46 protein-coding genes and 1 pseudogene are annotated in these 53,963 nt (G+C 60.6%); 26 read left to right on the forward strand and 21 right to left on the reverse strand.

Features of this window, described 5'->3' with window-relative positions; translation table 11 throughout:
* The coding region (locus tag ASE72_RS19200; RefSeq protein ID WP_443024792.1) for a lactate/malate family dehydrogenase at positions 1-428 on the reverse strand (428 nt) is incomplete at its 3' end.
* 46 nt (positions 429-474) lie between these two features.
* On the reverse strand, positions 475-1,782 hold the full coding sequence (locus ASE72_RS19205) for a YncE family protein (RefSeq protein ID WP_056025583.1): 1,308 nt from the start codon (positions 1,780-1,782) through the stop codon (positions 475-477).
* Positions 1,783-1,926: 144 nt separating this feature from the next.
* Here ASE72_RS19205 and copM point away from each other — a divergent pair, with 144 nt between their 5' ends.
* From copM to ASE72_RS19220, 3 genes are read left to right on the forward strand one after another with little or no spacing between them, the layout of a single operon-like run.
* On the forward strand, positions 1,927-2,424 hold the full coding sequence (copM, locus tag ASE72_RS19210; RefSeq protein ID WP_235527837.1) for a CopM family metallochaperone: 498 nt from the start codon (positions 1,927-1,929) through the stop codon (positions 2,422-2,424).
* A complete protein-coding gene (locus tag ASE72_RS19215) occupies positions 2,421-2,966 on the forward strand; it encodes a YncE family protein (RefSeq protein ID WP_235532465.1) in 546 nt (181 codons plus the stop codon). The genes copM and ASE72_RS19215 overlap by 4 nt, the downstream gene beginning before the upstream one ends.
* A 40-nt stretch (positions 2,967-3,006) precedes the next feature.
* Positions 3,007-4,155 carry a YncE family protein gene (locus ASE72_RS19220; protein ID WP_235532466.1) on the forward strand — a complete coding sequence of 383 codons (1,149 nt, stop codon included), beginning with the start codon at positions 3,007-3,009 and terminating at the stop codon, positions 4,153-4,155.
* Between the two features lie 834 nt (positions 4,156-4,989).
* Here the strand turns inward: ASE72_RS19220 and ASE72_RS19225 are convergent.
* From ASE72_RS19225 to ASE72_RS19240, 4 genes are all read right to left on the reverse strand, one after another.
* On the reverse strand, positions 4,990-6,666 hold the full coding sequence (locus ASE72_RS19225) for a recombinase family protein (RefSeq protein ID WP_056025587.1): 1,677 nt from the start codon (positions 6,664-6,666) through the stop codon (positions 4,990-4,992).
* 249 nt (positions 6,667-6,915) lie between these two features.
* On the reverse strand, positions 6,916-8,247 hold the full coding sequence (locus ASE72_RS19230; RefSeq protein ID WP_156350691.1) for a hypothetical protein: 1,332 nt from the start codon (positions 8,245-8,247) through the stop codon (positions 6,916-6,918).
* 632 nt (positions 8,248-8,879) lie between these two features.
* Entirely contained in the window at positions 8,880-9,845 is a 966-nt protein-coding gene (locus tag ASE72_RS19235) for an SAM-dependent methyltransferase (protein WP_235532467.1), read from the reverse strand.
* Positions 9,846-9,945: 100 nt separating this feature from the next.
* Positions 9,946-10,848, reverse strand: coding sequence for a hypothetical protein (locus ASE72_RS19240; RefSeq protein WP_056025593.1), 903 nt, complete (start codon positions 10,846-10,848; stop codon positions 9,946-9,948).
* 440 nt (positions 10,849-11,288) lie between these two features.
* Here ASE72_RS19240 and ASE72_RS19950 point away from each other — a divergent pair, with 440 nt between their 5' ends.
* From ASE72_RS19950 to ASE72_RS19305, 10 genes are all read left to right on the forward strand, one after another.
* Positions 11,289-15,074, forward strand: coding sequence for a MobA/MobL family protein (locus ASE72_RS19950; RefSeq protein ID WP_082446316.1), 3,786 nt, complete (start codon positions 11,289-11,291; stop codon positions 15,072-15,074).
* A gap of 166 nt (positions 15,075-15,240) precedes the next feature.
* Positions 15,241-15,477: a hypothetical protein gene (locus tag ASE72_RS19260; RefSeq protein WP_056025604.1), complete on the forward strand. Its 237-nt coding sequence runs from the start codon at positions 15,241-15,243 to the stop codon at positions 15,475-15,477.
* Between the two features lie 83 nt (positions 15,478-15,560).
* Positions 15,561-15,803: a hypothetical protein gene (locus ASE72_RS19265; RefSeq protein ID WP_056025607.1), complete on the forward strand. Its 243-nt coding sequence runs from the start codon at positions 15,561-15,563 to the stop codon at positions 15,801-15,803.
* A gap of 274 nt (positions 15,804-16,077) precedes the next feature.
* Positions 16,078-17,219, forward strand: a protein-coding gene (locus ASE72_RS19275) for an IS3 family transposase (protein ID WP_156350692.1) whose coding sequence is annotated in 2 segments (ribosomal slippage) — positions 16,078-16,318 and positions 16,318-17,219 — 1,143 coding nt in all. Because the reading frame shifts where the segments join, the coding sequence is not laid out codon by codon here.
* A gap of 215 nt (positions 17,220-17,434) precedes the next feature.
* Positions 17,435-17,932 carry a hypothetical protein gene (locus tag ASE72_RS19280; protein WP_056025615.1) on the forward strand — a complete coding sequence of 166 codons (498 nt, stop codon included), beginning with the start codon at positions 17,435-17,437 and terminating at the stop codon, positions 17,930-17,932.
* Between the two features lie 46 nt (positions 17,933-17,978).
* Positions 17,979-18,560 carry a hypothetical protein gene (locus ASE72_RS19285; protein ID WP_162235511.1) on the forward strand — a complete coding sequence of 194 codons (582 nt, stop codon included), beginning with the start codon at positions 17,979-17,981 and terminating at the stop codon, positions 18,558-18,560.
* Positions 18,561-18,669: 109 nt separating this feature from the next.
* Positions 18,670-19,014, forward strand: coding sequence for a hypothetical protein (locus ASE72_RS19290; RefSeq protein ID WP_156350693.1), 345 nt, complete (start codon positions 18,670-18,672; stop codon positions 19,012-19,014).
* Between the two features lie 48 nt (positions 19,015-19,062).
* Positions 19,063-19,581 carry a hypothetical protein gene (locus ASE72_RS19295; RefSeq protein ID WP_056025624.1) on the forward strand — a complete coding sequence of 173 codons (519 nt, stop codon included), beginning with the start codon at positions 19,063-19,065 and terminating at the stop codon, positions 19,579-19,581.
* A 213-nt stretch (positions 19,582-19,794) separates the two neighbouring features.
* Positions 19,795-21,030 carry a hypothetical protein gene (locus ASE72_RS19300; RefSeq protein ID WP_056025627.1) on the forward strand — a complete coding sequence of 412 codons (1,236 nt, stop codon included), beginning with the start codon at positions 19,795-19,797 and terminating at the stop codon, positions 21,028-21,030.
* Positions 21,031-21,287: 257 nt separating this feature from the next.
* Positions 21,288-23,168 carry a sensor domain-containing phosphodiesterase gene (locus ASE72_RS19305; RefSeq protein ID WP_056025630.1) on the forward strand — a complete coding sequence of 627 codons (1,881 nt, stop codon included), beginning with the start codon at positions 21,288-21,290 and terminating at the stop codon, positions 23,166-23,168.
* A 202-nt stretch (positions 23,169-23,370) separates the two neighbouring features.
* On the opposite strand, the gene ASE72_RS19955 is transcribed toward ASE72_RS19305, so the two are convergent.
* The 5 genes and pseudogenes from ASE72_RS19955 to ASE72_RS19960 all read right to left on the reverse strand — a co-directional run bounded on the left by ASE72_RS19955 (position 23,371) and on the right by ASE72_RS19960 (position 28,734).
* Entirely contained in the window at positions 23,371-23,553 is a 183-nt protein-coding gene (locus ASE72_RS19955; RefSeq protein ID WP_082446317.1) for a hypothetical protein, read from the reverse strand.
* Positions 23,554-24,505: 952 nt separating this feature from the next.
* Positions 24,506-26,659 carry a xanthine dehydrogenase family protein molybdopterin-binding subunit gene (locus ASE72_RS19315; protein WP_056025636.1) on the reverse strand — a complete coding sequence of 718 codons (2,154 nt, stop codon included), beginning with the start codon at positions 26,657-26,659 and terminating at the stop codon, positions 24,506-24,508.
* Positions 26,656-27,675, reverse strand: coding sequence for an FAD binding domain-containing protein (locus ASE72_RS19320; RefSeq protein ID WP_056025640.1), 1,020 nt, complete (start codon positions 27,673-27,675; stop codon positions 26,656-26,658). The genes ASE72_RS19315 and ASE72_RS19320 overlap by 4 nt, the downstream gene beginning before the upstream one ends.
* Entirely contained in the window at positions 27,675-28,283 is a 609-nt protein-coding gene (locus tag ASE72_RS19325; RefSeq protein WP_056025642.1) for a (2Fe-2S)-binding protein, read from the reverse strand. Before ASE72_RS19325 ends, ASE72_RS19320 begins: the two co-directional genes overlap by 1 nt.
* A gap of 221 nt (positions 28,284-28,504) precedes the next feature.
* A pseudogene (locus tag ASE72_RS19960) lies at positions 28,505-28,734 on the reverse strand (DksA/TraR family C4-type zinc finger protein).
* Positions 28,735-28,906: 172 nt separating this feature from the next.
* Between ASE72_RS19960 and ASE72_RS19330 the strand changes: the two are divergent.
* Positions 28,907-29,992, forward strand: a complete 1,086-nt coding sequence (locus ASE72_RS19330; protein WP_056025645.1) for a catalase family protein — start codon at positions 28,907-28,909, stop codon at positions 29,990-29,992.
* Positions 29,993-30,098: 106 nt separating this feature from the next.
* Positions 30,099-30,578, forward strand: coding sequence for a GFA family protein (locus ASE72_RS19335; protein WP_056025648.1), 480 nt, complete (start codon positions 30,099-30,101; stop codon positions 30,576-30,578).
* A 271-nt stretch (positions 30,579-30,849) separates the two neighbouring features.
* On the opposite strand, the gene ASE72_RS19340 is transcribed toward ASE72_RS19335, so the two are convergent.
* Entirely contained in the window at positions 30,850-33,249 is a 2,400-nt protein-coding gene (locus ASE72_RS19340; RefSeq protein WP_056025651.1) for a membrane-bound PQQ-dependent dehydrogenase, glucose/quinate/shikimate family, read from the reverse strand.
* A 400-nt stretch (positions 33,250-33,649) separates the two neighbouring features.
* Between ASE72_RS19340 and ASE72_RS19345 the strand changes: the two genes are divergently transcribed.
* The 3 genes from ASE72_RS19345 (at position 33,650) to ASE72_RS19355 (ending at position 35,809) form a co-directional block, all read left to right on the forward strand.
* Positions 33,650-33,910: a hypothetical protein gene (locus ASE72_RS19345; protein ID WP_056025654.1), complete on the forward strand. Its 261-nt coding sequence runs from the start codon at positions 33,650-33,652 to the stop codon at positions 33,908-33,910.
* Positions 33,911-34,104: 194 nt separating this feature from the next.
* The gene (locus tag ASE72_RS19350) at positions 34,105-35,082 is read left to right on the forward strand and encodes an SDR family oxidoreductase (RefSeq protein ID WP_056025657.1); all 978 of its coding nucleotides are present in this window, start codon (positions 34,105-34,107) and stop codon (positions 35,080-35,082) included.
* A 100-nt stretch (positions 35,083-35,182) separates the two neighbouring features.
* Positions 35,183-35,809, forward strand: a complete 627-nt coding sequence (locus ASE72_RS19355) for a class I SAM-dependent methyltransferase (protein ID WP_056025661.1) — start codon at positions 35,183-35,185, stop codon at positions 35,807-35,809.
* A 98-nt stretch (positions 35,810-35,907) separates the two neighbouring features.
* Here the strand turns inward: ASE72_RS19355 and ASE72_RS19360 are convergent, their stop codons facing one another.
* The gene (locus ASE72_RS19360; RefSeq protein ID WP_056025664.1) at positions 35,908-36,273 is read right to left on the reverse strand and encodes a hypothetical protein; all 366 of its coding nucleotides are present in this window, start codon (positions 36,271-36,273) and stop codon (positions 35,908-35,910) included.
* A 227-nt stretch (positions 36,274-36,500) separates the two neighbouring features.
* Here ASE72_RS19360 and ASE72_RS19365 point away from each other — a divergent pair, with 227 nt between their 5' ends.
* Complete coding sequence (locus tag ASE72_RS19365) at positions 36,501-37,073, forward strand: transposase (RefSeq protein ID WP_200916425.1); 573 nt, start codon at positions 36,501-36,503, stop codon at positions 37,071-37,073.
* Between the two features lie 149 nt (positions 37,074-37,222).
* On the opposite strand, the gene ASE72_RS19370 is transcribed toward ASE72_RS19365, so the two are convergent.
* Together ASE72_RS19370 and ASE72_RS19375 are read right to left on the reverse strand one after the other, a co-directional pair.
* On the reverse strand, positions 37,223-38,200 hold the full coding sequence (locus tag ASE72_RS19370; protein ID WP_200916427.1) for an alpha/beta fold hydrolase: 978 nt from the start codon (positions 38,198-38,200) through the stop codon (positions 37,223-37,225).
* Positions 38,201-38,230: 30 nt separating this feature from the next.
* Positions 38,231-39,445 carry an MFS transporter gene (locus ASE72_RS19375; RefSeq protein ID WP_056025670.1) on the reverse strand — a complete coding sequence of 405 codons (1,215 nt, stop codon included), beginning with the start codon at positions 39,443-39,445 and terminating at the stop codon, positions 38,231-38,233.
* 115 nt (positions 39,446-39,560) lie between these two features.
* Between ASE72_RS19375 and ASE72_RS19380 the strand changes: the two genes are divergently transcribed.
* Positions 39,561-40,142, forward strand: a complete 582-nt coding sequence (locus tag ASE72_RS19380; protein ID WP_056025673.1) for a TetR/AcrR family transcriptional regulator — start codon at positions 39,561-39,563, stop codon at positions 40,140-40,142.
* Positions 40,143-40,493: 351 nt separating this feature from the next.
* Here ASE72_RS19380 and ASE72_RS19970 read toward each other — a convergent pair whose 3' ends face one another.
* Together ASE72_RS19970 and ASE72_RS19390 are read right to left on the reverse strand one after the other, a co-directional pair.
* Entirely contained in the window at positions 40,494-40,769 is a 276-nt protein-coding gene (locus ASE72_RS19970; RefSeq protein WP_156350694.1) for a phosphate acyltransferase, read from the reverse strand.
* On the reverse strand, positions 40,693-41,634 hold the full coding sequence (locus ASE72_RS19390; protein ID WP_156350695.1) for an AraC family transcriptional regulator: 942 nt from the start codon (positions 41,632-41,634) through the stop codon (positions 40,693-40,695). Before ASE72_RS19390 ends, ASE72_RS19970 begins: the two co-directional genes overlap by 77 nt.
* A gap of 130 nt (positions 41,635-41,764) precedes the next feature.
* Between ASE72_RS19390 and ASE72_RS19395 the strand changes: the two genes are divergently transcribed.
* From ASE72_RS19395 to bla, 6 genes are all read left to right on the forward strand, one after another.
* Positions 41,765-42,727, forward strand: coding sequence for an aldo/keto reductase (locus ASE72_RS19395; RefSeq protein WP_056025679.1), 963 nt, complete (start codon positions 41,765-41,767; stop codon positions 42,725-42,727).
* 807 nt (positions 42,728-43,534) lie between these two features.
* Positions 43,535-44,314: a hypothetical protein gene (locus ASE72_RS19400; protein WP_156350696.1), complete on the forward strand. Its 780-nt coding sequence runs from the start codon at positions 43,535-43,537 to the stop codon at positions 44,312-44,314.
* 364 nt (positions 44,315-44,678) lie between these two features.
* Positions 44,679-45,290, forward strand: a complete 612-nt coding sequence (locus tag ASE72_RS19975) for a helix-turn-helix domain-containing protein (protein ID WP_162235512.1) — start codon at positions 44,679-44,681, stop codon at positions 45,288-45,290.
* Between the two features lie 84 nt (positions 45,291-45,374).
* Positions 45,375-46,862: a serine hydrolase domain-containing protein gene (locus ASE72_RS19415; RefSeq protein WP_056025691.1), complete on the forward strand. Its 1,488-nt coding sequence runs from the start codon at positions 45,375-45,377 to the stop codon at positions 46,860-46,862.
* Positions 46,863-46,982: 120 nt separating this feature from the next.
* Positions 46,983-48,419 carry a serine hydrolase domain-containing protein gene (locus tag ASE72_RS19420; protein ID WP_082446321.1) on the forward strand — a complete coding sequence of 479 codons (1,437 nt, stop codon included), beginning with the start codon at positions 46,983-46,985 and terminating at the stop codon, positions 48,417-48,419.
* 205 nt (positions 48,420-48,624) lie between these two features.
* Complete coding sequence (gene bla / locus ASE72_RS19425; RefSeq protein ID WP_056025696.1) at positions 48,625-49,485, forward strand: class A beta-lactamase; 861 nt, start codon at positions 48,625-48,627, stop codon at positions 49,483-49,485.
* Positions 49,486-49,803: 318 nt separating this feature from the next.
* On the opposite strand, the gene ASE72_RS19430 is transcribed toward bla, so the two are convergent.
* From ASE72_RS19430 to ASE72_RS20495, 4 genes are all read right to left on the reverse strand, one after another.
* A complete protein-coding gene (locus ASE72_RS19430; protein ID WP_056025699.1) occupies positions 49,804-51,240 on the reverse strand; it encodes an IS1182 family transposase in 1,437 nt (478 codons plus the stop codon).
* Positions 51,241-51,620: 380 nt separating this feature from the next.
* Complete coding sequence (locus ASE72_RS19435; protein WP_056025702.1) at positions 51,621-52,073, reverse strand: hypothetical protein; 453 nt, start codon at positions 52,071-52,073, stop codon at positions 51,621-51,623.
* A gap of 236 nt (positions 52,074-52,309) precedes the next feature.
* Complete coding sequence (locus ASE72_RS19440) at positions 52,310-52,603, reverse strand: hypothetical protein (RefSeq protein ID WP_235532468.1); 294 nt, start codon at positions 52,601-52,603, stop codon at positions 52,310-52,312.
* Positions 52,604-53,222: 619 nt separating this feature from the next.
* Complete coding sequence (locus ASE72_RS20495; protein WP_156350697.1) at positions 53,223-53,630, reverse strand: hypothetical protein; 408 nt, start codon at positions 53,628-53,630, stop codon at positions 53,223-53,225.
* Positions 53,631-53,963: the final 333 nt, after the last annotated feature.

Raw genomic sequence — 53,963 nt, forward strand, 5'->3', positions numbered from 1 at the left:
CCGACGACCAGGATCTTGGCGTCGCGTTTGGCCACTCCGACGACCAGGATCTTGGCGTCGCGTTTGGCCACTGCGTCCAGCGCTGCGCCCTGCGTCTTGAAGATCGCTGCGTTGGCAGCGAGCAAATCACGGCGCTCCATGCCCTTCGAGCGGGGACGAGACCCGACCAGCATGGCCGCATCGATGTCCTTGAAAGCCACCATCGGATCATCAGTAATGATCACATCTGCCAGCAGCGGGAACGCGCAATCCTCCAGTTCCATGACCACGCCGCGTACTGCGTCCAKCGCCTGCGGCACGTCGAGCAGTTGAAGGATAACGGGCTGGTCCGGTCCGAACACGTCACCCTGCGCGACCCGGAAGAGCAGCGAATAGCAAATTTGTCCTGCGGCACCGCTGATCGCGATCCTGACGGGGGGCTTGGTCATTTTGGAAAGGGCTTTCGTTGGRAGATTACAGACGGTGTRAGACCGATCAACGCGCCGCCAGGGCAAGCGCCGCATCGCGCCCGGATGGCACYAGATTGGCGAGACCTTTTCCTGATCKYACGGCACCAGGAACGTAGATCAGGCTYTGCGCATCCGTACTGATCGGGATCGTCGACRCGGTGGTGTACGTCAGCGTGTCGATCCCAGCGACCTTGTTGGTTCCGGCCAGGCTGGCATAGATCCTCGTACCATCGCCCGACGGCCAAACCGCACTCGGAGCCGCTTGTAGCGGGAYGGTTGYCACAGCCTCCAGGCTGTCGGTTCTATAGACCTTGATTGCAGGTTGATCGCCGCCAACGCTGACATAGGCAAAGGAATCGTCYGCGCGCTGGGCGAAGTTGACCGCGCCCGTTGCTGGACCAGTGTTTATCACTTCGCGTACCGCAAACGGCGGTTTGGCAGCAAAGACCGTGGTCGTGCCGCTCTCGCGGCGTGTTGCCCAGATYTGTTTGCCATCTGGCGAGACCGCGATTGCTCCCGCACCTGCACCGTTGCTGGCAACGTGTCCGACGACGCGCCGATGCTCGACGTCGACAACCAGGATGGACGGCCTTTCAGTAAGCGATACAAAGGCATARCGTCCGTTTGGCGACAGGATGGTCGCGCCCGCTCCGCCACTTGCTGGTACGCGGGTGATCTCCCGCGCKGTCTTAGGATCCACGACCGCGATGGCATGTTCATCGCCGAGCGAAACCCAGAGTTCGTGCCCATTGGGCGTAAACGCGACGGCGGTAGGCGACGTCTGGAACACGGTCCGGCCTCGTTCCGTGTTCGTGGCCAGATCTACGAGCGTCACACTGTGCTGCGCTAATGCCGATACCGCCAGGGTCCGCCCGTCACGCGTTGCAGCCAGGTGCTGGACTTTGGGGCTGGAAATGGCCAGATCTACGAGCGTCACACTGTGCTGGTTCGTGGCCAGATCTACGAGCGTCACACTGTGCTGCGCTAATGCCGATACCGCCAGGGTCCGCCCGTCACGCGTTGCAGCCAGGTGCTGGACTTTGGRGCTGGAAAAGCTGGGCTCAGCTATCGCGCTTTTGGCGAGGTCGATSCGTCCCAGTTCGTTGCCCGCTGCAGGATCGATGACAACGATCTTCGTCGATGTMGGGTCAGACACATAGATCCGGTCATGATGACTAAGGTCGATATCAGCCTTCGACCACGGTGCCTGAACCGCCTTGATATCGCAGGGAAAGTCGTCCGCCGCAGGTGCAGCCCAATAGGCCTGAGCGATCGCCGGGACTGGCGCTACGGAGGCCAACATCGCGGCAACCAGAACGATCGTGGCTTTCATCGTTTGATCCTTATCGCGGATCCGGCGGGTGATCGTGCCAGTCCGATGCCGCTAGATCGACCGATATGTCCCTCGCGTCCAACGCATAGTCGCGATGGTTTCAATACGAAAACGCGATCATAGATCGCCTACCGTTCTTGTTAGATGATCGGAACGACCATGCTTATGCGTTGGACCGGCGGCTGCGCCGCAATTACTTACGCTGTCACGCTCGGCATTCATCGCTCGCGTGTCATAAATGGGAACACTAAAGGCATGACGATGAAATCTCGCACGGCCTTGCTAACGGCGATAGCCGTGTCCGTATCGACGGGTGCTTTAGCGCAAACGGACGGTTTCGCGTCCGCAATGGATGCGGCGATGGCGCGGATGCACGGCGCGATGATGACCGGTTATTCGAGCGATCCCGATCGCGACTTCGCAAAGATGATGATCCCGCATCATCAGGGCGCGATCGACATGGCCGAAGTCGAACTGCGGTTCGGCAAGGATGAACGCCTGCGCCGGCTCGCCCAGGGAATCATCGTCGAACAGCGTCAAGAAATCGCGGTGATGCAGGGCATCTTATCCGAAGGCGGCGCGTTGCCGCTTCACACTGAACCGACCGCGACCGGTCACCCCCATCACGGAGACCGTCCATGAAGCGTTTTACCTTAACCGCCTGTGCTGCCCTGTCTTTTTCGGCCCCGGCATTTGCGCAGCAGGTACCGAACGCGACCCCCGACATCCCTGTTAGCGCGCACGATCGGTTCTACACTTCGGACCAGTTCTCCAACACCGTGTCGGTGATCGATCCGTCGACCAACACGCTGCTCGGCGTGATAAAGCTCGGCGACCAGACCCCCTCGAACCTCAGCCCGCTCTACAAAGGACAGCTGCTCGTGCACGGCATGGGCTTCTCGCCTGATCGCAAGACGCTGGCGGTAATCTCGATCGGCTCGAACTCGGTGACGTTCATCGACACTGCGACCAATGCCGTGAAGCACACGACCTATGTGGGCCGATCGCCGCACGAAGCGTTCTTCCGCCCCGACGGTCGCGAAGTCTGGGTCGCGGTGCGCGGCGAGGATTATATCCAGGTGCTCGACGGCAAGACCTTCGCGCCGACCACGCGCATCCCCGTCCCCAACGGCCCGAGCAGTTTCACGCTGGTCTGGTGCGCGATCTGGCCGAGCGCCGCATGAGGCGTTTTTCCGCCCCGACGGTCGCGAAGTCTGGGTCGCGGTGCGCGGCGAGGATTATATCCAGGTGCTCGACGGCAAGACCTTCGCGCCGACCACGCGCATCCCCGTCCCCAACGGCCCCGGCATGACGATCTTCTCGCCGAACGGAAAATACGGTTACGTCTGTTCGAGCTTCACACCCGAGACCGTGGTGATCGACACCGCCTCGAAGAAGATCGTCGGTCGCGTCAAGCAGGCGAGCCCGTTCTGCCCTGACATCGCCGCGACGCCCGATGGCACGCAGGTCTGGCTGACGCTGAAGGACGTCGGCAAGGTCATGGTGTTTGACGCCAAGCCGCCCTTCGCAGTGCTGAAGACGTTCGATACCGGCGCGATCACCAACCACGTCAATATCGCCCGCAATAAGAACGGCCAGTTCGCCTATGTAACGGTCGGCACCGAGAACGTCGTCAAGGTATTCCGCACTACCGACTTCGTGCAGGTCGCGAGCATTCCGGTCGGCGCGCTTCCTCATGGCCTTTGGCCGTCGGGCGACGGCACGCGGATGTATGTCGGGCTGGAGAACGCCGATTCGGTCGCGGCGATCGATACCGCCAGCAACACCGTCATCGAGACAATTCCGATCGGTCAGGGGCCGCAAGGCGTGGCATATGTTTCCGGCGCGGTGCCGGTAGGCGATGGCCGTGCAAACCTGGTGCCGCTCGCGCAGGCCGGCATGAAGATCCAGCTGACTCTATCCGGGACTGGGCGCAGCCAGGTCACGCTGTTCGGAATTGCTGGTCGGCGAGGATTTCCAGCGGCTCCCGGCGCGGTGCCGGTAGGCGATGGCCGTGCAAACCTGGTGCCGCTCGCGCAGGCCGGCATGAAGATCCAGCTGACTCTATCCGGGACTGGGCGCAGCCAGGTCACGCTGTTCGATCAAGGCCAGGTCCAGATTTTGCAGGCGGCGGTTGCGGGCCTCAGCCCAAAGATGCCCTATGTCCTTGGAYTATCCTCCCACGCTGAYGGCAGCGGCGTGATCCAGCCTCTGGCGAAGTTCATGACCAATCCGGCGGGCGGCGCGATAGTAAACACGCTCGGACCGCTCCGCCAGATCGTCAGCGACGCGAAAGGCGACATGCGCCGTTACCTCGTCATTGCTCCGGGCGACCCGATGATGCCGGGCGCTGTCGTTCAGGTGCAAAAATGAGGATTCCGGTGAAACCTGCGGGCCGGACCGCTCCGCCAGATCGTCAGCGACTACACGCTCGGACCGCTCCGCCAGATCGTCAGCGACGCGAAAGGCGACATGCGCCGTTACCTCGTCATTGCTCCGGGCGACCCGATGATGCCGGGCGCTGTCGTTCAGGTGCAAAAATGAGGATTCCGGTGAAACCTGCGATCTCTTGTGCGTATCCGGTATCTTGGTCATGACGCTGGTATAGGCTGCCGCAGCGTTTTGAGACTGTCGGAAAACACATGATTGTCGTCAGGCGTAGGTCAGGCGACCAGGGTTGCCCCAGCCGATGCGTGGCACATGCGACAAACCCTGTCGCTTTGTTCGACTGTGTGGAAACCAAAATCCGGAGGTTTTCCGTCACCTACCAAAAGGGCGGGAAGTCACGCTTATCGTCAATCCGGGTGTACCCTGATTGAGCATGTGGTTTGGAACACAAATCCCGTTCAAGCAAAGTCGGCAACAGCGAGATTGAACACATTAGGGATGTGTCTAACGTACCCGCGTGAATCGCTTGCTCAGCCTATGCGTTTGGAGGGCAATCACGGGATATGTAGGCGATGCACGAGCGGCGGCATGCTGGTGATGCCTGTCGCGGTGAACGCGCTTCGGAATACCGCTGCGGGAGCAGACTTTCGAAAGATGCGCAGCACCTCGTCCATTCGATCCAGTACCAGCGGATGACCCATGCGCTGACTAAAAGTCCCGCGTTAGGCTACGGCACCGGCGAAGCTGCTAACTATTCCAGTATTATGTGTCGGCCTAAAGTGATGATGGTGTACAGTATACATTGAGCCAAAAATGGCGTTAGCAACGACCGTTGGTCAACAAATCAAAGTGGCTGCACGTCCCCGCAACCACCACCATAGAACTCGACATGCCGCCCTCACGGGCGGCGTTGTCGTTTGTGGCAAAGGCGACGAGGTCTGCGACCTTAGCGACGACCTCCGCCTCCGGGCCATCCCTGCCGTCCGGGTAGATCGTCACGCTTTCGATGAGCGTCGACAGGATTTCTGCCGCTTCGCCGCGGACCGTCTCAGCGTCGAGCGCCTCGCGCAACCGGCTGACTTTCTCCTTGAACAGTTGCTGCACAGCCGGATGCGACAGGATCGTCGCGGAGGGCGCGACCGCCGTTGGCATACTCAATTGTTTCTCCAGGCGCGCTTTCTCGGACTCGCGGTCGCCAAGGAGCTTCAGCAGGGCGGGGCTGGCCACCGCTGCCAGCATGTTGGCGGCCAGCGTGTCGATCTCGCGGGTAACGACGGCGAGGCGGTCGATGATCGATTGATCCTGCCTCGCCGACGTGCTCGTCAGCCGCGCCAGCTCCCGCTGGAACTCCTCGGCGAACAGCCGAGCATGATCCTCGGTTAGCAACTGGTGTTGGAGAATCGATAGGGTTGCCGTTTCGAGAGGGCCCTTTCGGACCGAGACCGTGTTCGAGCAGCTGCCGCGCTCCTTCTGACCGGCGCAGCGATAATAGTCCTTGCCCGAGATAGTGTAGCCCGACCCGCAACAGCTGCAGCGGATGAGACCCGACAGCAAGTGCTTCTTGCGGTTCTGACGGGCGACCGGAACATCGGTGCTGGGACGCGAACGCTGCTCGATCTGTGCCTGAACCGCGCTCCACTGTGCGTCATCGACGATGCGCAGATCCGGCACGGCGACCTCGATCCATTCTGAATGTTCGCGTAGGCGATAGCGTCGCTCGCGCTTCTCGCTGTCGGGGTTGCGACGCCATTGCCGGCGTCCCCATACCAGCCGGCCAACATAAAGCGGGTTGTTGAGAATGCCGGTCGCCTTTTTCGGGTCGCCGCGGACCGTAGAGGCATTCCACTGCCCGCCACGTGGGCCAGGCACGCCGTCGGTATTCAGCTTGGTCGCTATCTGGATGGACGAAGCGCCGGCCGCGAACTCGGTGAATATGCGCTCGACGATGGCGGCCTGCGCCTCGTCGATCTCGAGCAGGCCACGAATACGCTCACCGCGGTCATCAAGGCGGATGACCCGCCTGTAGCCGTAGGAGCGACCACCGGCGCACCGCCCCGCAAGCACTGCCGCCTCCATGCCGCGCAGGGTCTTGTCGACAAGGTGCTTGAGGAAGATCGCTCCCAGCAGCCCGGCAACCGCGAACTTGATCTCGTCGACATGGCCCTCGCTCACCGTGTGCAATTGCACACGGTGGTAGGCCAGCTTCTTGCCGAGCCACGCGACATCCTCCGCATCGCGCGCAAGCCTGTCGAGCGCTTCGCAGACGATCAAGTCGACTGTTCCCGACTCGATGTCCGCCAGCAGTTTCCTCAGGCCCGCCCGATCACGGCGATAGCCGGACTGTTCGGGGTCATGATACGTTGCCATCACGGTGCCGCCAACATAGGTGACGAGCTTCATGCACGATTCGGTCTGATCAATACTCGACGTGGCCGTCTGCATCGCGGTCGAGTGGCGCCCGTAGAGGACGATGCGGGGGGCAGGGCGCATCAGCATGGCAGAGGAGCACCTTCTGTCAGGAGTATATTAAGCGGCGGGCGTGCCGGGATCATTAGTTGCCCGCGAGGCGGGCGCGCAGCGTTCATAATGGTCGGCTGCCGCCTGCTTCGCCATCAGCCGGACGAGCTTCGCCATGCCGATGGCGAAGGCCGGATTGGCAGCGTCGGGTGGGGTGGCGCAAACAGCAGTGGCAGCGGGTCTCATCCATGATGGGATGACGACTCGGACGATGAGTGAACAGGGTATCTAAAACTCGCCGTTTCGCCGCGACCACTCTGGCATTAGCAGCTGAAACTGGTCGAGACTGGCTGCTGGCATCGGTTCCGCCAGCCGGGACTCAACGCGGTCAAGCAGCGTCGATCCAGAGTTATTGTCCGAATTGGTACTCCTGTCTCCCACATTACGGTCGCAGCCGCTGATGGCTTTCAGCGCACTGGCGGTGCGGCACACCTTCGCGCGGCCGCCCACGGGAACGGCTGGCACGGGTGAGAGGGCTGGAAGACCGCAACCGCCGTCCAGCGCCTTCATGGCCTTTCGCACCTGCCCCTTGAGGCAGACAAGGTTTATCGCGAGGACGGTAACCGCCTCGGGAACGGACATGCCGAGTTGCGCCTCGGCAAGGGTCTTGCGTCCGAAACCTTCTTTACGTAGCATCGCAGGCGTAATGGCCGTTAACGGGGCTATTTCGGTTCGTATTGCGCGAACGAGCGCAGTGAATGCGTCTCCATGGAGATCGACATCGCTGAGCTGCTCAGAGATTCTTTCGGCCATTTGCAACAGCCGGGGATCATACTCGAACTGCGCGGACGCGAATGCCTCCTGCGGCGTGTCGTAAACTTTGTCGCGGTCTAGCTTGCTCAGGAGCTGGTCAAGGCTTTTTGCAGGTCTGGCGAGACGGTCGGCAAACAGGGCCCCGCGCTTTACCCAAATCGGATCGTCGATATCCAGGCGGGGTCCCATCGGCTCGGTTGCCATACGACGGAGATATTCGGCAAGCATGCGTGCACGAAGGGCCCCGATGAGGATCGTGTGATCATGAACCACACTCCGGATCAGGCCCGCGTGCTGCGGCGTCGTTTCCGCCAGCTGATAAAGCCCGAGAAGGTTTCCACGGACCAACCGCCGCCATCCTATTAGGCATGAGTCCCGCAGGATATGCAGGTTGGCTGCGTGACGATCGAGGTCCAGCCCAAGGTCTTTTTGCAGTTGTTCCGGTTTGTCGATGTTGCAACCGCCGAAGAGCATCCGGGTCACCCACCATTTTGGGTTACCAGCCGGGCGATAGCGGGGCGGCACCGTCAACTTGGTCAATAGGGATGGAGTGGCGACGTTGCGTAGATCGCTCTGCGAGCCCTCCCAAACAATACCGGGGGTGGGTTCGGGTAGGGGTGACGCGTCGATAGCAGTGCTGGAGTGCAGCCCATTGGCATCGCTTGTCAGAGCCGAGCGAATGTAACCTATCGCGCGTGCCTCGATGTCTGTCGATATGACATTAGAGGCCAAGACCGCATGCGTCGCCATGCGCGATGCACGCAGGCGGGTAGCCGAATGCGGCGTAGATAGAACGGAAGTCGTCATGAGTTGTACTCGGGTCGGCGAGACCGCTTCCGGTGCCCCGCATGCCCGAACCTCGCGATCCAAGCCGGCCCGCGCTCACACGGGCGGGGAGAGGAAAGGCAGGGTTGATAGCGCGCCCCGGCAACCTATCGTGCAACCACTCCGAGCAGCAGTCGAATACCTGTGCCTCGTTCGCGCATCTCAAAACCAGGCACAATGAATATAATTCGCGAAACGCCTCATGTCCAGCCGATAAATTTTAGTTGCGCCAACAGCACGTGGCGGACTGCGTCCAACGCAAGACGAGTATAATAGGCGCGGCTGCGAGGCTGATCGTAATCGCATGGCCATGGTGAAAGCGCGGAACCTTTTTGCGAGCGGGTGCGGTTGGTGACAGCGTAATCGCTTAAGCGTCGGCAAAGCATTGGGCGTCAAAAGACGGAGCGCTCTCTCTCTCCCGCCCATGCCGGGTGTTCTGTTCTGGCAAGCCATTTACGTCAGCGGTGTATGGTCGAAATAAGAATACGCTGTTCCGGCACACCGCCGAAAAACTCGGTTGATTTCCGAACTGTCGCGATCTGACAGACACTGAGGTTTATCCCGCCGAAATGCCGATTGTATTCGATGCTCGGGAGGAACCGTAGCTTCAGGTACTAAAGCTGTTTTGTAATGATACGCGAGCTACCGTTGATTTTCGAATTCTTTAACTCCCACTCGCGATACATCGAGACGATCTCGGACTTTGCGAGGCTTGGATTGCCTGCAACGTCACCAGCGACTTTAGCGAAGTCGAGTTGTTCCATGACGTGCCTGACGTTTCCCTTGATGAAGTAATGCGCAGACGGGCGCTTGGAAAAGTCTTGATGCACTCGACCGGCCTGTCCACCTACGCGCTGAATTGCGAAATCGGCACATTCCTTCGTCGTGAATTTGAAGTCGGGGTGTCGCGTCTCGACTGGCCGCGGTTTGCGGAGTTCCGGCTTGCGACACCAGATCTGGAATACCGCTGGAACATCGTACGGCTTGGACCGGAACAGGAATGCGTCGGCAGGCACATCCCATTCGCGCACCAGATGGAAGGAACGATCGAGCCGGTTCACGATCGATGCCTTGCGGAACGTCCTTGGCAGAATGAACGCAATTACGCTGGACTGGCGAGCAGCATGGTTAAAGAATCTGACTGCTGTGCTGGAGTTCTTGCCAAAAGGCGGATTGCCGATGATTGCAATTGGGCGGTCAGTTTCGATTTCAACCTCGAGAAAGTCGGCGTTAATGATACCAGGGTATTTAGGTTCGATATCAAAGGCGATACTGCCGTTGGGCAATATCCTGTAAAACGATCCCGTCCCGGCGCTAGGCTCGACCATTAAGTAGTCAGAAGGATCGAAATATTCTTTGAAACGGTCGTAGAAAAAGGCGGCGACATCCGGTCGCGTATAGTACTGGTCGTACTTCCTGTCTGACGCTCCATTGTCGTTGCTTGCCGCTCGTTTCGTCATGGCTGACGGCTTTGGATCGAACGTCAACTGCGGGGAGGACGAGGCGGCCTTCGGAAGGCCGTTTACCGGATGTGTCGAAACCCTGGAGGCTGTGGTCTTAACGTCGTTGATCGTGCCCATCGTCTTTGCTCCTCATTCATGTTCGTATGTTCGGCGAAAAGTCCCGGCTGCTCGACAATTTGAGCGGAGCAGCCACTCGCATTTGTTTCCACGAATGAACTCACGCGGGCTCGTCGTTGTCGTTGGAAGCGTCTGCCCGCAGGCTCGCGAAGGCATCGAAGACATCGATGACGTCTGCCCGCGGTGCGGCCGGGTGGACGTCGCGCTGTTGCGCCTCGGAGGTGCGGCGTACCGCCTGTCGCTTCCTGACGGTGGGCAACCTCTCACCAGCTTCACGCGCTGCCGCGTTCTCGGCTTCCCTCTCGTCATGAAAGGCGCGGATCACCTTCAGCATGGCGCGATGAAGCTTCAGTTCGAGCGCCTGCTCGCCTGCGTAGCGGTCGAGCCGGTCAAGCATCTCGCGACTGTCTTGTTCGCGGGTTTGGCGACGTTCGTTCAGGAGGATACGTCCCTGATCGTCGAGGGCGTTTTCGAACGCCAGATCCTGCTGCAGATAGGGGGAGACCGCGCGCGCGAGGGCATAGAGAGGACCCAGCGCGATACCGGATGCCTGACGGCCAATCTCGACCATGATTCGGTAGACGACCACAGCGCGGAGCTGGTCAGCACTACGTTGACGGTCTGCTTCGGCAACTACCTGTTCCTGCTTCGCCTGCAGCAGCTGCGCTTCCAGACGGGCGACTTTATCCATTGCCGACTGATGCTTGGTCGTCGCTGCTTGCACTGCGCCACGTGCGGATGGCCGGGCGCTGTTCTCCGGGTTCTGCAGACTGGCCGGGACTGGCGGCTGGTCGCCCTGTATCCAGGCAATCCATTGGCCGGCATCGATCGTTGCAGGCAGGATGCCGAACAGCAATTCGGTGACGAGATCACGTCGCGCAGGCATATCGATCAGAGCGGCGATCCGGTCCATACTCCACGGTTGCCGATTGGCCGTGATGCCTAGTTCGACGGCGAGAGCAGCGAGCACACCCGTGATGGCGGGGTCGGTTTTATTGGTCATTGTCTTTGGCTCCTGATGATGCGACAGTGCGTCATCGACCATGTTTTAAGGCGGCTGACCGAGCCCCTGACAGGGTACCTAAATCTTCATTTCACACAGGCGCGGATGTGCGCGCCTTCGCCCATGACGTGCTCACCCGCACATGCGTGTTCGCGTGCACGTGTACGCGAGGGGGAGGAAACAGTGGGAAGTTCAGGTTTTTGTGCAAAGCTGCAAACAACGGCTCAAGCCGGTATTTGCGCGCGCTGCGCTATAATTGGATTTCCGCGTGCGGAAGTCGGGGGCAGGGTCGGCCTGCACGCCGAGCGCGCAGGGGTCCTCTGGCTGTGCCTCCGGAAGGCGGGGTAGGGGCAGCATATCTTGGGCGATTGTTAGTTACCCATTACTGCGTATCGCCATTCGGGCATGCTGGTTGTCGCACCATCATCCTGGACACCGAGATGCCCGTTCCCGCCGACGTAACTCACATGACCGAAGCGTTGCGTCGACGTATCGATTGGCAGGAGCGGGAAGCGCTTGTCGGGACAGTCAGGCCTGGACGGCAGCGTGGAATCCAAGACGTGACAAGCCGGAAGTCTCGTTGGGTCGGTACCATCAATCTTCAACGACCGGCTGCCGGCGAACGGCCGACCGCGGCGAATGGCGCAATCAGTTTTCACACGCGCCTTTCGACGATCTCCAGAAGCGACAGCGCGACCGCAGCAGGCCGTAGTTCAGTTAATGCTGCGGTAGGGCAAGAACGGTATCTTACCGACAACTGGGCCCGTGAATTGTCGAGGGCAGCAGGTTCCGAGCGCTATGTCGTCGATGGTGATCAAGCCGATGATTCAGTCAACGACCCGGACTCTCGCGTCGTCTTCATTCACTCGAACATCTCGGACGTTGGTGTAGAACGCATCGCGTTCTGGGAAGAAGCTTGGAGGGTCGAACGCAAGGCCGGCGCGCCGCGCCTGCGATTGAACCTGACCACGATGAGCGAAAGCGATTGGGAGACGCTGAGCGCCGACCCGAACGCCCCGGCAGCCCTGATCAACATTGTTGCGGCGCTCAGGAGAGGGGAGCAAATTGATCAAGGTCGCTGCTACGTCCGCGACGGTAGCCGATTGCTGGAACTCGAGCTTCGACAAGAAGATCTCGACTGGGCAGGACAGCTTGGCACAACCTACGGCGCGGACCTGAAGGCACGAGGGCTGCACTTCGTTCGACCACGTTTTGGGCAAGTGCAAAAACAGTTCGTAGCATCACTGCCAGCCGAGCTTGATGCCGCCGCGCATAGGGACATCGTCACACAGTTTGGTGCAGAGCTTGACACCCTTGGCCTTCCCTTCACAGCAGCACTTCACAGACCCAATGGCTACAACCACCGCGCCAATCATCATCCTCATTTCATATTCTATCCAGCGATATGCAGGCGCGGCGCGGACGGTCGCTTTGATCTTGCTTCGGGCCGCAAGCTCCGTCCTGGCGAACTGGCGGGCTGGACGAAGGAACGTCGGCAAAGCACGTTTCATCAAACCAGTGCCAGCGCAGACGTTGTTGCCCTGCGCAAACGTTTTGCCGAAATATGTAACTTCCATCTCACGCGGGCACGTTCCGGACGGTTGTACGATCCGCGCACCTACGAACAGATGGGCATAGCAGCGGCACCGATGATGTCGCTCGGCAAGGCGGCTTCGGCGTTGGTGAAGGCGGGCATCGATGTGCCGAAAGATCGCGACAATGCGCAAACATACTGGTCTGCACGCAAGCTCGAGCTGGCCAACCGTTCGCGCGAGCGGCGTGATCGTCACTTCGAAATTCTTAAGGCGTTGCAATCGGTCGAGCCGAGTGGGGGCGACATGCCGATGGCAAAGTTGAGAGACGAGCTCATCGGCATATTTCAACATATCGAAGAGGGCCGTGATGCACTCGATGAGGTGGCTCTACAGCGTGAAATGGCTTTGTCGGCGGCAGTTCGGCTGGCCGAGAACTGCGCTCGCCTTATTGCGGATATCGATGCCGGGCTGGCGAAATCGGCGGATGTTCGAGAGCGGAGCAGGATCGCGGCCAGGCACCAGCTGGCGCTCGCCCACATGGATGAAATTGAGCAGGCCATCGCACCGTATCAAGCCACAGCGCAACGTCATACCTTGGAAATGGAGCGCCTGGAAGCGCGGGCTCAAAAGCTGTGCGACCGGATTGCGTTAGAGCAGGCCTGGGTTGCCAACTCGGTGTTGGCGGCGCAGCATATCACTCGTCTTTCACCGCACCGGCACTTCGACGAGCTCATCCGATACATTCACCGGCATCCACAACAGGCTGATGACGCTACTACGTTTGTTCACCTTTGGCGTGAGGACGGGCGCACGCAGTTTAAGGGGCTCAAGTCGCTCGACCTTGAATTGCTCGTAAACGCCGCCTTTGCGTTTCGTGCAGACCGTGCTCTTGAAGCGGCCATCTTGGCGCAGACCGACGGCGTTGGGCGCCTGCTCCGCTACGTCGCGAAACACGGTGTTGACCAACTTGAAGTCCGGACACGGCACCCGAAAACAGCCAACGATGCGATAGCAACACTTAACCGGCGTTATGGGGCGCATCCGCTGTTTCTGCGAGGCCGCTTCGACGCTGACGTTGCCTTCGTCAACAGGAACGCGCCGAACGAGAAAATCTTGATTGGCAAGCCGCATGCGACGCAAGAACGCGGCGAGATGATGAAACCCGTAACGGATCACTCGACGGTAAAACTGGTGTCGGCACTCTCGCCGCTACGTGCCGGTTCAGGCGGAGTCAGCGCTGCTGTTGTCCCAGTCGCGACCCGGACGTTTCGGCCAAACGACGCCGGGCTGTTCGCAAAACAACCGACATCTGCAGAGACCAAGTCTGTGGAAACTACGGCCCCGATTACCGCCAGTTGGAATCTTGACGAGGATGTCAGGGCCGCACTGGGCGCAGCAAACTTCTACCCACGCTTGAGCGGCGAAGACGATGGTGGACCGGGATCGATTTCTAGGGCGGACGTCCAGGCCCATGCCATGGACGCTCCAGATACGAGGGGGAAGTATATCGCCCTAAGCCAGCTCTCAGAGGTAGAAATAAGCGAGAATGATCAAGCCGAAAACGAGGCGAGGATCCATGATCGTCCCTTCCAAGAATCCGGAAACATCGATTTTACTGATTCGCCAAAACTGCCGAATACCGCTGACAAGCCGATGTCGGCTTCTGCCGCTCGCATGAAGCCGATCTCGGGCGATGCGGTTGGACTAATCGGTCCCGACACCGTTGCGACTAATGCGGCGCTTCAGAATGAGCCAGACCCACACGCGCAAAATAACGGTCCCTCGTCGGACAATCCGCTGACCCGTTCGTCAGATGAAGCTTCTCCGAATGGTTCGGCTAAGCAAGCGAGCGCCGTTGATCCCAATGAGCCAGCGCCGGAGCTAACAGACGATCGCATCCCACGGCGTCCGAAACGTCGTCCAATTTCGCCGGTCATCGCGATGGATCCCGCTTCCGTCGCGGATCAGGAGACGCTGCCCCGCGGGAAGAAGCATTCGGAGACTAAAGAGACTCGGAGCGAGGACGGGAACCGCTCGAAAGCAGACAACAGCCAGATGCCGAACACGCTGGCGAAAGGCGAAATTCGCATAAAGTCATTCACAGAGCGTGCCCGCGATATCGCTAAAACTCGGACGGTTGATCGAGCGGCCCCTCCGATGCCAGTAAAAGTTCAGAACGGTGCATTGCTTGACATCGCAGGTCGTCCTGTAGACGGCCGAGCAACGCCGACGACGTTGACGCGTGGGCAAGCGACGGCTCCAAATAGCAAACCTGTCGGGCGCACTCACTCGGCCGTTGAAGAGGCACTTTTTCCTGAACCTTGGCTTTCCAATAAGCTAGCCGCCCACCGAGAGTCACCGCAGTATCGGGGGTTGCCAAGCCCGCAGCGCGATCTTCTCGATGAAGCAGCCGCGATGCCATCGCACTACCTTGGGGCAGGTCTTGGTGCGATCGTGCGAAGCGACGATTACCTAAATATCGGCTTCAGTTCTGCAGCGGTATGGGAAAGCGTCTGCGCGTTACGGGAAATTCCCGGTGGATGGGAAATGCTCAACGCCGTTGCGCGGCCATCGTCAGAAAACGATAAGTTTAAATCAGATCTTCAATGGAACCGAATAATCATCGCAGATAAGGTCGAGGCAGAAATGCCGAGTTCTGGTATTGGTAGACCACGCGATCGCGGGCGCTGATACCGTCAATGTCTGATTAGAAATATCAAGTCTAGCCAATGTCTCTGTCGTGATTGTCCTACCACTCAAACGATTCCTGATATGAAGTTGAAGCGTGAGGAGCGCCGTGTCGTGATGGGAAGGAGCAAAAGGCAGCTCGCCTAGGCCCCCGCGACGCGGAGGACATATGGACGGTTTCAACAACGTGCGGGCAGCGCACGAGTATCGGACTGGTTTGCGCGGTATAGTCGCCCGGCTGGACGGATTTATCTCATTACCGGCCAATCGAACGATCGCACAAACGGCTTGCGGCGGCGAGCAGTTCGAGTGGCGCATGACCATCACGGAGGTCGCATATCTAGCGGCGCTAGCGGAGATGGACTGTGCATGCGCGCGCCGCCAGATCGCTCAGGTGACATTGTGAGAGGCGGCCGTCGGCTTGTCCTACCGCCTCACTGGACGACCGTGCGCGGCTTGTGGCTGCGATCGTCCGGTCTGAACGGAAGTGTGCTGACCGACAGCGAAACGATCTGGACCTTTGAGCAGCGACGCGTGATTGAGGTGGATGTCCGTAGCTGGACCATCATCGAAATCATCGAATGCTTGGCGACTTTAAAGACGCCACCGTTCGCTCAGCCTGAACTGCGTCATCTCGCGGCAGCCGATTTGGAACCTCTGGTCGCCTGTAAGGCAATCGGTCACATCGAGGCGCTTCGGCTCATGGCGCTCGTTCCTGGTTGGCAACCCTGAACTAAAAGCGTCGCCCAGCAGGGTAATTTATCGTCGATGAGATGGCTAATCGAGCCGAAGATTGGAAACCTGCAATGAAGGCGCGCGCGTCTTAGGCCACGAAGAAAGCTTGGACATGCACGCCCGCGCCCCGGCCAAAGCTGGTTCGAATTGGGCCTTCGGCTACTTACTGACAAGGTTTCAGCGCCTCAGCTCGCATGCTGGGGAGGCCAAATTGAGTAGCCCCTAGATTTCTGGACGCCTCGGGTCCTAATTTTGAGGACAGGAGGCGACGATGGGGAAACCCAATTTCAGCGATGAGTTCAAGCGTGACGCAGTGGTGCAGATCACGGAGCGGGGTTACCCGGTAGCGGAGGTTTCGCAGCGCCTCGGCGTCAGCCCACACTCGCTGTATGCGTGGAAGAAGCGGTTTGCGAAGGTCGCGTCGGGCGACGGCAATAAGGACGCAGAGATCCGCCAGTTGAAGCGCGAGATGGCTCGGGTGACCGAGGAGCGCGACATCTTAAAAAAAGCCACCGCGTATTTCGCCAGGGATGCCAAGTGAGATACGCGTTTGTTGCCGAGCATCAGAACCAGTTTGGCGTCCGCGCGATGTGCCGGTGCCTGGCGATCCAGCCCAGCGGTTTTTACGCCTGGCGCAAAGCGCCGCTGAGCCGGCGAGCGCAAGAAGATGCTCGGCAGATTGCATTGATCCGGCAGGCCTGGAGCGACAGCGGCAAGGTCTATGGGTATCGAAAGTTGCACGACGATCTGCTCGATCAGGGCGAGACCTGTTGTCCCAATCGCGTTGCCCGCCTGACCAACCTGGCAGGCATCAAGGCGCAGATCGGCTACCAGCGGCGTCCAGGCAGTTCAGGAGGAAGGCCTTCGGCCGTCGCTGCCAACACGTTGGATCGGCAGTTCGACGTGCCGCAGGCTGATCGCGCCTGGGTGACGGACATCACCTATATCCGCACGATGGAGGGCTTCGCCTATCTGGCGGTCGTGCTCGATCTGTACTCCCGTCGCGTGGTGGGATGGTCGTTGCAAAGCCGTCAGACAACCGATGTTGTTTTGCAGGCGCTGCACATGGCGGTCTGGCGGCGTAAGCCGAAGTGTCGGGTGCTGATCCATTCAGACCAGGGATCGCAGTTCACGAGCATGGACTGGGCTGCCTTCATCCGCGCTCACAATCTTGAGCACTCGATGAGCCGACGCGGCAACTGCCACGACAATGCCGTGGCCGAGAGCTTCTTCTCCTCGCTCAAGCGTGAGCGCATCCGGCGTCGGACCTATAAAACCCGCGACGAAGCCCGGCAGGACGTGTTCGATTACATCGAGATGTTCTACAACCCGGTCCGCAAGCATGTCAGGAACGGGATGCTGTCGCCCGTCGAGTTCGAACGGCAGCAGGCTTTGATGGCTCAAGGCGTCTAGAAAACGAGGGGCTACTCAAATCTAGGCGAGCCAGTTTACAAGCCAAGACGATCTGTACGCACCGATGAGCCGGCTGCACGGCAGCGGCATGACGTTAACCCAGAGACGAGTGAAGAGAGGGTGGGGGGAGCCTTTCGGCTGAACCGGAAGGTGAAATGATCCCTGACAGGCGCCGCGAACAGCCCGCGCGCCTGCTCCCTAGAGAGACGAACATAATGAACCATTATTCGAACGAGGCTGCCGCCATCGCGGCAGCGCTCATGGTTGCACGCTTGGCGGCTTTGCGCTTCGAACCGGACGTCGACGTGCCGATGTTGAAGATTCGCAACTACCTCCACGCGCGCACTGCGCGGCTGCTACTTGTGCCCTCAACCCTGTCGGACGGCAGCGATGCCGCCGCCGTGGGCGAGGTGATGGCGGCGTTCGGGTGCGACGCGCTGATGGCGCGAGCAGATGGCGCCGATGCAAGGCGTGCCCGCTTTACGGTCGGTCTGCATGGACATCGCCTGTTCTGGTCGGCGCCTACCCGGCTGTGGCTCGGAGCAGCGGCACCGGCGCATTTTGTCCCCAATCATCCGGACGACACCGTCTTTGCCCTCTTCAGCGTAGGGCTGCGCGGTTGTGAGGTGCCACCGTGGAGCAGCGACGAGGAGCGCGAAGATGGGTTCGCGCTCGGCGCCGACGCGCTTGCGGCCTTGATGGCGGGGCGCTGATATGAGCCGTCTCCAGGTTTGGGCCAGCCCCAGCGAAGCGTCGGACATGATGTTCGATGTGCGCCAGCCGGGCGTGACGGGTCTTGGCTACGCGCTGTTACGTCCCCGCTCCAAGGGGAAGGAGCGCAGCCTGTCGCGGCTCGCATTCGCCAAGATGAACCCAATCGAGCCCGGACCGACCAGCCCGCAAACCCGCTGCGGCATGCCGACCACTGCTCGGGATCACCGACTGCTGCTCGCGCCGGGTGTCGCAGACCCGGTGTCGCTCGAACGCCTGTTCGCCGATTATGACGAGGCGGTGCCCGAGCATCAGCGGTTGCTCGCTGCCGTCCTGACGCTGCCGTTCGTTCGCGGTGAACCGCTGCACGATCAGTTCGACAAGGTGACCACCTGGGCCATGCTGCATCTGGCACGGGCGAGGCAGCTCACCAGCCTTGCCGTGCTGCACGCGCCCGGTGATCAACTCGCCGCGGAAGCGCCGCACGCTCACATCGTCGTGCTCAGCCGTATCCATAATGCGTGCGGATGGGCTCAGCTGCATCCGGACCTCGCCGAAAGCGAGCATGGCGCCTGGGCCGAGCGATGGCTCGACTTCTGCGAGGCATGGCGTCGTAGGCCGGAGGCTTGAAGATGAGGGTTCCGAGCGCCTCCGGCAATCGGCACCACCGGCATCCGGATACCGGTGGCGAGACGCTGGATGATCTCGATGGGGCAACAAGCCCGATGGAGAAAAGACGATGATCGCGCGCAATCCACCCATGGTGTTCCGCTTCGCCGCCATGCTGCTGCTCAGTTCTGCCGTGCTCGGTCAGTGGTGGCAGCGGCAGCCGCTTGGCGCCGATGGCCATGCTTTGGTGACCATGATGCACTCCTATTGTCCTGGCGTCGGTGGCGAAGCTGGCCCGCTCACCGTGGCGGACAGCGCCCGTTTGCTCGACCGCTGGGGCTACGCCCTTCTCGGCGATCGGACCGGATGGAACGGTAGGGATCGCTGCACGCTGCCGCGACCGCGGAAAGGGGAAGGGATCGGCAGGACAGGCAGGCGAAGCCCGGGAAGCGCGATGAAAAGCGAACGGGCCTGATCCGAACCAGTCGGTTCGGGGATCACGCCAAAAAGAAGGCCTACCGTCATGCACCGCATGCTCCACGAACCACTGCCGTCCACGTCGAACGCATTGCTCGACTATTTCCTCGCCGCGCTCGGCGGCGAAACCTACTACCCGCTCGGCGGCAACACCGGCTTGCCCGCCGGCGCCCTTGAGAGCCTCGACCACAATGTCGTGCTGGCCGCCACCCCGGTCAGCGTCCGCGTTTTCGACGAGGCGCTGCTGCGATCGGCTGAGTATCGCGATACGCTCCTCGTGCGTCACGGCTTCTACCCCGAGACGCTCGACCCGGTGCGGGTCGACGTCGCCCTCAGGTCGACCACCGGGCCGATCCGCCTGCCTGACCTCAGTCTCTTCCGCGACCTGGACGGGCAGCTCCACCTCGTGCCACAGCACCAGGACCTGTTCCTCACGGTCGGCCCCGATGGGATCTGGGTGTCGCTCATCGCACCGTTCGACCGGTGGACCGATCGTGCGGCTGGGCTTGAGCGAGCCGCAGCTGATGTGGTTCGAGCCTGTTGCAAAGCACGAGCCGGTCAATAGGTACCGAAATGCGGGCGGGGCGGCTTTACTAACGCCCCGCCTCAGACTTAGATTTCGTAGTGACCTCGATGCTCAATGCGGACGACGCCTACTCTGTTTGCTTGGTTTTCAGAGAGCGCCGAAGCACTTACCATAATCGGACATTATGGTAACTACAGCGATGTGCTACAACGGCGAAATGCAGGGTAAATTGGACCAGCCGGCAGGCGCCGCATGAGCGAGATCGTCGTCTACCGCACAGACGGGGAGGGGCTGCCGGTCCGAACGCGGCGGGGGATCGTCGAGCCGATCGATGTCCGCGTTACCCGGTTGCTGGGTCTTGCGCTGCCGGCTGAAGGTGTCCCGGTCAGCGAGATCGGTTTTGCGGCGCAGCTCGGCGCTATGGCAGCGGCGAGCAAGGCGGCGCTGGCGTCGGACCTGGCCTGCTATCTGCGCTGGTGTGGAGACACCCGTATCGCGCCGCTGCCCGCCGAGCCCGAAAACCTGGTCCGCTACATTACCATGCTCGAGGCTCGCGGCGCCAAGCCCGCCACGGTGGCCCGGCGGGTTGCCAGCCTGGCCACCGCACACGCCCTGTCAGGCCTGCAGGAGAGGGGGCACGCGCCGACGAGCCACGTGATGGTCCGCGCTGCGCTCAAGGGCCTGCGCCGGCGTCGTGGTGCGGCCCAACGCCAGGCGGCCCCGTTGCGCTTCGGGGCCTCGCTAGATCCCCATACCAAGGGGTTCACGCTGACCGCGCTGTTAGGCGCCTGTGGCGGCGAGCTGCAGGGGTTGCGCGATGCCGCCCTGCTGTCGCTCGGTTACGATGCGGGATTGCGCGTCAGCGAGCTCGTCGCCGTCACCGTCGCGCACATCGATCCGCACAGCGATGGTTCGGCGCTCCTTTTCATTCCATCATCCAAAACCGATCAGGAAGGGCAGGGGGCCTGGGGCTGGCTGTCCGCGGACACGATGCGCCGGGTCGGCGCCTGGCTAGTGGCGAGTACCATCACCGAGGGGCCCGTCTTTCGGCGCGTGGGGGTCGATCGGCGCCGTCTACGCGCCGCAGTTCCGCCGATGGCGTACGAGGCGATACCGGGGCACACGCGGCACTGGCAGGAGAAGCTCCGTGGCAAGAAGGCCGAGCCGGCGCGCGCCGTCTACACGGTCGGTACGGCCTCGCTGAGCCGGCAGGGCGTCAACGGGATCTATCGGCGCGTGGCGCTCAGCGCGTTCGATCAGGGGCTGGTCGAGATGCCGATCGCGAAGGTTGAGGAGGCGGCGAGGGCGCTATCAAGCCACTCGCTGAGAGTAGGGCTGACGCAAGATCTGTTTGCGGCCGGCGAGGACGGCGTTGGCATTGCACAGGCGCTGCGATGGTCTTCACCGTCGACCGCGCTACGCTATGGGCGCAAGCTTGCAGCCAGGAGCAATGTCGCAGCGCGCGTATTGTCTCGCATCAGAGCTTGAACTTGCGAAACCGATGCAGCCTATTTGGGTGTCGGGTTGAGTTCGCGATGGATGGGCACACTGTATTCGTCGTTGAGTCTCGCGACCAATCCGCTAACCGTTAATCTAGAAAACATATGATCGCCATTCAGATGCTGGCCAGTTATCTAAATATAGTCAAATTGGGCTGAGATAAAACCGCCACGGGCAGTATTAGAGTCCTTGTCGACTATCGCATTAAAGATATCTAAACCAGCGATTTGATAGGTTCCCGCTCCATGAGCCTTTCTGGAGAATCTCAGTATCAAGGAGGCAATGATACAGTGAGTGTCCTGCTTCATCTTCAGAATGCTATTCTGAAGATGATTGCCAAGGGTGCTGGGCTGGCGCCAACGTGTACCATGCTGTGTGCGGAGGTAGAGCGGATCCTCCCGGAGGTAATCTGTTCGGTATTAACGGTCGATGTGGCAGGCCTGCTTCATCCGCTAGCTGGCCCGAGCCTACCGGAAGTATATTCCCAAGCCTTGGATGGCTTGTCTGTCGGCCCGTTAGCCGGCTCCTGCGGAACTGCGGCCTATCTGAAAACAGAAATTACCGTCGTTGATATCGAGACCGACGTCCGCTGGGCGCAGTTCAAACACCTCGCACTTCCCCACGGGCTCCGCGCCTGCTGGTCCAGTCCGATATGTGATGCAGACGGTCGCGCGATCGCGACATTTGCCTTTTGTTATCGTAACGCCCGCGGACCGACGGCCTTCGAACGCGAGGTGGTGGCTAACTGCGTTAACCTCACGCAAATCGCTATCGAGCGACATGAGCGTGTCCTCGAGCACCAACGACGGGCTTTTACCGACGCCTTGACCGGTTGCCCCAATCGGGCCGCTTATCATGCCGCACTTTCCAAACTCGAAGGCGCTGCGGTTGGCAGTTGGGCGCTGTTCGTGTTGGATCTCGATAATCTCAAGGTCGTGAATGACACGTTTGGGCATCATGCGGGTGACGAGCTTCTTCAGATCGCCAGCGACAGGATCTCAGCAGCAGTCAGCCCCGGGCGAACGTTTCGCGTCGGTGGCGACGAGTTCGCTGTCATTCTCCAGGCTACCGATACCCTTCGTGACCTAGAGAAGATCGCGGATGAGGTTCTAAGCGCGCTCTCGGTTGCTGCCGACTGCGGCGGGCATAGCATCGTCCCTCGCGCTACCATCGGAGGCGCTACGTTCTCATCGGACGACGCCGGGGTTGGGAGTGTTCGGCAGAATGCCGACTTTGCCCTCTACCACGCCAAGGAAACCGGTCGTGGTGGTTTTGTACGATACTGGGCAGGGCTCCGCTCGAACATGACGCGGCGTATGGGCGCAATCAGGGACCTGAGTGCGGCTTTGCGAGAGGACCGGATCGAGGTCCATTATCAACCGATCTTCCGATTAGACACGCGCGAGATCGTCGGCCTGGAAGCGCTTTGCCGCATGCGCATCGGCGACAATCTGGTCTCGGCTGCCTCTTTTCATGAGGCGACTGCCGACGCACAGGTGGCGACCTCGCTCACTGCCAGGATGATGACCTTGGTAGCGGCTGACCTACGTCGATGGCTGGATTTGGGTATTCCCTTTCAGCACGTTGGTATCAATGTCTCGTCTGCGGATTTGAGTGGCGGTGCCGTAGGACAGGTTCTCTCCGCAGCGCTCGAGCGCGAGCGGGTCCCTCACGATCACGTCATTCTCGAGGTAACCGAGACGGTGTACATGGGCCGCGGGGACCAAGCGATTCAGCAAGCGATCAGGGCATTACGGGCTGACGGCATACGGGTCGCGCTGGACGACTTCGGAACGGGTTTCGCATCGCTGACGCACCTGCTCACCGTTCCCGTCGATGTCATCAAGATCGACAAACTGTTCGTTGACCACCTGGAACCAGACGGTGTCAGCGTGACCATCGTCGAAGGCCTGATCCGTACCGCGAGAAAGATGGGCATCAGGATCGTCGCCGAGGGGATCGAAACTGAAGAGCAAGTCGAACAGCTTCGCGCGATCGGCTGCGCCTTGGGGCAGGGGTACATCTTCTCGCCTGCAGTCAATCGCGAGACGACAACCGCCCTTCTCCTCGGGCATGCGCAGGGCATTGCGCGAGCGCCGATAGCGACGCGATCAGGCGTGGGCTAATTTTTTTTGGATCTGCTTTGGAAGAGGGACTCCAGCATTACGCGAGCCAACTACCTATAATCTCCTCGAACGTATGGATGAAGAAGGGGTCCCGATCGGCGTTGATCGGGACCCCTGCACGGTAAGCTTCGACCCAGATACAACGGCGTGGTCAAACCTTTCCGGTGGTCCCTTTTCGGCGCCAATCCACATGGTCGGTGTTCTACCAAGCTCTAGGCTCAGCTCCGGTCCGTGCTGCTACCGCTGCTTCTATCTCATTCAGGTCAGCTTGCGAAACCACGCCCGCCGTCAGCATCTTACGCATGAGTTCGTCGACGAGCGCCGCAAGAAAATGGATCTCGGCGCGTTCAGAAGGAGTATCTTCGCCCTCAGCATTCACGTCCATCTCGCATGTCCTTTAAATCGTTGGAAACTTGAATTCGCACAAACGAAAACCGTGCGTGTCGGTTATAGGTTTGCCTATGAACCTTTCTCAAACCGAGTCATACCGTAACGCGGCCACCCTTGAACGATCAGCAGCGGAGCAGTCTCCGCTACCTCGTGTCCGAGAGCGTCATCTAAGATCGGCCGAAGCATGGGATGCAATGGCCAGTCAGGGTGAGCTGACTGAGCGACTGGCGCAGGCGAACGCGGAGAACCGCATAAAACAACCGTACCAGCGACGACCTTCAACCGAGAATACGTAAATCAGCTCAGGGAGCCTTACGGAACAGACAGCGGTCCCGGCAGCTGCCGAGGGAACCACGTCAGGAGGGCGTCTGACAGCGCCGTAGCGACAACTGAGGGCTCGCCCGTTCGGGTGCCACTAGCGCGCACCGTGGTCGCCTGCCCCGTCCACACGACGTGATTGTCGCGGCGCAGCGATACCGTCACCTTGAGACGGGTTACGATCAGTCCGCGCAATTGATCCTTCCCCGAAGGCAAAGTCAGCGACAGGCCGCCAAGCCCGGCCGCCATGCCCGGCCGGTCTGATCGGTCGTTGCCGGACCGGACAACGCCGCGCTGGGTCTGCGATACCTCAACCTTGGCGACATAAAGGCTGTGGTTTGGGTCGGGTAGGGGCAGGAATGGTGTTCGAAGCAGGGTTCGCTGAACGGCGTCCGTGAACGTTCTCGTGATAGCGGGAGACGTAGTCGGACTATCAGCAGCCACGATCGCTATCGTGCCGGGCCTAACCGCGGTGGTGGCAACCGGCGATTGCATGAGGGCTGCGGCCGCAGCGAGAGGAAGTACGTACATCCAACAAGGTCCGATGCTTTAAGGGGCTTTTGATGTAGCTCGGCACGTCGGAGGCATGTGATTTCCCGTCTCAGCCGCGGTCTTCCGCCTCGGTTCGATTACAGAAGATCTTCGATCCTGAACGGCATCTCACGCAGCCGCTTGCCCGTCGCATGATGAATGGCATTGGCAATGGCGCCTGCACAGCCCGTCATGGCAACTTCGCCAAGCCCCTTTGCGCCAAGGGCATTGATGAGAGGATCCGGTCGATCGATAAAGCCGACGTCTATCGACCCGATGTCGGCATTCACAGGCACGACATAGTCGGCAAGGTCGTTGTTGAGCCACCCACCATAGCGAGGATCGACTTCAGTCGCTTCGCGGAGCGCCGCACCAATGCCCCAGATCACGCCGCCCCGAACCTGACTCTCGGCCGTGCGCGGCGAGATCACCCGTCCACAATCGGCGATGCTGACGACGCGCGGCACGCGGACGCGGCGCGTGCCGGGTTCGACATGAACTTCAACGAAGTGGGCAATGTAGCTGTAGGTCGTAAAGGTCGAATAATCCGGCCCGACCAGCGCCATGCCGCCCTTGCGCAGTGTCGCCAGATCTTTCGGACCCTGGTCGACCGCAACATGCTCGACCTCAACCTGAAGCGATGGACGCCGTACAGTCGCAAGCTGTCGGTGAAGATTGCCCGCCACCTGACGCCCCGCCAACAGCTCGGCCATGGCAGCGTTGAGTTTTGCGGCCGCCTCTGCCGCTGCCGGCACGACGCTTGCAGTGCCCCAGGATCCCGCTGTCGTATGCTGTGGCGCTACACTGGTGTCGCCGATAGCGATCTCCAGCTTCGAAGGATCGATCGCCAGTTCGCGTACGAGAACCTGTTCAATGGTCGAGCGGATGCCCTGGCCCATCTCATGCCCCGCAGCCGCAAACCGGGTCGTGCCGTCTGCGTTCACACGCAGAGTAACGATGTTAGGATGGGCAGAGCCCGGATAGGCGCCTGATGCTACGCCCCAGCCGACCTGCGTGCCGTCGGGCAGCGTCATCGATCCCGGCTGGAGACTACGCCGTTCCCACCCAAAACGACGTGCGCCCTCCGTGAGGCATTCCGATAGATAGCAGGACGAGAGTTTCTGGCCGTGGATCGGATCGGTCGTCGCCCGGTGGCGCAGTCGGAAGGCGACCGGATCGACGCCGAGCTTGAGGGCAAGTTCGTCTACTGCGCTTTCGAAGGCAAAGCACGACGGATGCGGTGTCGGCGACCGCATATAGCCTGGCGCCTGCGTATCGATCCGCAGATTGGCGGCGGTCCCGTGGTAGTTCTCGATGCCGTACAGCATGGGTACGGACTCATGGTAGTCAGGCGGAAACTGGCCTTCGCGCGATTGCTGCTGATCGGCGTCGTAGCGCACCGCGATCATTTTGCCGCTGGCATCCGCACCGATCTCGATCCGGTGACGGTTCTTTGGCCGGAAGGTCGCGTTATGAAAGATCTGCCCGCGCGGCAGGACGAGTTTGACCGGTCGGCCGAGCAGCATTGCAGCGCGGGCAACCAGAGCGGTCTGTCTCTGTGCTCCGCCACGCTGGCCGAAGCCCCCGCCGATCTGTGGGCTTTTTACCGTCACCTGCTCGGGCGTCAGGCGCATATTCCGCATTACGGCACCCTTAGTGTTGCTGCTGCTCTGCGTACTTTCGTAGATGGTAAGTTGCCCGTTTTCCCATACAGCCGTCGTCGACAGCATCTCGATCGGGTTATGGTGCTGTGGCGGTGAGACATAGTCCGCCTTGTGCCGGGTTACCGCGCGCGCCATCGCCTGCGTCGCATCGCCCGCTGTCACCGGTTTGACGGCTTCGCGCACCATCCCCGGCTGCTCGATGAGCGAGGTGAACGCGGGTGCTGTTGTGTAGGTCGGACGAATGGCCTCGGCGCCCTCGATCGCGGCCTCGAGCGTCTCGGCAACGACAAGTGCGACCGGCTGGCCGCGATAGGCAATGTCGGCCGTGAGCGTCGCAGGCGGGGGCGGTGCGCCAGGGGTCGCAGGAGGGGGCGGCAGAAAGTCGGTCGCGGTCAGCACGCGAATAACGCCCGGCACCTGCATCGCTGCATCGACCGACAGCGAGGCAATCCGCCCCTTCGCAATGGTTGCCGGGACCTGCATGGCGTACAGCAGCCCAGCGACCTGATGGTCGGCTCCATAGCGGGCAGCGCCCATCACCTTCTCGCGGGCATCGGCACGGGGGCGGTTGGGGAAGGGGGCGGTCATGACCGGTTCCTCGCTGCGGCTATAGTCAGGGCGTCGGCAACGGTTCGCGCGCCGAGTTCGATCTTGAAGCCGTTCTGCTTACCAGCTTTGGCATCGGCGAAGGCGGCTCGCCCTGCCGCCAGTGCGGTCGCCGGGGTCAGAGGCTTACCAGCCAGCAGCGCTTCTGCCGCGGTCGCCCGCCATGGCTTGGTCGCCACCCCGCCAAGTGCGATCCGAGCGCGCGTCACGGTGTCACCATCCATCTCCAACGCGACCGCTGCCGAGGCGAGCGCGAAGGCGTAGCTCTCCCGGTCACGGATCTTGTGATACGTCGAATGCCGGCCTGCCTTCGTCTTTGGCACGACGATCGCCGTGATCATCTCGCCTGGCTGCAGCGTGAACTCCAGGTTCGGCGTGCTGCCCGGTAGACGATAGAGTTCGGCAATCGGGATCGCGCGGCTACCGCTGGCGCCCAGCACTTCGACATAGGCGTCGAGCGCGACGAGCGCGACGGGCCAGTCGCCAGGCGAGACGGCGGTGCATGACGAACTCTGGCCTAGCACGGCCTGGCCGCGGTCGAGTCCACCGATTGCCGCGCAACCCGAACCCGGCTCCCGCTTGTTGCAAGGGTAGGTGTTGCCGACCGATGTTCCGCCTGCGCCGTTGCGGAAATAAAGGCAGCGGGTCCGCTGGAGCAGGTTACCGCCGACCGTCGCCATGTTGCGCAACTGCTGCGAGGCAGCCTTCCACAACGCCTCGGCAAGGACGGGATAGTCGCGCAGCACGACCTTGTCGGTCGCGACCGTGCTCATCGGTGCGAGCGCCTCGAAGCGTAGCCGCTCACCGTCCGTCTCAATTCCATCGAGCCCTCGGATCGTGGTGACGTCAATCAGGTGCTGAGGCTTCTCGATGTCGAGCTTCATCAGGTCATAGAGCGAGGTGCCGCCTGCGATGTAGCGGGCACCGGCTCCCGCGGCTGTGAAGGCCTGGACTGCCGCTACGTCGCTTTCGGGTCGTGCGTAGGTGAAGGGGCGCATCAGGCTTTCTCCCTTCCCGCAAACTGCTCGATCGCCGCGACGATGCCGACATAGGCGCCGCAGCGGCAGATGTTGCCGCTCATATATTCGCGAATGCGGTCCTTCGATGTGGCGTTGCCTTCGCGCACGCACGCCACTGCCGCCATGATCTGTCCCGGTGTGCAATAGCCGCATTGCAGCGCGTCGTGGTCGATGAAGGCCTGCTGCATCGGGTGCAGCGTCTCGCCATCGGCAAGCCCTTCAATCGTTGTCACGGCACGTCCGTCGACCTTGGCTGCTAGCGTGAGGCAGGATGCTACGCGCCGACCGTCGACGTGAACGGTACATGCGCCGCACTGGCCATGGTCGCAGCCCTTCTTGGCGCCAGTCAGATGCAGTTGCTCACGCAGGAGATCGAGCAGCGATGTCCGCACATCGATCTCTACCGGTACCGCCTTGCCGTTGACCGTCGTCCGGATCGCCAATCGGACGCCCACAGGCTTGGCGAGCTGTGCTGCGACCGCCGGATCGCTCTCAGCAATAAGGCTAGACGCTGTAAGCGCGGCGGTACCACCCAGTGCGGTGCGCCGCGTCAGCGGCACGCCCAGGAAGTGATCCATATCAGCCATCAACATCTCTCCGGACGGGCGCTTGCCTCGCCAGGCATTCGTAGCCGAAACAGATGCTTAGCTAAAGCGCTCAGATGGGTCAGGCAGTCGTTGCTGCCATCGACGCTTGCGGCAGCTAAAGGGGCCAGCTCCGGAAGCTTCGCTTATATTCTCGTAGGAGTCTGACCTCGTCGATAGGCGACGCAGTTGTGAGAAGGGTACAACCCTGCGGGGTGCCTAAACTATTTCAGTTGGCTGTCCTTGCTCCCACGTCGGTTCATGCCGGTTGCCACGGGACGGTCCCGACCGCTCTGACAGGCTACGCAGGTGTGTACGCCCGGTAGCGCGCGTCGGCGCCCTTCGGGAATGTCGTCCCCACACAAGGTGCAGGTAAGTCGGCTTTCACCCGCCGGCATCTGCGCGCGGGCCGCCAGAACGGCATCGGTAATGGTATCATCAATCTGGTCTGCACCGCGCCGTCTCGGCTCCATCCACCGGCCGCTTATCGTCCCCTGCTGTTGTCCTTCACCATGTAGGAACGGTTCGTACTCACGCCATGAATGTCGCATACCAGCTGAAGCATAAATACACTGTTGGATGAGGAAGTTATGCGTCCAGGGACGATCCCAGAACGTTTCAAGTGAATGAGCAAAACCCATTTTCCGCTTCGCTTCGATTCTAGCTTCGAAAACGTGCCGGATGACGAGGTTGAGACGCAGCGCGGCCTTACCGACGCGATGCTAGCGATCCAGCGCAAGACGCACGCAGATACAGGTTATGCTCACCGGGCCGTACACGCCAAAGCTCACGGCTATCTTAAAGCCAGGTTCGAGGTGCTCCCCGATCTTCCGACATCTCTCGCGCAGGGACTGTTCGAGAGACCTGCTACATACGATACCATTCTGCGTTTCAGCACGACACCAGGCGACGTGCTCGACGACAATGTTTCGACCCCGCGCGGGGTGGCGCTGAAGGTGTTAGGGGTAAGCGGAGCACGTTTGCCCGGAAGCGAAAGCGATACGACGCAGAACTACGTTCTCGGTAATTCGCCATCGTTTCAAGTGGCAACTGCTGCCGGCTTTCTAAAGCAATTGAAGATATTGGCCGCCACTACGGGGCATGCCGAGCCGGTCAAAGAAGCGCTCTCTGTTCTCTCGCGTACGACAAATGCTGGCCTGGAGAAGGTCGGGCTAAAATCGGCAACATTGACCACGCTTGCCGGCCAAGCAACCACCGAATTACTCGGTGACAACTTCTATTCGCAGGCAGCGATCCTCCACGGTGACTATTTTGCCAAGGTGGTTCTTGCACCCGTGGCGACCGAGCTGGTCGCACTATCTGGCAAGTCACTTGACGTTTCCGGCCATCCCGACGCAATCCGAGAGTCGATCCAGCGCTACTTTGCCACGCTTCCAGCAGTATGGGAGTTAAGGGTTCAGTTGGCGACGGACATCGAGGCGATGCCTGTCGAAGACTCCGCTACCGAATGGCCCGAGCACGAAAGTCCTTACGTCGCGGTAGCCCGCGTTACTGCCACCCCACAGCAGTCATGGTCAGAAGAGCTGTGGGCCGAGATCGAAAGCGGGTTAGCGTTTAACCCTTGGATCGGTTTGGCCGCGCACCGGCCGCTGGGATCGATCATGCGTGCTCGGAAGCCTGCCTACGCTGCAGCTCGAGAATATCGTGGGCAAGCCAATGGCATCAGGATCGAAGAACCTACGATCCCATAGGCATTTGGCCCCGCTGGCAGGCAAACTGAAGTGATGGTCGACCTGCTCATGCCTTTGGTGAACGATTTGGCTTCTTAAGCGGTTGGAAGGTCAAGGAGATTTATCAATGCGCGACGCTGACGGGACTTACGCAATCACGGGCGGTTGCCGCTGCGGGGGCATCCGATACCGCATCACGAACGCGCCGCTATTCGTGATGGCTTGCCATTGCACGGACTGCCAGGAGCAGACGTCGAGTGCCTTCTCGCTGGGCATGCCTGTAGACAAGGACGGCTTTTCCCATACGGGTGAACCAGTCGTCATCACCAAGACCGCCGAAAGCGGAAACGAGAGTCGCGCATATCGGTGTCCCACGTGCGCAGTGTGGACGCAGACGATAACGGACGGAACTCCGGATACAGTCGTGGTGCGTCCCTCGACCCTTGACGACGCAGAGTGGGTCAAACCCGTCGCTCAGATCTTCGTCCGAAGTTCGATGCCTTGGGCAAAGCTCGACGTACCGCACAGCTACGAGAAGGAGTTCGATGATCCGACCGAGATCGTGAAGACTTTCCGTTCGTCGGGCATAATCGACAAGGTGGCATGATCGGCCGCAGGAGATAATTTTCTTTACTGCCAAAGGCCACTACGTCGCGGCACAGGACGATTAGGACCCCGCCGAGGTGATCATTGGCGCTGCGGGCGTAGCGAAAGCGCCTAGTCGGTCATCCTGCGGTCGTTTCGTCGGAGCACGCGGCGTCAACGTGCTCCAGTCAAGGGATCGGCCGTTTGTCGTGCAAGTGGTAGTTGTTAGAGGCCGACGTGCAAATCATTGGTGGCTCCGAACTGCCACCAATGCCTGCGCGCGCTCGAACTTTCTACTTTGGCAACGCATACGCGATGACGTGATCGCCGAGCTTCGTTCCAAGCGAACCATGGCCACCCGCCACCACGACAACAAACTGCCTACCGCTCGCGGTAGAGCGATACGACATCGGCGTTGCTTGACCACCAGCGGGTAGCCGGGCGCGCCACAAGACCTTACCCGTTCGCGTGTCGTAAGCTCGGACGTAGTTGTCGATTGCCGCAGCCATGAACGCTACACCGCTTGCGGTCGTGATCGGCCCACCAAGCGATGGCACCCCCATCTTGACTGGCAGCGGCAGGATCGTCTCGTCGCGGATCGTACCGTTCTTGTGCTCCCAGACCTTCTTGCCCGTGGTCAGATCGATGCCGGCGACATAGCCCCAGGGCGGCGCCTGACAGGGCAGACCGGCAAAGGACAGGAAAGGGTTCATGTCGACCGCGAATGGTGCGCCTGTGTTGGGATTATAGCCCTGCTCTTGCGATCCGCGCCGATCCGATCCGCCGGCCGGCCCGCGTTCGTTGGGGCCACCACTATCGTCGCGACGTGGCACCAGTCGGTCGACGAACGCCACGTAGTTTGGATGTGCGAATATGACCTGTCGCACCGGGTCGATCGAGATGCCGCCCCAGTCCATGACACCGAAGTTTCCTGGGAAGACCAAAGAACCTTTCAGCGAAGGTGGCGTGAACGGCCCGCGATAATCGAGCGACTTGAAGCGGATCCGACACCAGAGCTGGTCGAGCATCGTCGTGCCCCACATGTCCGTCTCACGTGCCGGTGCTGGCATCAGCGATACCGAAGAGAAGGGTTGGGTCGGCGACGTGTGATCGCTGGGCGCGGCTCCGGCTGGCACGGCGCGTTCGGGCGCCGGGAAGATCGGCTTGCCAGTCCGGCGATCAAGCACGAACAGATTGCCGGTCTTGGTCGACTGGACCAGCGCCGGCACTCTGCCGCGGCCAGGCAGTGTCAGGTCAACCAGCGCTGGCTGCGCTGGCACGTCCATGTCCCACAGATCGTGATGGACGGTCTGATAGATCCAGCGCGGTCGGCCAGTCGCGATGTCGAGCGCGAGGACCGAAGTTGCAAATCGCTCGGTGGTAGCAGGACGGTTGCCGCCCCACTGATCGACCGCCCCCATGCCCATCGGCAGATAGACCAGCCCGAGCGCTTCATCGGCTGCCGGCGTGCTCCAGCTGTTGGGCGACGACGGCGTGTACTGTTTGCCGGTGCCAAGCGGTGCCGTGTCGGACGGGTTGCCGGGATCGAAGTTCCAGACGAGCCGGCCGGTTGCGGCATCGTAACCCCGGATGACGCCGGAAGGTACCTTGGTAGCGATGTTGTCGAACACTGCGCCGCCAGTAATGATGAGCCCCTTTGCGACCAGTGGCGCTGAGGTCACCTGATACCAGCCCTGATTGTAGTGCGGCTGACCTGGCAGCAGGCTGACGGTGCCGTTCTGACCAAAGCTGCGACACAGCGAACCCGTTCGCGGATCGAGCGCGATGAGCCGGCTGTCATTCGTGGCCAGGATGATGCGCTGTGGGCAGTCGCCGACACTTGTAGCGCTAGGTTCGCCCGCCTTCGTGCTATCCCAGTAAGAGACACCGCGGCACGTGAGGTGCTGCATGTTCTTCTGCGATGTCGCGATCTTCGGATCGAAGCGCCAGCGTTCCTTGCCGGTCTCGGCGTCGACCGCGATGACCCAGTTATGCGGGGTACACAGATACACCGTATCCCCAACCTTGATCGGCGTCATCTCGTACGTCGTCTCACCGGGATCGGTGTCGCGCTTCATGTCACCGGTGCGTAGTTGCCAGGCGACTTTCAAATTGCCGACATTGGCTGGCGTGATCTGCGTAAGCGGCGAGAATTTGTCGCCGTACCAGCTGCGCGCATAGGCTTGCCAATCGTCATCAGGCACGCCGTGGAGGTTCGCGGCAAGCGCGTGGCGTGGCCCCGGCAGGCTGCCGTCGAGATTGTGCACATCGCACGTCAGTGAGACAGCGCCGAACACTATGGCTATGCCTAGTGCCAGGGTCAGCGGACCAGCACCACGCGTCCATGAAACGCCTGGTGTCAGGCGCTTAACCGTCCAAGGCAGGGCCAGCAACGCACCGAAGATGAAGATCAGGTCGCCGCGTGGCACTAGCGGCCACCAATCGGCGCCGATCTCTGCCCATGCCCAAATTACCGTGCCGAGCACCAGCGCGGCAAACACGTGCAAAGCGAGTACACGTCTGCGCCAGAGCAACACCGCCGTCGCCAGCATGGCAAGCCCAGCAAAGATGTAAAACAGGCTGCCGCCCAACGTTGCGAGCCACACACCGCCAACAAGGTTGAGAAGCCCTACGACGCCAATGATGACGGCCAGGATATGGGGCCATCGGGCAGGGTGGCGAACGTGGGTCATTAGCGGCTCCGCGCATCATGCCTGCCCCATAGCAACGGTATTTAGGGAGGCGGTGCAAAAGGCACCGTAAACCGGTCGCGCCAGATAAATCGAGACGTCTGGATGAAACTTTTGTTACATTGGCTGTGATACCCGTAGGGATTACAGCCCGCCCTTGGCAAAATCCCCGAGCGAGCCGACCAAACACATTTGGGGGTTGTTCCGGCTCATCATATACAACCGGAAAGTTGAATAGTTTCGCAATCGCTTCTGTTGTGTTGCGGACGCTCGGCATTGGGTTGGGCGGGACGAGACGGTATTCTCGGCGCTGGCTATCTTTTCTCGAAAAGCACTCAGATCGTTGAGATAATGGGAAACTAGCCCCGCTTGAAAGGTTTTAGAGCGAGCAGAGGAGATCGACATGACGACCGAACAGCCGAACGTTGCACCCAACGACGTGAAGCCTGAGCCGCACGACGCGGATAGCGCTGCGACCGTTTTAGACGATGCGCACATCACCAAAACGCGTGGTGGCGGGGGTCGAGGCGGTGCCGATGCCGCGGATGTCTTGAGCGGATCGGGAAAGCTTAGCGGTGGTGCGACGCCGAACAGCCTATCGATGTGCCAGTTCCCCATGGCGGTGGTGGCGACCCAACTCGCGAAGCGCAGCTCAGGTCTTTGAACGACGGCCCAAAGGAACCGCACACCAATCCGAACTGATCATCCTCAGAGTATTTCGAGGAACATCGTGCGCCGTCGGGTGGACACCCCGAGGCCTCCGGGACGTTGGGTGTCTATGCATGATGATAGGACAATTTATCTAACGCGCCCGCGTTGTCTTCCCGTAGGTGAGGCAGCCGCCCTGAGCATCGTCCGATGAGCGCTGGTCGTAACCTGGCCGGACGGCGCGTAGTGATTACCGGTGCATCGAGCGGTATCGGCGCGGCAACGGCGGTGGCTTTCGCCAAAACGGGAGCGCGGCTTGTCTTGGGGGCACGAGGCAAAGACGGGCTGGATAACGTCGCGGAGCGCTGCGTCGAAGCTGGCGGCAGCGCAGTCGTCCGACCGGTAGATTGCACCGACGCAGGCGCAGTGGCCGCATTCGCCGCTGAGGCGCGCGATCTGCTCGGTGGCATTGACCTGTGGTTCAGCTGTGAAGGCGTCGGTGTGCTTGGCCGGTACGAAGACGTCCCGATCGCGGATCACGCCCGTGTCGTCGATGTGAACCTCGTCGCCCACATGAACGACGTCCATGCCGTACTGCCGATCTTCCTCGCGCAGGATCACGGCACTTGGGTAAACATGATCTCAGCCGGCGGTTTTGTCGCTACGCCTTATGCCGCGGCCTATTCGGCGAGCAAGTTCGGGTTGCGCGGATTCAGTTCCGCATTGCGCGGTGAGGTGTCGAAGCGCCCGCATATCCACATATGCGACGTCTGCCCGACCTTTGTTGATACACCCGGCGTCGATCACGCCGGTAACTATACAGGTGCCCGACTCTCGTTGCCCCCAGGTTCGCTCGCACCAGAGACGGTGGCGAAGGCAGTCGTGCGGCTTGCCACGCACCCTCGTAACCTTACCGCCGTCGGCGCACCGGCAATCGCATTCAAACTCGGCGAGTTCGCGGCGCCGAACCTGCTGGCGGCGATCATGAGCGGTTTTCTCGACTCCTGGTCGGCCCGTGCTGCCGACGGTAACGACAACGATGGGGTGTTGTTCGAACCGGGCGTCCCCGCCGGGCCTGATGGCGGCCGACGCGATCCACAACGGGGGCGCAAGGTGGCAGCCGCGGCTGGCAGTATGGCGGTTCTAGGCCTTGCGGGGGTCGGTGTATGGCTCGGCCTTCGCCGGTGATTGAGGACGATCGCTATCTCGCGGTGCGCTCGGGCATACGGTTACGAATGGACGCTGTGGTCTCAAATATTGGCGGATGTAATCGGCAAGGGTTCATCGCGTGACCGAAGCGATCGAGTTGGGACTGCCGGCACAGGCCTTCGACCGACAGGATGATGGCGACGACCTTGGCTTCTATGCGCCCCCGCGTTTAGTCACGCACATCGACGAGACAGCTGTCGGCGCACTGACCAGCCTATACCGTGATGCGATCCCCGCTGGCGGGCGGGTGCTCGACCTCATGTCGAGCTGGGTCAGCCACCTGCCGGACGACGTCGCCTATGCTGAGGTCGTCGGCCACGGCATGAACGCAGAGGAACTCACGGCCAACCCGCGCCTCGATCGCTGGTTCGTCCAGAACCTGAACGATGTGCCTAACCTGTCCGAAGAGGATGCGCGCTACGATGCCGTACTGATCTGTGTCGGGGTTCAATATCTGCAACACCCCCTGGCGGTACTGCGCGAGGTTCGTCGTGTGCTGAAGCCGGGAGGCCGCGTCATCATAAGCTTTTCGAACCGGTGCTTCCCGACCAAGGCCGTGGCGGTCTGGCGCGCTCTCGATACGCAGGGCCACGCCTCGCTTGTCCGCCTCTATCTCGAGACGGCGGGTTTTCGCGGAGTCACGGCATCCTTACTCGCCGACGGTCGCCTGGGCGATCCATTGGTCGCGATAACCGGTCGCAGTTGAGGCTGTCGGGATCACACCAGCAATGAGGGCGCTGACTTCCGGTTCAGTACCGTCGCGGCTGTTACAGGTACGTATCAGGCGCAACGGCGACTCAGTGGTCAGGCCTCGACGCTGGCGGTCAAGGGTGGCGTCTGCTGATGTTGAACGACCAGCCAATCGTCGTGTCCCCGCATGCGCAAAGTCGAGGTGCAGTGTGCCTCGTACTTCTCGTCGCCGCTCGTGCATCGCGCTGTGTAGGCAACGACGATCAGACCCTCCTGAGGGCGTGACACTCGTCGATCCGATAACTCGACCGTATCCCAATCGGGCGTAGCCTTGACCGCATCCTTCGCGTCCTGGCCCTGGAAGACATAAGGCGGACGAGGAAGGACCATGACGATCTCCTCGTCGATCCGGTTCTGGTAATGCTCGTCGCTGGCATCCCATAGGCTACCTTCAAATTCCCACACGCGCTGGTCGTCCATGCCGTCTCTCCTTCATGGCTATAGCGCGGCAGAATAGACGAGGGTTCCGGCGTCCGAGCCTATCTCACAAACGATCGGGCCTGTTGAAAAATGCCGGACATGCCGGGGTGCTCCTTCGTTTCACTCCTACCGTGAGGAGCGCCGCTATGATGGGACCAGCCTGTCGCGGTGGGCGGGAAGGGGCGTCCCGTCGCACTATAGAAGCCATGTTGCCCGCAGACCACCTCTTGCGCCGCATCGATCGGTGTCTCGACACGGCTGAACTGAGAGAAGCGCTGGCCTGTCATTACAGCGTGCGAGGTCGGCCGTCGATCGACCCCGAACTTCTCATCCGCATGACCCTGATCGGCCGCATCTACGCGATCACGTCCGAGCGGCGCCTGTGTGAGGAGCTGCGCTACAATCTTGCCTATCGCTGGTTCTGCCGTCTCACGCCGGGAGACAAGGTTCCGCACCACTCGACATTCAGCAAGAACCGGCATGGACGCTTTCGCGACGCCGGCGTCTTCCGGCAGCTGTTCGACGCCACGGTGCGCCGCTGCATCGGGGAGGGTCTGGTCGGAGGCAAGGACGCCGCGATCGACGCCTCGTTCATCGAAGCTGACGCGTGCTGGCAGCGCAAGACCGTGCCCGGCTATTTGCCCTATGTGGCAAACGGCGGTCGTCCCGTCCGGGAGTGGCTGAGCGATCAGGGCAGTGTCAGCACGAAGCCTGGTGGCTCGAAGGATTTCGAAGGTGTCTCGCGAACCGATCCTGCTGCAGCCTGGTCGGCGCGCCCGGGTCGCGCGCGGTTCGGCTAACCGGCGCGGTAGACCATCAGCTACCGTATCGTAAACGACGGTTGCGTTGAATGCCTGACTTAGAAACCGGGTCGCCGCTTCCACGTCAGGCACCGTAATCCCAATGTGATCGATCCCGCGTACATTGCCGGCCATGCTGGCATCGGGTGTCATGGTCGAGCCAGGAACGAGGTAATTAGTGGGTCCAGCGCCGGCGCGCATTCCTCGGGAACCCAGTGACCGCACCCGGGCAGCACGTGCGCCTCGACGTTGGTGGCGTAGCGTCGGATGTTTTCCGGCTGACTGACGCCGAAACCGCCATTGCCACCCCCGCCAACGGCAAGAACCGGCATGGTCAGCTTACTCGCTGCCAGTGCCTGATTTTGCACGATAGATCGGGGTAACGCACGGTAATATTCGAACGCGTGATGGAACGTCTGCGGCTTTGCATAAGAGCGAACGTAGCGATCGATCAGCCCATCGGTGAACACCGCCTGGTTGCTCGCATGATGGCGAATGAAGTGCGTCAGGAACAGCCGCTCATTGCCTTTCACCATCGCGTCCGCCAACTGATCGTCGGCTGCGAAAAAGCTATGGTGCCAGCCCGGTGCCTCACCGGTCGCGACGAACGCGGGTAGCGAATAGAGCGTGTCGTCGGGTACGGTCGCTTCTATGAAGGCGGCCTTGACGATGTCGGCGGGGTGACGCGCGACCATTGGATAGCTGTTCCAGATGCCGATATCGTGCGCGACCAGATAGAAGGGTTTGTCCGGGCTGAAACGCTTGGCGAATTTGTACAGATAGTCGGAAATGTCGACGCCGGTGTAAGACGTGCGAGGTGCTTCCGACAGGCCAAGACCCGGCAGCTCGACCGCCACCACCGTATAGCGCCCGGCAAGTTTCGGCATGAGGCGGTTCCACTCATACCATGTCTGCCCAAAACCGTGGACGAGGAGCACGAGCGGGCCTCGACCGCCGCGCACGAAATGCAGCTTCACGCCGTCAATGGTTTCGTAACCGCCGCTAAATCCATCAGGAATCGGAAATTCTTCATGCGCGGCGGGTAGAACCGCACGCGGCGCGGCTTGGATCGGCGTCGCTGTCATAGCGAGTGCAGCAAGCGCAAAGGAGATGCTGTAGGGCTTCATGTCTGAACCTCGTTCTCAAAAAAGGAGCGGTCAGCGGCCTGACGGCGCGCGGTGACCGGGTGGAAAGGCGAAACGGCGTGCGGCCAGCGCGATGAGAAAGGCTATCAGGGCCAGCGCCGCGACAGCGGGCGGCAACAGCGAGGTCCCTCCCGTCGTGAGCAGCGCACCGCCGAGCGCACCGCCGACCGCGATCGCCAGGTTCCACGCCGTGGTCACCATCGCCTGCGCCAGATCGACGCCATCACCGGCCGCGTCTGCCGACGCCGTCTGCATCATCGCTCCGGCACCGCCAAAGCCGAGGCCCCAGATGACGGCCGCCGCATAGACGGCGATGCCCTGTCCGCCAGCAATCGTGAGGAGCACCGCGACCGCCGCGAACGATCCGATCGCAAGCAGTACCAGCACACGGAGCATCCGATCTACCAGTCGCCCTACGGTCCAGATGCCGGCCAGCGAACTGACACCGAATGCAAGCAGCACGAGATCGACCCGAACGGCCGCAGCCGTCGCGAACGGCGCAATGTAGGTGTACAGGATGTTGTGCGCCGTCATCCAGGTTAGGATGACGAGCAGAATCGGCACGACTCCCGGCGTGGCTATGACCCGGCGTAGCGACGGACGATCATCGGCCGTCCGGCCAGGAGCATCGGGCACTTTTGCGATGATCCAGCCGATCAGCACGACGCTGAGCGCGGAGAGGACCAGAAACGACCCGCGCCAACCAACCAGACCACCCAGGAAGGTCCCCAAGGGCACCCCTAGCGAGAGCGCCAGCGGCACGCCAACCATGGCAAGCGCCATGGCCGGGCCGGTCTGGTCCGGACGTACGATGCTGCGCGCGTAACCCGCGAGAATCCCCCAGGCGAGCCCCGCTGCGCACCCGCCGACGAACCGCGCGACCAGCACGAGGCTGATAGACCCTGCCCATGCCGTCAGCGTGTTCCCGACAACGAAGCAGATGATGGTACCGAGCAATAACGGCCGGCGGGGAAGGCCTTGGGTCAAGCTGGTAAGCGGAATCGCCGCGAGCAAGGACCCCAGAGCATAGACCGCAACAAGTTGTCCCGCGATTGCTTCAGAGATTCGCAGGCCAGAGGCAATTTGCGGCAGCAAGCCAGCGGGAAGCGTCTCGGTAACGATGCACAGGAAGCCACTGGCGGCGAGGCCTGACAGTGCTGCGGCAGGGAGTGCGGTACGCGGCACCGCCCCGGTTTCGACGAGGCCTAGCGAGGGGGAAGGCGGCATGATTGTCCTTATTCGACAGTTCGTACCTGCTCTCAGACCTCAACGATCCGGGGCATGGCTATTTAACTTAATGACCGCTATACAAATATGATCCAGCGATGCAAGGGGTTATGTAATGATCATTAACGAAAATAAGCGGCAGCGGGGACGGCCGCGCGGGTTCGTTCTCGACGCAGCGGTCGAGGTCGGACAACATCTCTTTCACGAGCACGGCTATGAGAACGTCAGCGTCGCCGCGCTGACCGAGGCGATCGGGATTACCCCGCCGAGCTTCTACGCGGCGTTCGGCAGCAAGACCGCCTTCTTCAAGGATACGTTGCGGCTCTATTCGGCCACCGTCGTGCCGCTGGATCGCTTTCTGGTTCCAGGTATCGCCCCCACGACGGCGCTCTGCGATATGCTACGCGCTGCGGCGCGTGCGTATGCCGCCCATCCGCAGCGGCGTGGTTGCCTTATCCTCGAACATGCCAAGGCCGGGACAACAGATTGGGGCATCGCGGCTGCACAGATCGCAACCGAAAATCGCGAACGAGTGCGAGTGTTTCTTAAAGCGTCCGACAGCGAAGCGCCTGAGCGTATCGCGGATTACGTTGCCATGACCATGCTCGGCCTGTCGGCCGCTGCGCGGGAGGGATGGAAGGAGGCAAGGCTACTTGCTGTCACGGAGACGGCAGCGAAGGCGCTAAATTATTGCTAGCCACATGATAGATAGCCAAGGCCCACCTGAAACGGTTTTCCCAATTAGGAACCGCAAGCGAGACGGCGCGGGCATTCTCGGAATCGATACGATTTCGAGAAGCTTTAGGTTTGCCAAGTGTCCGATCTAAGCTGGAGGTAGAGTACCGCCACGGCCGGGCTCTTTGTAATCGCGGCCTATTGGTTCGCTGGCCGTGATGTTACAACGCAGTCGATCGTAGCAAGGTTGGCAAATCGGGCCGAGCACATCTGCCCGATGGCTATCCTATGGACACCGGTCAACGCGCCAGTGCTGACAATCTGGCCCCGCTTCAATGGATATCTTGCATGCCAAGGCGCTCCTGTTTCTGCATCAAGCGTCCACCTGTACGCTGTCGCTGGCAACCAAGGCGGTCATGTTGACGATGCCGCGCGTTGTCGTCGAAGAAACGAGGACGTGCACAGGTTTTGACATGCCGAGCAGCATTGGTCCGATTGGCAGCCCACGGGTGATCGACGTCGCGAGCGTCAGCGCAACGTTAGCGGTGTCGAGCGATGACATGACCAGCAGATTAGCTGCCCCGTCGAGTGTCGATCGACTGACGCTTCTTGCCCGGATCGCGGCGTTGAGCGCGCTGTCGGCGTGCATCTCGCCATCGATGGCGAGATCGGTCGCCTGCTGCCGTATCACCAAAGAGGCGTTTGTATTCCCTGCTAAACTGCGAGCTACTCTTATAGCCGACAGCGAACGATATAGAAGCTGCGTCGGCACCCCTGGAAACCAGGCGACGGCGCGCTTCCTGAAGCCGGATGTGCTTTTGGTACTGCAGCGGGCTTAGAGCTGTAACCGCCTTGAAACGTCGGTGGAACACGGACGCGCTCATGCCAGCCACGGCGGCCATATCCTCAACGCTGAGTGGCTCGGTGTAGTGCTCACGTATCCACGCCATAGCCTGTCGAATATGCGACAATCGGGAGTCGACGCCGGCAATCTGACGCAACATCTCAGCGTGCGGACTCAACATCAGCCGAAACATCAGCTCACGCTCCAGGTGGAGCGCCATAACCGGAATTTCCTCTGGGCGCTCGTACAGTGCCAGCAATCTTTGCCAAGCGCCAATCAGCTCGACATTGGCCACGCTGAAAGCGAAGCCCGGCTGCATCTGCAACTCCCGGGTTTCGGACAGATAGAGCACCACGTTCATGATTACGGCTGGATCGAGATTGAGACCGATCGCCAGAAACGGCTTGTCGGGCGACGCTTCTATAATCTGACCCATTGCAGTGATCTCGGCAGCGACCAGCATGGTCTGTCCGGGGCCGTATTCGAACACCTGATCGCCGATAATCGTCCGCTTGGTTCCCTGCAGAACGATGACCGCCGTCGGATTATAGACCAGGGCACTCAACTCGGTCGGTCCGATGACGCTGTATATGCTCAGCCGCGACATGCCGGGATGTTTGGCATCAGTATAACGCATCGCCAGCGCGCGGATTTCATCGAGCTTATCCATGTCTTATCAAGGATCAGTTGCCTGAAAAGATCAATGCCCCGGCGGGATCAGGCAACTTATCGGGACGATCAGGCATGGCGGAAATGCCGCCCGCGACCCAGATTTCTTTGACACATTAGAAGGTGCGGTCATGCAAAAACGTAAATTGGGCACGAACGGTCCTGAAGTCTCTGCCATCGGCTATGGCGCGATGGGCTTTCATCTGGCTTACGGCTCCGCCGACGAGGAGGCCGGGCTGGCGACGATCCGTCGTGCCTATGATCTCGGCGTCACGTTCTTCGATACGGCCGAGGTCTATGGCTGGGGCGACAACGAGAAGTTCATCGGCCGTGCTGTCAAAGGCTTCCGAGACGACGTGGTGTTGGCCACCAAGTTCGGCTTCACCCCGTCATGGGAAGCTGACAGCCGGCCCGCGCACATTCGCGAAGTCACCGAGAACAGCCTGCGCTATCTGGGAGTCGATCATATCGATGTGCTCTACCAGCACCGGGTCGATCCGAACGTGCCGATCGAAGATGTGGCCGGCACGGTCAAGGACCTGATCGCCGAGGGAAAGGTCAAGCATTTCGGGCTGAGCGAAGCTGGTCCCCAAACCATCCGCAAGGCGCACGCCGTGCAGGAAGTGGCGATGCTTCAGACCGAATATTCGGTGTTCGAGCGCGATGTTGAAGTCCTGTTCCCGGTCTTGCGCGAGCTTGGTGTTGGCCTCGTCCCGTACTCGCCTCTCGGTCGCGGCTTTCTGACAGGTGCGGTCAAGCCGGCCGCCAAGTATGAAGAGGGCGATATGCGTCGGGGCGATCCGCGCTGGCAGCCCGGCAATTTCGAGAAGAACGTCGAAGCCGTTCGGCAGTTGAAAGAGCTTGCGACAACGAAGGGCGCCACCGTTTCGCAATTGGCGCTCGCCTGGTTGCTCGCTCAGGGCAACGACATCGTACCGATCCCGGGCTCCCGCAAGGCAGAACGCGTCGTGGAAAACGTCGGTGCCGCTGATCTGGCGCTGTCGGCAGAAGACTTGGCCAGGATCACGGAAATCCTGCCTGAGGGCGGTTTCGGCGAGCGCTATGCCAAAGAACTTGCGCCGACCTGGATCTAATGCCGAGCAACAATGGGCTGATCGATAACCGACCAGCCCATACTCAATAAAAGGAGGATCAAAAGTGAACCCCTCCCGAGACCGTATTTGGGTTTTTCAACGCCTTCCCGAATATGGTGGCAGGTCTGCTATCAGGGGGAGGTCTACCGTGAACCCACGCTGCAGATTCTTGCCAATCCGTAACCGACAAACAGGTAGTTGAGTCATTCCCACAAACGAACCGCGATCGGGACATGGGAGGCCGTCTCGAATGGGATCGAATTTTGAGAATGGCCCGACTTAGTGGCAACCGCTCACACTTGGCGGAAAAAATCAAAAGATTTGGATAAACGCGGCGGCAAAAAGCAACCGGCGACGACCATTCCTGCGCGCTGGATTTTGCATCTCCTCGTCCGTGACTGCGGTTCGATCTCGGCAAGCGATAGTCGTGACCGACTTCAATGGTGCTCGGCTTTGACGGTGGCTAGGAAGCGAGGCATGAGGCCTGTCGATTTCAACGCGGTCAGATAAGCGGCCGCTTCGCACGACGCTCGGCTTTCGTTGTCTTTATCACATCGAGCAATGCCACCATCGGCACTTCGAGGTATTTCCTCGTCGAGGCGGGTTCTATCGTTTGGCGATAGACTGCCACGGAACCGGTCCAACCGATCCAGCCTATCTCCAGAGGTCATCAGGTTGAGTTTGTCGACAGGGTTTGTCGGCATCTTTGCGGGAGCCATTGTTGCCGACGCCGCGAGTATCACGAACCACGCCCACCGCATTTGAAGCTTCCATGCTGATCCGACAGTCTAGTTGGGTACATAAACCTTGGCTGGAATGTCCGCTAATGACATTATCATCACCGAAATCTGGCTGACGGCTCACCACCGCGGATTGAGGGATACGATGCAGTTACCAGTTTTAAAGGCGGTGGCCATGATAGCAACTGCGTTTGCCTTGCCAGCTTTCGCAGGCCAATCGACGCCCAGCGCCAGGCAGCAAGACCTGTCCGTGACGTCCGCCCCTTTGATCGTGTCCGGCGTTCAGGCGACCAGAGTGCGCCACTTCGGTGCCGACGCGCGCTTGTTGACTGTATCGCCGTTAAATCCATCGGATGATGCAACTTTTGCCGCCTTGAAAGGCATAACGGCACAGAATTTTGTCGTCGAAGCCATCCTCAAGGGGGTTCCTATCGACAATGCTTCGACGGCGCGCGGTTTTGTCGGGATCGCTTTTCGCATCTCAAATGACCTCACCCGGTTCGAGGCGATCTACGTGCGCCCGACCAATGCGAGGGCCGACGATCAGCTTCGGCGCAACCATACCACGCAATATATCTCGCATCCCGAGTATCCTTGGGAGCGCCTTCGCGACCAGCATCCTGGAAAATATGAATCCTATGTCGACCTGGATGCCGATCGGTGGACGAAGATGCGGTTGGTCGTGAGCGGATCGTCTGCTCAGCTCTATGTCAATGACGCCTTGCAGCCAGCCCTGATCGTCAACGATTTGAAGCTGACGCCCGCAAGCGGTGGCATCGGATTATGGGTCGGTCCTGGCTCCAGAGCATACTTCAAATCCCTAAAGATCACCGTTAAGCGTCCCTGATATGCTTTACGAGGATGATGATTTTTCAAATTGGGATCCTATGCCTGCCGGGCGCCGGTTACATACCGATACCGCTCGGTTCCTCTATCTATTCAGCGCGTAGGCTCTTGAGCATCGGGTTGCGAATGCAGCTCGAATCATCCCGGGTCAGTCGCGAAAAAATGACGACTTGCCATGGCCGGCAACTTATATCCGTTAAATGGCGTCGCGAAAGAAGCTGTTGATCGAGGCACCGAACCTAAGGGTAGCGGTCTGTAAGTATGCGCCGGGCGAACGCCATAAGGCGCATACTGACCCGCATTCCCGGGTAAGCTTCCTACTGCGGGGCAGCTATCATGAGGAAAGTAGATCCGGAGCGATCCGAATGCGGCCCGGCGACATCCTGTTAAAGTCTGAACGGGCTGAGCATGAGGACCGGTTCGGCGACGGAGGTGCATATGTCGCGGCAATCGAGTTTCTTGATAATGATCCGTTCGCTGCGGGGCCAGCCGCTCCCTACTGGCGTCAGCGAACAGACGCCTTTGCACTCAGACACATGATTGCGGTTTTGGAAGCGGTACGTGCGGGAGATTCGCATGGCGCCAGCGTTGCAGGGGGGGATCTGGTTACTGGTAGCGTTTATGCTGATGACCAAAAGCGCGGGGCTCCGCCTTGGCTGAAACAGCTCAAAGCCGAGTTGGAAGAGCACAGTTTTGCTACCGTCGACGTCGCGGCCCGCGCTCAAGCGGCTGGCGCACATCCTGCCCATGCCTCGCGGTTGTTCCGCCAATGTTACGGCGCATCTATGACCGAGCATTCGCATGCACATGGTATACGGCGCGCGATCGGGGCGCTGGCACAGCCGAACGTGTCGCTGAGCGATGCCGCATTCATTGCTGGCTTCTATGATCAAAGCCACATGAACCGCGCCTTTCTGCGCATGTTCGGGCGTACGCCGGGCATGCAGCGGACTCTGCTCACCGCGACAATCGGTTAAGATCGTCCAATACAGCCTCGTGTTCTCACACTTAACGCTGTCTGCATGGATCGACGTTCTCTGCTGGTCGGCGCTGGTGCGACTATGTTCTCCGGTTGCGTTCCGACGTGGAGCGCAGCCGCTGCTGCTGCTGCGGCGGGAGCTACTTCGCTGCCTTTCGCGGGGGAGCTCGATGACCTCATAGAGGAGGCCATGCAACGCCTCGCGGCGCTAGCTGGGCTCGCTGTAGCAGTTTATTCCCGGGATGGAGTCTACACGCGCGGCTTCGGTGTAACCGACGTCAGCACCGGCGAGCGGGCTGACGCCAATACCGCTTTCTATATCGCGTCATCGACCAAGCCTCTCACGGCACTGGTCTTGTCCGCCATGGCGGTGCGGGGCGAGATAGACCTTTCCGCCACGCTTGCCGCATTCCCGCCGGACGCGCCATTCCCCCCCGCAGTGCGCGCTGACACCGTCACGTTCCGCCATTTGTTGGCGCACACTTCCGGTATCGCTTGCGACCCGATCGCCTTCCGACTGGCCTATTCCGGCCAGCATAATCCGGATCAGCTATGGCGCTTGCTAGCCGCGAGCGATGTTGAAGCCAAAGCGCCACTGGGAACGTTCAACTATACCAATACCGGCTACAACATCGCCACCATCCTGACCGATCGCCATTTCGGCCAGCCGTGGCAGGACATGCTTGATCGCGAGATATTCAGGCCTACCGGAATGCAGCACGCGACGGCGCGGATGTCTCGCGCACGTCACGGCCGCTGGTCTATCGCCGAACCGCATACAGCGTCGCCCGACGGCGTGACCAAGCTTTATCTGGAAAAAACCGATCAGACGATGCATTCGGCCGGAGGCGCCGTCATGAGCGCCAACGACGCTTTGCGATGGCTCGAATTGATGATTGAGACCGGGGCGGTCGGTGGCAGGCAAATCCTTCCCGCGGCTTCAATCCTGGCAACCCGCACTCCCATTGCAACCTTGAACGAGAAATACGCAGGTTATACGCGCGAAGCTTATGGCCTGGGCTGGTATCACGGTCCCTATCGCGACGAACGGATGCTGCATCATTTTGGGGGATTTCCGGGCGCGCGCGCCCACGTCTCATACATTCCCGCGCGCCGCATCGGTGTCGCCGCCTTCGTCAATGATTCGAGTGTTGCCGCCCAATTGACGGATGCGGTAGCCAATTACGTCTACGACCGCACGGCTGGACGCAAGGATGCGCTGACGGCGTTCAACATGAAAATTGACGATTTGATCGCGCGGCGCGATCGCTTCTTCACCCGCGTCACGCTGGAACGCGCAGAGCGCGCCAAGCGGGTATGGAACCTGACGCGGCCATCCATCGACTATGCCGGAAGCTATGAAAACGAAAATTACGGCTGCATTGAGCTTGTTGCCGAAGGTGATGGGCTACGCGCGAATTACGGCGTCATGCACGCCAGTGCGGAGCCGTACACGAAGCCCGACACGCTCTACGTCGAATTGATGCCATCATCTGGCGATTCGATTGTGTTCGAGGGGGCTGGGCCTTCCGCGTTACGCTACAATACGGACACATACCGGCGCGTTTAGCAATTTGCGATGATGCTTGGTTCATCGGTACCTTGATCGTTCATAGGCGTGTCGCCACAGGGAAATGGGCGGCGGGAATGATACCCAATACCGTCTCCGCCGCTATCAAAAGGATTGAGGATGAGGAAGGACTTGAATGGCTGGAACCGACGATCTGTGATGGCGCTGGGTGCGGGGGTGCTGGCGGTTCCAAGCTTCGCGACGGCATCGCGCGCGGCCGAATTGCCGTCCGCAGCGCTTGATCGCGTCCGGGAGATGATGCGCGACAGGCAGATTCCGGCGGCGGGAATAGCGGTGGTGCACAACGGGATTACGATGATGGCCACAGGTCTGGGATCGGCCTCTCTGCCGTTCGCAGTTCCGGCAAATGAAAAAACACTTTTCCATTTCGGGTCAGTGGGCAAGCAAATGACCGCGGCTCTGGTCTTCGAGTTGGCCGAAGCCGGCGCGATAGATCTGAATGGTCCGGTCGGACGCTATGCACGGGACCTCCCAGACACCTTCGCTACGATTCCCGTTAGCGCCTTACTGAGCCACACAGGGGGCGTGCCAGATTACGAAGGATTACCCGGGTTCGAGACCGATCGCTCCATCACTCGCCAGGCCTTTCTAGCTGGCGTATCCGCCGTCCCGGTCGATTTTCATCCGGGACGTGCTTGGGCCTATTCCAATACGGGTTATGTTCTGCTCGGCTATTTGCTGGCCGATGTAACAGGGAAATCTTATCGCGACCTCGTGACGGAGCGTCTGCTGAGACGTGCTGACATGCCCGATGCCCGGGTCGACGACGCCAGCGCAGTCATCGCCGGGCGGGCGGAGCCGTACGTGCTGGAAGACAAAACCACGTTACACGCTGTGGGAATGAGTTCCGAATATTCAAAATCAGCCGATGGCGGCGTTCTGATGTCGGCGCGTGATGCGGCGAAATGGGAGCAGGCACTACAGCTTGGCCCGATCCCATCGTCAGCGACGGTCGCAAGATTGATGCGTCCGGCGCTCATGTCCTCGGGACGTAGTACCGCCTATGGCGCAGGTTGGTTCACCGACGAGGTCAATGGTCGGGCGGTCCAGTATCATTCGGGCAGCGTGCCCGGTTTCCTGACCTTTGCCTACCGCGCGCCTTTTACCCGGACTGCGGTGACCGTCATGGTCAACATCGAAAGCGGGGCAGCCGGGCGGTTCATTGAGGAAGCCTGCCTGATGCTGGCGGAGTTCGTCGCCCCAGGATCTACTCCATTGTCGCTAGTTCCGATCAAGGACGACGCGCCGGCGGTCACGGCGCAGGCGCTGGCCTTGCTTGCGCGTGGCGACCGGGCGCTAGATCCGACCCTGTTCACGCCCGAAATCTCTGTCCTAATGAATGGTCGAGCCGGCGGCGTCGTGTTGCCGTTCAATCTGGGGACCGACACGACCGGCGTCGAATGGCGGCTTGTCGGGCGTCACTTCGAGCCTGGCGGCCAAGTACGGCGCTACAGATTGACCCGCAAAGGCCGAGCGCGTCATGTAAGCTTCGCCTACGCCCCCGATGGCCGAATCTATCGCTTCCGTAATGTCTAGCCGGATCAAGTAGCGAGAAACTGCACCGACGCCTTAATCGCTCCCGACTGATGCTCGGGGCGGGCTAGCCGACAGCGCGGCAGCGCGAGACGAAGGGTGACGCGATCCACTATCTCGAGCGTTCGCTGAAGCTCGATTCGTCCAACGACTATGCCTTCCGTGGGTTGGCCAGACTTCATCCACCCTTCAGTTTGCGAGGTAAGTAATGAACCAGACCCGACGCGCCCTCGTCTTGGGTATTCCTGCCTTGGTATGCTGGCCTGCTTTCGCGCGATCCGCCGCATCCGATCCGATCGCAGAGTACGAGCGTGCGACGGGCGGACGGATCGGCGTCTTTGCCATTAACGTGAAGACGGGCGCCAAGCTTTCCTGGCGCGCCGACGAACGCTTCATCACATGCAGCTCCTACAAGGCGTCACTTGCAGCATTCGTGCTGTCGCGGGTCGATCGCGGCGAGGAACGGCTGGATGCGCTGGTTCCCTATACGGTCAAGGACACGCTGGACCTGTGGGGGCCGGTATCGAAGGCCAATCTCGCGAAGGGTGCCATGACGGTCGAGGCCATGTGCAAGGCCGCGGTCGAGATCAGCGACGGGGTTTGCGCCAACCTGTTGATGGCGCGGTCCGGTGGTCCGCTTGCGCTGACGGCGTTCCTGCGGTCGATCGGCGACCGGGCGACCCGCATCGACCATTACGAGCCGCAGCTCGATCGCGTGCCTTCGGGCGGGCCGGAGGACTCCACGACGCCGGCGATGATGGCCAGCACGTTGCAGAAGGCCGTACTCGGCAAGGTGCTATCCGATCAATCGAAGGCACTGCTGACGCGCTGGCTGGTCGGAAACCAGACCAATCCCCGGTTGCGGGGCGGCCTGCCCACTAGTTGGCGGATCGGCAACAAGACCGGCCACAGCGGTCGCGACATGGCCGGCGACATCGCCGTCGCCTGGCCTAGGCCGGACACACCGATCGTCATCGCGGTCTACACGCGCGGGGGCCGCCCGACCGAGAAGCAGTTCGATCAGGCGTTCGCTGGCGTCGGGCGCCTGGTCGCGTCCAAGCTGGCTTGAGGGTGGCAGCTCTTTTGCAAAGCCGCACTGCCAATCGGGCTGACGGCAACAAGCGGGTTTCGCCTTCCCAAAATCTGTTCCCGAATTGAAATTCTTCAAATTGCGAATTTTGATGGGAAAATGGGCAAGCTAGGAGTGACTTAAAACACATCAGACCGTCCGAAAACGCATTCTGGGCAGATGCGAAATCGATCGAGTGTCAGGATCGCCGTCGCTAACGCTATTTTCGGCCAAGTCCGCTTTGATATCGCAAGAACTGCGCCTTGGCCGCTGATAGCCGGCTTGTAAGGGTGTTTCTGGCAGCCAGACGCGTCCCTTTCAGGTCTGCATGGCCTGGAGCATGGCGGGGATCCCAAGGATCGTGATGGCTCGCCTCAGATTGTAGGCGATCGAGGTGAGGCTGAACTCCGCGTTCACGCTAGCAAGCCCGCGCGTCAGGAACGCCCCTTGATTCATCCACTGTTTGATCGAGCCGAAGGGGTGCTCAACCGTTTCGCGGCGCCGGTCGAGAATGTCGGGGCGGGTGGCAAGCCGGTCGGCCATGCGGTCGAGCACCGCCTCGCCTTCCCAACGGTTGATGGTCCGCGCCGTACCGGACGTGCATTGTGGCTTGAGTGTGCAGTCCCGGCAGGCTTGCCGGTTGCCGTAGCGGATGGTGCAATGACCGCCCTTCTCCAAGCGGCTGAACGGATCGAGGCGCTGCCTGGCAGGGCAGGTGTAGCAGTCCTGCGCCGCATCGTAAGGGAAAGCGTCCTTGCCGAAATAGCCTTGGTCGATGGCAGGACCACGCTCCGGACGTGCGACGTAGGGGATCACACCGACCGTCTCGCAGGCAGCGATGTCCTCCCCTTTGTAGTAGCCCTTGTCGACTACCGCAGCGATCCGCTCTACGCCCAGCAGCTCGCGTGCGGCACCTGCGGTCTGCGCGAGCAGGGCAAGGTCGTTACCGGCGTTGGTAACTTGCTGTTCCACGATCAGCTTGTTGCGAGCGTCGACTGCGATCTGCGCGTTGTAGCCGACGCCGACTTTGGGGTGCATCGCCATGCCGCGAGCATCTGGATCAGTCAGCGACTTCTGGCTCTCACCGCTGGCCATCAGCTCGGCCAGCATCGCCGAATGCCGGAGCCGGCGCTCGCGCATGCGCGCGATCTTCGCCGTCAGCACAGCGGCGCGTGCGATGGCTCCTTCCGCCTTAGTTTCGGCCTGGTCGGCGCGGTCGAGCCGGGTCAGATACTCCTCGATCCGCTCATCGGCGATCGTGATCCACCTAGCCAGCTTCTGGCGAGTGAAGTTGCGCCGGCGGCTGTTCACAGCCTTGAGCCGTGTGCCGTCCACCGCCACCAACTCCCGCCCGAACAGGTCGAGCCTGCGGCATAGCAACACGAACGACCGGAACAGTGGCTTGAACGCGCCAACGTTGACGCGCCGGAAATCCGCGATCGTGCGGAAGTCCGGTTGCAGGCCGCCCAGCAGCCACATCACTTCCAAGTTGCGTCCTGCCTCTGCCGCCAAGCACCGGCTCGACAGGACCCGGTTGAGATAGGCGTAAAGGTACAGCTTCAGTAGATCAGCAGGATCATAGCCGGGCCGGGCCGTCGACTTGGGTCGCGCCCGGCCAAAACCAAGCTCACCCAGATCCAGCTCGCCGACGAACGTCGCGATGAACCGCGCCGGGTTTTCCGCCGATACGTAGTCGTCGACCGACGCCGGCAGCAACAGCATCTGATCGCCTGGAAGCCCTTCGATGTACCCCATGCCGGATCATATCAATCCGGCCGCCACGCTGGAATCCCTCATGACGTTTTCGGACGGCCTGACATGATTGTCGTTAGGCGGCAGGTCGGGCGACCGGAGCTGCCCCAAGCTATGCGTGCCACATGCGACAAACCCTGTCGCTTTGTCCGACTGTGCGGAAACCAAAGTCCGGAGGTTTTCCGCCGCCGATCCGAAAGGGCGAGAAGTCACGTGCAGCGTCAATCCGGGTATACCCTAAGAGCTCCGGGCTGTCAGGGTTACGGTTCGCACCGGCTAGCATCTCGAGGAGTGGGGCACGCGCGTGATATCGCGTTGGAGTTCGTGCTATCAACGACACCGCCGTCGCAAGGTTGGTCGTCGCGATGGCGCCGGCGAAATGATCATGCCGTCCGAGGCATATCCGTGATCGACGCCGTGACCGCCGTGTCCGCCATGGCGCTTCCGACGTCCGGTGCATGCGCCGCTGCCGCCATCAGGTCGACGTCCGTCAGATCGCGGCAATCGATCCACCATTTGGCGTCAGTGACCCGGAGGCATCCGTTACATTCGGCCTCGCTATTCAGGTTGATTAGCGCTGCAAGCCGCTTGGTCCTGATCGCCGACGCCCAGCTGATTTGCCGATCGGTGCCTGTTAGCGGTACAAGATTAAGGTGTGAGACAGCAGCGCTGCTTACCGCTGATGCAACGGCTTCCTCTGCTCGCTTTTTCGCAACGAAGCAGTCTCGACAGGTCGTCGTCTTCAGCCATTTTGCTTTCCGTTCCTGCTGGCTTTCAAAGCCGGTAAGATAGTGAGCCTGCTCGTGACCGCAGGCATGAATGATCCGCTGTTCCATTGTTGGGATGATGGCTGTTCGTGGTTTGTGCGCAACGGCATTGAGTCAGGGTGAATCGGAATCGCGCTCAGTGGCTGACGACCGAGCCAAATGCATCCTCGACCGGCCAAGCTGGTGCGAGGCCGTCAACGCTTGCGAGATCTGAGCCAACCAACGTACCGATAAACCGGACGCGCTCTTTGACCAAATTCAGCCCAGCGTGGGCACAAGAGCTACCTCCGCATAGTTGGCTGCCTTCAAAGGCTAATGTTGCGCCGTGCCATCTCGAGGAATGCCATATCGCCGATCGGGGCGCGGGGCTCGGCTTTGAATATGTCGGCTAGATCGAGCAGATCCTCGTCGGTAAGGTCGATGATGGATGTCTCGATTTTTGCAAGGCGTCCGACCGCGCGAACACTGCGATCGGTCAGCCGCTTCCTTTTTATCTTGAGCATACGCTTTCCTACCATGAGCAGCCTTACCGTCCACGCTTCCGGATCCATGTATGTCAGGTAAAGGTTGCCGGATGAGCCTATCGCAAACTGAGTCATTTCGTAACGCCGCCGCCAAAGAACGGTCCGAGGCGGAGCGGTCCTTGCTACCGCTTGTTCGAGCGCGTCATCTTCGATCCGCGGAGGCATGGGACGCGATGGCCGCGCAGGGGGAGCTTCTTGAGCGTCTGGCGCAGGTGAACGCGGAAACTCGCGAGAAACAGCCTTATCACCGACGACCTGTGGTTGAGAATACGTAGGGTCGTGCTTCCGTGCCGTTATCGCTTGTAGGACCGTCGAAACAGTTGGGAATGTCTGCTTTTTGACGTCGGCGCAAAGAGCCGATCTTTGCACGCGGACCGTCTGCATTTAGGCAAAACTGGTGGAAAGCGGCCCGGCCGATTTCGGGTGACGATCATCGTAAGCGGACGTTCGTTCATTTGATGGGGCACGGGAGGCAATCGGCCGCTTCCTGGTGGATAGCGGCCTGTCCGCTATCGGGCGGCGACCCTCATAGACGTACGTTCGTTCAGGAAGCGAGTTCGGGCCCGAAGGGCCGCTTCCTGGTGGATCGCCGGACGGCCAGCAATAACGGTAAGTTCTATGAAGCGGCCTCGGCGCGGCATTCAAGATATATGGACAGCTATTATATGGCAGTCCGCATCGCCGCCGCGCATACTTACTCAGGCCAAAGGTTGACGGGGCGGAAATATGTGACGACCCCAATAGAGCGTCCTTTATGATGCGGGATCGTCAGATATAGGGTGAGTTCCGTCCCTTTCGTTAGCGGCAATGATCCGCCCGGACCACAAGCCATGCCGAAAACCAATTCAACGTCAGAAGGGGTAAAGTAGCCCTTCAGATGCTTGATGATACGGACCTTGATTTTGACATGCTGGCCATACGGTTGCGGCGCGCTAAGAAGTCTTGCTCTTACAATGTTGGGAAATATCTTCGGAGCGTCGGGATTCCACGTTGCGTTCGGCGCGACGCATTGAACTATCGGACCGCCCGGTCGCGGTGGCGGCGGCAACCGATCAATTCTTGGTTGATAGGTCTCTGGTTGCGTAGCAAAAATGATAGCCATCGCCGCGCTGCTTCCGAACGAGTTAAACATTATCGTGGCGTCCCCTCCGGTTCTCGCGCTTGGTTTGCAGAATTACTACGATGGCATCTCGCGCGACCATTGCTATCAATGCCACCACCAAATTGCTTTGCTTCGGAATCGCTACCGCAACTGGTGATGTAGAGGATGACCGATTGTAAGTTGATATCACGCGCGCCTGTATGTCCGCAATTGGGCGTCAGCGGTCATTCGATGCGACCGGCTTTGGAACGTCCAGAATGGTGGTTAGCGGTCGTTCCCGATCTGTCAGTAGACGATCGACATGTCCTGCTTCAGCGGCTTGGGCGGCGTTGG

Source organism: Sphingomonas sp. Leaf20, assembly GCF_001421535.1.
In the GTDB taxonomy this organism is placed as follows: Bacteria; Pseudomonadota; Alphaproteobacteria; order Sphingomonadales; family Sphingomonadaceae; genus Sphingomonas.

What these genes read in the sequence shown, in the direction of transcription:
- copM (WP_235527837.1), top strand. Translation starts at nt 1,927, where the DNA reads ATGATCGGAACGACCATGCTTATGCGTTGGACCGGCGGCTGCGCCGCA.
- ASE72_RS19215 (WP_235532465.1), top strand. Translation starts at nt 2,421, where the DNA reads ATGAAGCGTTTTACCTTAACCGCCTGTGCTGCCCTGTCTTTTTCGGCC.
- ASE72_RS19225 (WP_056025587.1), bottom strand. Translation starts at nt 6,666, where the DNA reads ATGCTGATGCGCCCTGCCCCCCGCATCGTCCTCTACGGGCGCCACTCG.
- ASE72_RS19230 (WP_156350691.1), bottom strand. Translation starts at nt 8,247, where the DNA reads ATGACGACTTCCGTTCTATCTACGCCGCATTCGGCTACCCGCCTGCGT.
- ASE72_RS19235 (WP_235532467.1), bottom strand. Translation starts at nt 9,845, where the DNA reads ATGGGCACGATCAACGACGTTAAGACCACAGCCTCCAGGGTTTCGACA.
- ASE72_RS19240 (WP_056025593.1), bottom strand. Translation starts at nt 10,848, where the DNA reads ATGACCAATAAAACCGACCCCGCCATCACGGGTGTGCTCGCTGCTCTC.
- ASE72_RS19950 (WP_082446316.1), top strand. Translation starts at nt 11,289, where the DNA reads ATGCCCGTTCCCGCCGACGTAACTCACATGACCGAAGCGTTGCGTCGA.
- ASE72_RS19260 (WP_056025604.1), top strand. Translation starts at nt 15,241, where the DNA reads ATGGACGGTTTCAACAACGTGCGGGCAGCGCACGAGTATCGGACTGGT.
- ASE72_RS19280 (WP_056025615.1), top strand. Translation starts at nt 17,435, where the DNA reads ATGAACCATTATTCGAACGAGGCTGCCGCCATCGCGGCAGCGCTCATG.
- ASE72_RS19285 (WP_162235511.1), top strand. Translation starts at nt 17,979, where the DNA reads ATGATGTTCGATGTGCGCCAGCCGGGCGTGACGGGTCTTGGCTACGCG.
- ASE72_RS19290 (WP_156350693.1), top strand. Translation starts at nt 18,670, where the DNA reads ATGATCGCGCGCAATCCACCCATGGTGTTCCGCTTCGCCGCCATGCTG.
- ASE72_RS19295 (WP_056025624.1), top strand. Translation starts at nt 19,063, where the DNA reads ATGCACCGCATGCTCCACGAACCACTGCCGTCCACGTCGAACGCATTG.
- ASE72_RS19300 (WP_056025627.1), top strand. Translation starts at nt 19,795, where the DNA reads ATGAGCGAGATCGTCGTCTACCGCACAGACGGGGAGGGGCTGCCGGTC.
- ASE72_RS19305 (WP_056025630.1), top strand. Translation starts at nt 21,288, where the DNA reads ATGAGCCTTTCTGGAGAATCTCAGTATCAAGGAGGCAATGATACAGTG.
- ASE72_RS19955 (WP_082446317.1), bottom strand. Translation starts at nt 23,553, where the DNA reads ATGGACGTGAATGCTGAGGGCGAAGATACTCCTTCTGAACGCGCCGAG.
- ASE72_RS19315 (WP_056025636.1), bottom strand. Translation starts at nt 26,659, where the DNA reads ATGACCGCCCCCTTCCCCAACCGCCCCCGTGCCGATGCCCGCGAGAAG.
- ASE72_RS19320 (WP_056025640.1), bottom strand. Translation starts at nt 27,675, where the DNA reads ATGCGCCCCTTCACCTACGCACGACCCGAAAGCGACGTAGCGGCAGTC.
- ASE72_RS19325 (WP_056025642.1), bottom strand. Translation starts at nt 28,283, where the DNA reads ATGGCTGATATGGATCACTTCCTGGGCGTGCCGCTGACGCGGCGCACC.
- ASE72_RS19330 (WP_056025645.1), top strand. Translation starts at nt 28,907, where the DNA reads ATGAGCAAAACCCATTTTCCGCTTCGCTTCGATTCTAGCTTCGAAAAC.
- ASE72_RS19335 (WP_056025648.1), top strand. Translation starts at nt 30,099, where the DNA reads ATGCGCGACGCTGACGGGACTTACGCAATCACGGGCGGTTGCCGCTGC.
- ASE72_RS19340 (WP_056025651.1), bottom strand. Translation starts at nt 33,249, where the DNA reads ATGACCCACGTTCGCCACCCTGCCCGATGGCCCCATATCCTGGCCGTC.
- ASE72_RS19345 (WP_056025654.1), top strand. Translation starts at nt 33,650, where the DNA reads ATGACGACCGAACAGCCGAACGTTGCACCCAACGACGTGAAGCCTGAG.
- ASE72_RS19350 (WP_056025657.1), top strand. Translation starts at nt 34,105, where the DNA reads ATGAGCGCTGGTCGTAACCTGGCCGGACGGCGCGTAGTGATTACCGGT.
- ASE72_RS19360 (WP_056025664.1), bottom strand. Translation starts at nt 36,273, where the DNA reads ATGGACGACCAGCGCGTGTGGGAATTTGAAGGTAGCCTATGGGATGCC.
- ASE72_RS19370 (WP_200916427.1), bottom strand. Translation starts at nt 38,200, where the DNA reads ATGAAGCCCTACAGCATCTCCTTTGCGCTTGCTGCACTCGCTATGACA.
- ASE72_RS19375 (WP_056025670.1), bottom strand. Translation starts at nt 39,445, where the DNA reads ATGCCGCCTTCCCCCTCGCTAGGCCTCGTCGAAACCGGGGCGGTGCCG.
- ASE72_RS19380 (WP_056025673.1), top strand. Translation starts at nt 39,561, where the DNA reads ATGATCATTAACGAAAATAAGCGGCAGCGGGGACGGCCGCGCGGGTTC.
- ASE72_RS19970 (WP_156350694.1), bottom strand. Translation starts at nt 40,769, where the DNA reads ATGCACGCCGACAGCGCGCTCAACGCCGCGATCCGGGCAAGAAGCGTC.
- ASE72_RS19390 (WP_156350695.1), bottom strand. Translation starts at nt 41,634, where the DNA reads ATGGATAAGCTCGATGAAATCCGCGCGCTGGCGATGCGTTATACTGAT.
- ASE72_RS19395 (WP_056025679.1), top strand. Translation starts at nt 41,765, where the DNA reads ATGCAAAAACGTAAATTGGGCACGAACGGTCCTGAAGTCTCTGCCATC.
- ASE72_RS19975 (WP_162235512.1), top strand. Translation starts at nt 44,679, where the DNA reads ATGCGGCCCGGCGACATCCTGTTAAAGTCTGAACGGGCTGAGCATGAG.
- ASE72_RS19415 (WP_056025691.1), top strand. Translation starts at nt 45,375, where the DNA reads ATGTTCTCCGGTTGCGTTCCGACGTGGAGCGCAGCCGCTGCTGCTGCT.
- ASE72_RS19420 (WP_082446321.1), top strand. Translation starts at nt 46,983, where the DNA reads ATGAGGAAGGACTTGAATGGCTGGAACCGACGATCTGTGATGGCGCTG.
- bla (WP_056025696.1), top strand. Translation starts at nt 48,625, where the DNA reads ATGAACCAGACCCGACGCGCCCTCGTCTTGGGTATTCCTGCCTTGGTA.
- ASE72_RS19430 (WP_056025699.1), bottom strand. Translation starts at nt 51,240, where the DNA reads ATGGGGTACATCGAAGGGCTTCCAGGCGATCAGATGCTGTTGCTGCCG.
- ASE72_RS19435 (WP_056025702.1), bottom strand. Translation starts at nt 52,073, where the DNA reads ATGGAACAGCGGATCATTCATGCCTGCGGTCACGAGCAGGCTCACTAT.
- ASE72_RS19440 (WP_235532468.1), bottom strand. Translation starts at nt 52,603, where the DNA reads ATGACTCAGTTTGCGATAGGCTCATCCGGCAACCTTTACCTGACATAC.
- ASE72_RS20495 (WP_156350697.1), bottom strand. Translation starts at nt 53,630, where the DNA reads ATGGCTATCATTTTTGCTACGCAACCAGAGACCTATCAACCAAGAATT.